The following is a 55875-nucleotide window of genomic DNA, read 5'->3' on the forward strand; positions in this document are numbered from 1 at the left end:
CGGGGCACAGGTCGATCGGGGACATGCTGGAGTGCACGGCGCCCGAGCCGGTGGTGGAGATCGACCCGGGCGAGGACGTCGCGGTGCTGCCGTACTCGTCGGGGACGACAGGCACCCCCAAGGGCGTGATGCTGACGCATCGCAACCTGGCCACGAATCTGGCGCAGCTGCATCCGGTGGTGCCGACGGGGCCCGGGGAGCGGATCCTGGCGGTGCTGCCGTTCTTCCATATCTACGGTTTGACGGCGCTGGTGAACGCGCCGCTGCGGGAAGGCGCGACGGTGATCGTACTGCCGCGCTTCGATGTGGAGAAGTTTCTCGCGGCGATCCAGGAGCACCGGGCGACCGCGCTGTACGTGGCGCCGCCGATCGTGCTGGCCCTCGCCAAACACCCGGCGGTCGCCGGATACGACCTGTCGTCGCTTCGGTATGTGATGAGCGCGGCAGCGCCGCTGGACGCCGAGCTGGCCCAGGCGTGCGCACGGCGGCTGGGGATCCCGCTGCTGCTGCAGGCGTTCGGGATGACGGAGCTGTCGCCGGGCTGCCATATGGTGCCGCGCCATGCGCGGGACGTGCCGCCTGGCACGGTCGGCAAGCTGCTGCCGAGCACCGAGATGCGCATCGTGGAGACGGCGGGGGAGCGGCGGGACCTGCGGGTCGGGGAGGACGGCGAGATCCTGATCCGGGGGCCGCAGGTGATGAAGGGGTATCTGGGCCGGGCGGCGGAGTCGGAGGCGATGGTCGACGCGGAGGGCTGGCTGCGGACCGGCGACGTCGGGCATGTGGACGCCGACGGCTGGCTGTATGTGGTGGACCGGGTCAAGGAACTGATCAAGTACAAGGGGTACCAGGTCGCCCCCGCCGAGCTGGAGGCCGTGCTGCTCGCCCATGAGGCGATCGTGGACGCGGCGGTGGTCGGGGTCTACGACGCGGACGGCAACGAGATCCCCAAGGCGTATGTGGTGCTCGGGCCGGGGGCCGAGCTGTCGGGGGACGAAGTGATCGATTACGTTGCCGGGCGGGTGGCCCCGTACAAGAAGGTGCGCCGTGTGGAGTTCACGGACGCCGTGCCGCGCTCGGCCACCGGCAAGATCCTCAGGCGTGAGCTGCGCGCCAGGGAAGGGAGTACGACGGCCTCATGACCGATGCGCCACCACCTCTCGTACGGCACGCGTACGCACGCGGCATCACCACGCTGACCCTCGACTCGCCGCACAACCGCAACGCGCTCTCCAGGCGGCTGGTAGCCGAGCTGAGCGAGGCGCTGACGGCGGCCGGGCGGGACGCGGGCACGCGGGCGGTGCTGCTGACCCACACCGGCACCACGTTCTGCGCGGGCGCGGATCTGAGCGAGCCGCCCACGCGGTCGGCGGCGCTGAACCTGGTCGCGCTGTTGCGGTCGATCGTGGAGTTGCCGAAGCCGGTGGTGGCCCGGGTGACCGGGCATGTCAGGGCGGGCGGTCTGGGGCTGCTGGGCGCGTGTGACATCGCGGCGGCGGGCGGGGGCGCGAGTTTCGCCTTCACCGAGGCCCGGCTGGGGCTCGCGCCCGCGATGATCTCCATACCGCTGCTGCCCCGGCTGGACCCGCGCGCGGCGGCCCGCTACTACCTGACGGGGGAGCGGTTCGACGCGGCCGAGGCGGCGCGGATCGGCCTGGTGACCGTGGGGACTCCGGCGGGAGACCCGACAGCAGACCCGGCGGGAGATGTCGACGAGCTGCTGGCGCCGGTCCTCGACGGGCTGCGGCGCGGCTCCCCGCAGGGGCTCGCCGAGTCCAAGCGGCTGGTCACGGCGGAGGTGCTGGCGGCCTTCGCCCGGGAGACGGACCGGCTGGCGGAGCGGTCCGCGGCGCTGTTCGCCTCGGCCGAGGCCCGCGAGGGCATGACGGCCTTCCTGGAGCGACGGGATCCGGCGTGGGTGTCGGACCTGGCGGCGGGTGACCCGGCGGGGAAAGAACCGGCGGAGGGTGACCCGGCAGGGCAAAGCGCGCCCCGCGGCGGGGAGGCGCGGTGACCCCGGCGCGTACCCTGCCGCGTACCGCGCTGCGCGACCCCAAGCAGGACCGCAGCCGTGCCACCCGCCGGCGGCTGCTGGAGGCTGCCGTGGCCTGCCTGGCCGAGCACGGCTGGACCCGGTCCACGGTGGCGGTGGTGGCCGGGCGGGCCGGGGTGTCGCGGGGCGCGGCCCAGCACCACTTCCCGACCCGCGAGGACCTGTTCACGGCCGCGGTGGAGCACGTCGCCACCGAGCGCTCGGCCGCCCTGCGCGCCCTGCACGCACGCGAGCGGGAGCGCGAACGGGCGGAGGAACGCGGTGGGGAGGCCGGGGGCTCGACCCGGGTCGCGGACGTGGCCGAGGTCCTGGTCGATCTGTACACCGGCCCGCTGTTCCGGGCCGCGCTCCAGCTGTGGGTGGTGGCCTCGTACGAGGAACAGCTCGGCGCGCGCGTGGCCGCCCTGGAGGCGCGGATCGGCCGGGAGACCCACCGGATGGCGGTGGAGCTCCTGGGCGCCGACGAGAGCGTGCCGGGCGTACGGGAGTCCGTTCAGGGCTTCCTGGACATGGCCCGCGGCCTCGGGCTCGCCAACATCCTCACCGACGACCGCGCCCGCCGCGACCGGGTGGTGGCGCAGTGGGCGCGGATCCTCGACGGCGCGCTGCGCGCTCCGCGCTAGCGGGTGGTGTCCCCGAAGCCCTCGATGTCGTGCGGGCTGCGCGGGCCGGGGCCGGTGTAGCGGGCGGAGGGGCGTACGAGGCGGCCGGTGCGCTTCTGCTCCAGGATGTGCGCGCTCCACCCGGCGGTGCGGGCGCAGGTGAACATGGAGGTGAACATGTGCGCCGGGACCTCCGCGAAGTCCAGGACGATGGCCGCCCAGAACTCGACGTTGGTGGCCAGCACCCGGTCCGGCCGCCGGTTGTGCAGCTCGTCCAGGGCCGCCCGCTCCAGTGCCTCGGCGACCTCGAAGCGCGGCGCGCCCAGGTCCCGGGCGGTGCGCCGCAGCACACGGGCGCGCGGGTCCTCGGCGCGGTAGACGCGGTGCCCGAAGCCCATCAGCCGCTCGCCGCGGTCCAGGGCCCGCTTGACGTACGCGGTGGCGTCGCCGGTGCGCTCGATCTCCTCGATCATGTGCAGCACACGGGAGGGCGCGCCGCCGTGCAGCGGCCCCGACATGGCGCCGACCGCCCCGGAGAGCGCGGCGGCGACATCGGCGCCGGTGGAGGCGATGACGCGGGCGGTGAAGGTCGAGGCGTTCATGCCGTGCTCGGCGGCCGAGGTCCAGTACGCGTCGACGGCGGCGATGTGCTTGGGGTCGGGCTCGCCGCGCCAGCGCCGCATAAAGCGCTCCACGACGGTCTCCGCCTTGTCGATCTCCCGCTGCGGGACCATCGGCAGGCCCTGGCCGCGGGCCGACTGGGCGACGTACGACAGCGCCATCACGGCCGCGCGCGCCAGGTCCTCGCGGGCCTGTGCCTCGTCGATGTCCAGCAGCGGTTTCAGGCCCCAGACGGGCGCGAGCATGGCCAGCGCGGACTGCACATCGACGCGGATGTCGCCGGAGTGGACCGGGATGGGGAACGGCTCGGCCGCGGGCAGACCGGGGTTGAACGCGCCGTCGACCAGCAGCCCCCACACGTTCCCGAAGGAGACATGGCCCACCAGGTCCTCGATGTCCACGCCTCGATAGCGGAGCGCGCCGCCCGCCCTGTCGGGTTCGGCGATCTCCGTCTCGAACGCGATGACTCCTTCGAGTCCGGGTACGAAGTCGGACATCAGGCGGCTCCTCGTGCGCGGCTCGCGGTCCGTACCGGTCACCCTGGTGATGCCCCGTGCGGACGAGTGTCATCCGGCCGCGCCGGGTACGCGACCGTACGGCCTGCGCGACTGGCGATGGTCTGCCACAGTCTGGTCTCTGAGGTACCCCCGGGGAAGCGTGAGAAGCGGCACACGTCCCGTCACCCGCGGAAAGGGTTACCGGGCGACCGGAAGGGGGAGGGGATTCGCCCGTACGGGGCAGTACTTGAGGCGCGGCGTTGATGTTGCAAGATATGCGCGTGCCTCACGTTGACCCGCAATTCTCGGCGCGTCCGGCCGCGCGCACCTACGACCCGGCCGCCATGCGCGAGCACTACCGCGCGGAGGGGATCGCCGAGCGCGAGCTCGCGGCCGATCCGTACGAGCAGTTCACGCGGTGGTTCGAGCAGGCCGTGGCGAGCGGTCTGTTCGAGCCCAACGCCATGGTGGTCTCGACGGCGGACGCCGCCGGGCGGCCCAGCTCCCGCACGGTGCTGATGAAGAGCTTCGACACGCGCGGATTCGTCTTCTACACCAACTACAACTCGCGCAAGGGCCGTGAGCTCACCGAGAACCCGTATGTCTCGCTGCTCTTCCCCTGGCACCCGATCGCCCGCCAGGTCATCATCACCGGCACGGCGCGGCGGACCGGCCGGGACGAGACGGCGGCGTACTTCAGGACCCGGCCGCACGGATCGCAGCTGGGGGCGTGGGCGAGCGCGCAGTCCTCGGTGGTGGGCTCGCGGGAGGAGCTGGACCGGGCGTACGGCGAGCTGGCGGACCGCTATCCGCCGGGGGAGCAGGTGCCGGTGCCGCCGGAGTGGGGCGGCTTCCGGGTGGTGCCGGACGCGGTGGAGTTCTGGCAGGGCCGGGAGAACCGGCTGCACGACCGGCTGCGGTACGTCCCGGGCCCGGGCGGCGAGGGCTGGCGGGTGGAGCGCCTGAGCCCGTAGCGGGCGGTGGGAGCGGGGGCCGTGGCGGGCGGTGGGAGCGGGGGCTCGCGGCGGGACAAATGGGCAGAAATGGGGGAGGAACGGGGGAAACGGGGGGTGAAAACGCAGACGACCCGTGGGTCTTTCCCCTGCGCCGTGAGGCGCGAGGGGGCCGGTCGGACGTACCGGCGACCCACGGGTCGGGTGACTGCTTGGGATTGGCCGGCTGCGCACATCTCTCGTGCGCCTGTCCGGCGAATGCGCTGAGCGCGACGACGGACTGCTAGCCCGCAGTCACCTCACGCGTCCGGATTTGATACATCTGCCGAACCACCTCCCTTCTCGTGTGCCCCACACCCTAAGAACCGGTCCGCCACACCACAAGTGAATTTCCGGGACGCAACGATTTAGCGGAATCCGGTGTGGCGCGTGTCACGTTCGAGTTGAATGTCACGGCGTGCACCACCGCACGCGGCCGTGGCTGCCAGGTCAACCAGGGGGTGTCCGGTGAGCGCTTCGCGACGTTCCGAGCCCGCACAGCCGGCTCGTGCCGTGCCATCCGCTCCGACGCAGCCGCGAGCCGGCGAGGCCGGGCCGCCGGGGCCCGCGGCCGACTCGGAGGACGATTCGGGGCTGCTCGCCGCGCTGCTCGACGGCATGGACGCGGCCCTGTGCGCCTTCGACGCCGAGGGCACCGTCACCCACTGGAACCGCGAGGCCGAGCGCATCCTCGGCTGGTCGGCGCGGGAGGCCGTCGGCCGTAAGGGGCTCGCGGGGTGGGCGGTGCGCGCGGCGGACGCGCGCGAGGTGGAGGCGCGGCTGATGGCCGCGATGGACGCCCAGGGGCGCCAGGTGCACGAGTTCGCGCTGCTGACCAAGGACGGCGGCCGGGTCCTGGTGCGCACCCAGTCCTCGGCGGTGCCGCGGGCGGACGGGCGGCCGGGCGGGGTGTACTGCGCGTTCAGCGAGGTGCATACGCAGATCGACCTGGAGCGTTCGATAGCGCTCAGCGAGGCCCTGCTCGACGACGCCTCGTGGAACGTGGTCCTGGTCGACGCCGATCTGCGCCCCGCGATCGTCAACAAGAACGCGGCGCGCGCGCTGCGCACGGGCCGTACGGCGGCGCTGGGGCGCCCGCTGGGAGAACTGCTCGACCAGGGCCTCGAGGAGCTGGAGAGCGCGCTCCAGCACGTCCTGGCGGAGGGCGCGCCCCCGGCGCCCACGGAGCTGTGGGTGAGCCTGCGGGAAGCCGGTGAGGGCTTCAGAGGTTTACGGAGCGGCGCAAGCAAAGACGGAGCGGGCGGCGGGGCCGGTGACGGCGCCGCCGCGCGGCGCTGCTGGCGCAGCGGCTTTCTGCGGCTGGCCTCGCCGCTGGCGGAGGAGCCGGTGCCGCTCGGCGTGGCGTGGATCTTCCAGGACGTGACGGAGCTCAAGCGCCACGAGATGGACGGCTCGCGGCTGCGCTTCCGCGGCAATCAGCTGCACCGGGCGGCGCGCGCGGCGGCCGAATGCGAGGACCCGGCCGAGGCGGCCACCGTCCACCTGGACTTCGCGCTCGCGGGCTTCGCCGACCACGCCCTGATCGACCTGGTCCTGGAGGCCCCGCCGGGCGGCCGGCCCGGCGGCCCCGGCCCGGACCGGGGCGGTCCTGACCGGGTCGGCCCGGACCGCCCCCGCCTGGTGCGGGCGGCGGCGACGCCGAGCGGTGCCCCAGGGCCCTGCCCGGCGATCGTCGCGGGAGGCATTCCGCTGGCCTATACGGAGAGCCATCCGGCGATCCAGGCGGCCGAGCGCTGCGGGTCGGTGCGGGTCAGCGCGAGCCGTGCGGAGGAGGCGGCCGCCACCGGGTGGGCGGCGGCCCGCAAGTGGCCCGACGGCACGGTCCACGGCCTGTGCACGGCGCTCCGCAGCCGTGGCCGCACCCTCGGCGTGGTCACTTTCCTGCGCGCCTCGGGCCGCCGCCCCTTCGACCGTGGGGACGCCGTGTACGCGGAGGACGTCGCCGCCCGCGTCGCCGCCGCCCTGGACCTCGCACAGCAGCTGGGGTAGCTCGGTCGGCGCCCGGGGTCTCTGCGGTGGCTCAGCGGCGTCTCAGCGGTGGTAGAAGATCCGGTCGCCGTACTCGGTCATGACCTGCCTGTTCCAGTCGTGGCCCCCGTCCACGTTGCCCGAGCGCAGCATCGGCGGGTCGATGCCGCGCGCGGCCAGCTCCCCCGCCGCCGTGGCGATCACGGCCTGCATCAGGGCGGAGGTGACGACCGTGGAGGCGGGGGCGAAGGGCGCCCCGACGCCGTCGGCGGTCAGCTCGGCGTCGCCGACCGCGATCTTGCTGTCGAGGACCAGATCGCAGTGGTCCTTCAGGAAGTCCCCGGAGTGGTGCCGCGAGGCGGTGGCGGTGGCGTACGCGACGGAGGTCACGCCGATCACCTTGAGGCCGAGCGACCGCGCGTGCATCGCCATCTCCACGGGCACCGGGTTGCGCCCGGACAGCGAGATGATGAACAGCAGGTCGCCCGCGCGCGCCGGGCTGTTGTCCAGGACGACACCGGCCAGCCCGTCGACGCGCTCCAGGGCGCTGCCGAGCGTGGCGGGCATCACGTCGACGCCGACCATCCCCGGGATCGGGAGCAGATTCATCAGGGCCAGGCCGCCCGCGCGGTAGACGACGTCCTGGGCGGGCAGCGAGGAGTGGCCGGCGCCGAAGGCGAAGAGCCGGCCGCCCGCGGCGGCGGTCTCGGCGACCAGGGCGCCCGCCGCGCCGATGGCCTCGGCCTCCTCGTCGCGTACTCGCTGCAGCAGGCCGATGGCGGCGTCGAAGTACTGCCCGGCGAGCTTGCTCTCGCTCATCCCCGAGTGGCCCCTTCTGTTGGTGGTGGTCCGTGGTCCGTGGTCTGTGGTCGGTGCCGCGTGGCGCGGATCACGTTGGGCCGTCGGTCAGGTCGCTGTCAATACTGGGTCGACTCCAGTTCGACTCCTGGCCGCATTGACGGGCACGGCCGGGTACGGCGATGCCGGACTCGGCCCCGTTGTCGGCGCGATGCGTCAGAATTGGGGTCAGGGCCACCGCACGACACATTCGAGGGGCACGCATGTCCGGACTCATCGACACTACGGAGATGTATCTCCGCACCATCCTCGAGCTGGAGGAGGAGGGTGTCGTCCCGATGCGCGCCCGTATCGCGGAGCGGCTCGACCAAAGCGGTCCGACGGTCAGCCAGACCGTGGCCCGCATGGAGCGGGACGGTCTGGTGAGGGTCGCCGGCGACCGTCACCTGGAGTTCACGGAGGAGGGCCGCCGCCTGGCGACCCGCGTGATGCGCAAGCACCGGCTCGCTGAGTGTCTGCTGGTCGACGTGATCGGGCTGGAGTGGGAGCAGGTGCACGCCGAGGCCTGCCGCTGGGAGCATGTGATGAGCGAGGCGGTGGAGCGGCGGGTGCTGGAGCTGCTGCGCCACCCCACCGAGTCGCCGTACGGGAACCCGATCCCGGGCCTGGAGGAGCTGGGCGAGAAGGCGGAGGTCGATCCGTTCCTGGACGACAGCATGGTGAGCCTGCGCGAGCTGGAGCCGGGCAGCGAGGGCAAGACGGTGGTCGTGCGCCGGATCGGCGAGCCGATCCAGATGGACGCCCAGCTGATGTACACGCTGCGCCGGGCGGGTGTGCAGCCGGGCTCGGTGGTGAGCGTGACGGAGTCGCCGGGCGGGGTGCTGGTGGGCAGCAGCGGCGAGGCCGCCGAGCTGGACGCGGACATCGCCTCCCACGTCTTCGTCGCCAAGCGCTGAGCGTCGCCGAGCGCCGGGCTTCGCCGAGCGCTGGGCGACGCCGAGACTGAGCCTCGCCGAGACTGAGCCACAGCATGGGCTGAGCCGTGCCGAGCGCCGGGCTTCGCCGAGCGCTGGGCTTCGTGCCCGTACCACCGCTTCCGCCCCCGCACCCCCGTAACCCGCGCGACACGCTGACCGAATCGACCGGTTCGGCCGATTCGACCGTCGTGACCTGCGGCGACTGCTTTTCCTGACGTTTTCCGGATACCGGAGTTTGTGGAATTCGAGCGGTCGGGCCCGCCGCGTGCGACGCTGTCGCTGGGGCATATGCGCGAGCGCGCTCATGTGCCGAGGTGTGCAGGGGACCTGGGGTTGGGGCATTCGAGGTCTGCTCGTCTGCCTCCCCGGGTCGGGGGGAGGGGGCTCATATGGGCCTGACGGGCGGTGCTGCCCAGCGGGCGATCGACAGCGAGAAGAGCGAGGGCCCCGGCGCCTTGAATCGCCGGGGCCCTGCCTCCCCATGTCCCCCCTGTGGGCCCCCGACCCCACGGTCCGCTGTGACGCGGCCCGTACGGCCGGAGGCCCTGGCGACCCGGAGCCCCGAGCTCTCAGGGTCGGCCCCCGCGGACTCCCTTCCCCGAGCAGTCCGCCTCCCGCTAGCTGTCTCCCCTCGGTGCGGACGATCAATCCCTCGGTGCGGTCACTCGAACGAGGGGTGTTGTGTGGTCGTAACGGCGTGTTCGAATAAGAGTTCGATATCCTGGGGCTGGTCGAGGAGGGAATGGGGGTGCCAGAACACATGGTGCGGCGCATCGACGTGACGGGAGCCGGCGGCGTGCGGCTCGCCGCCTGGGAGTTCGCCGATCCGCCCAAGGCGGGCGGCGGCGCGCGGGTCTCGCATGGGCCGGGTGTTCTTCTGCTCCATGGCCTGATGGGCCGAGGGGCCCACTGGGCGCGGACCGCGCGCTGGCTGTCCACCCGCCATCGGGCCGTCGCCCTCGACCAGCGGGGTCATGGCCGCAGCGAGAAGCCCGCTGACGGCCCGTTCGACCGCGGCACCTATGTGGCCGACGCGGCGGCCGCGGTCGAGCAGCTTGGCCTGGCCCCCGTCACCCTCATCGGCCACTCCATGGGTGCGCTGACCGCCTGGCAGCTCGCCGCCCGCCGTCCCGATCTGGTCGCGGGCCTGGTGATCTGCGATATGCGGGCCTCCGCGCTGGGCTCCGCCTCGCAGGCGGAGTGGGCCCAGTGGTTCTCGTCCTGGCCGCTGCCGTTCGCGACCCTCGCCGATGTGCGCAAGTGGTTCGGCGAGGACGATCCGAGGCTGGAGCGGCCCAATCCGGCGCGGGGCGACTTCTTCGCCGAGATCATGGCCGAGCGCTCGGACGGCTGGCGCCCGGTCTTCTCCCGCCGCCAGATGCTCAAGGCCCGCGCGACCTGGGTCCATGACGCCCATTGGGAAGAGCTGGCGCTCGTGCAGTGCCCCACCCTCGTGGTGCGCGGCCTCGACGGTGAGTTGGGCCGGGCGGAGGCGCAGGAGATGGTGCGCGTCCTGCCGCGCGGTGAGTACGCGGAGGTGACGGACGCGGGCCATCTCGTCCACTACGACCAGCCGGAGGGCTGGCGCCGGGCCGTGGAGCCCTTCCTCGCCTCGGTGCTGCCCGCCTAGCTAGCCGTGTCATCGCCGTTTCACTGTGTGCGGGTGCGGGATTCGGCGGTGGTCTTGAGGTCGTGCAGCCAGGCTTCGAGGCCCGTACCGAGGGCCGCGGTCGCGGTGGGTATGTCGGCTTCGACCTGGCGGCCGGTCCAGGTCTCCTCGGTGTGGACGCGGACGCCGCCCTTGACCTTGGTGAAGGTCCACAGATGGACGCCCTCGTCAATGCGCAGCCCTTCACCGATCGCGGGCCCGCGCCACAGGATGCAGTGGTTGCGCTGGAGTTGCTGGACGGTGGAGGTGATCTCCAGGGTGGTGGCGGGGGTCGTCGGGGTGGCGGGCGCCGGGGTGGTCCACCTGAACTGCGAACCCTTGCGCAGCGGGCCGGGGTCGAGGCGCTTCATGGTGAGTACGGGGGGCTGCCAGGTCGGCCAGCGCTCCACATCGGTCTGGAGCTTGAAGACGGTGCTCAGCGGGGCCTTGATCACGACGTCGGACTGGTAGCGGATACGGGCGCTGGTGTCGACGCCTTCCCCGCGGCACTGGGAGGGGCCGTTGTGGTGGGTGGCGGAAGCCCGGGCCTGAGCGGGGGCGGCCTGGGCGGGCGGGAGGGCGGCCGCCAGGACGCCGACGATGGCGAGCGGGAGGGTGAGGGTGGCGGCACGTACGCCGGTCCGGGGCCGGGACCGCTGAGCGGATGAGTTCGACGGGCGGTTGCTGAACATGGCGTTCTCCTCGTGATGGGTGTGTGGGGCCGAACGTTCACGTGCTCGGGGTCGGCGCCGTGCGCTACGGGGTCAGGACGACCTTCCCGGCGACGGTGCCGGATTCGGCCAGCCGCAGGGCGTCGGCGACGCGGGTGAGCGGCAGTTCGGCGGCGATCTTGGCGGTGATGTCACCGCGCTGGAGGGCGGCGAAGACCTGGGTGAGGTCCGCGCGCAGCCGGGCCCGGAACCGGTTCTTGGCCAGGGCCCGTCCGGCCCAGGCGTTGTAGAAGTAGGCGTGGCGGCGGTTGGGCAGGGTGTTCCACAGCCAGACGCGGCCGAGGAGCTTGAGTACGGGCCACTGCTTGGAGCCCTGGTCGTCCCGGGTGGAGGCGGTGCCGTAGGAGACGAGGGTGCCGCCGGGCGCCAGAAGGCTCCAGGAGTCGCTGATGCCCCGGCCGCCGACGTGGTCGAAGACGGCGGCGACTCCGCCGGGGGCGACTCACGGATCCGCGCGGCGACATTCCCGGCGCGGTAGTCGACGGGGGTGACTCCCTGCTCCCGTAGGGCGGCGTGGTGGCGGGTGGACGCCGTGCCGATCACCTTCGCGCCCGCGGCGTGGGCGAGTTGGACCAGGACGGAGCCGACGCCGCCGTTGGCGCCGTGCACCACGACGGTCTGCCCCGCGCGGACCCGTGCCTTGCGGTGGAGCATCTGCCAGGCGGTGATCCCGTTGATGACCAGGGTCTCCGCCTCCGCCGCGGCGATCCCCTCGGGGACCTCCACCGCATCCGCCGCGTCCACGACCACGTAGTTGGCCCAGCCGCCGACCTTGATCAGCGCGGCCACCCGGGTCCCGGCCAGCTCCGGCTCGACGCCCTCGCCGATCGCCTCCACCGTGCCGACCAGGTCATAGCCCGGCACGAAGGGGAACGGCGGCTGGTCGTAGTAGCGGCCGCGGCGCATCTGCTGCTCGGCGAACGAGACCCCGGTCGCCTCCATCTTGATCACGACCTGCCCCGGACCTGGGGTCGGAACGGCTCCACCGCGCCGGATCTGCAGTCCTTCCGGCTCGACCGTGCCCGGCAGGACGACCTCGACGAGTCCCTCGGTGTTCATGACGACCTCCACTGCGCGCCCAGCGCCTAGCTATAAGACCTTGCGTTCGTTAGAAGTTATAACTGAGCGGCGAAGGGGGCGCAACAGGATCCGTGATAGCTTCTAACTAAATCTTGAAGCTGTAGTCGCGACGGTGTGGAAGGGCGGCAGGCCATGGCGGAAACGGGCACCACAACCCCGCGCGAGCGCTACCGCGCCCAGGTGCGTATGGAGGTCAAGAAGCGCGCGTGGGAACAGATCGCCACGGCGGGGGCGTCCGCGCTCTCCCTCAACGCGATCGCCAAGCAGATGGGCATGAGCGGACCCGCGCTCTACCGGTACTTCGCCAGCCGCGACGAGCTGATCACCGAGCTCATCAGGGACGCGTACCGAAGCCTGGCCGACACCATCCGCGCGGCGTCCGAGCAGTCAGGCGCCGACGTGGCCGCGCTGGCGCACGCCATGCGCGGCTGGGCCCTGGAGGACCCCCAGCGGTACTTCCTCATCTACGGCACGCCCATCCCGGGCTACCACGCGCCCGACGACACCACCGCCATCGCGGTCGAGATCATGGCGTCGATGCTCGACGCCTGGACCGCGCTGCCCCCGGACGGCCCGGCGACGCCATTCGACGCGCACCTCGAGGACCACCGGCAGTGGGCGGGCGGCCACCCCGCCCCGCCGGCGGTCCTCCATCAAGCACTGATCTTCTGGACCCGGCTGCACGGCGTCCTGTCCCTGGAACTCGCGGGCCAGTTCGGCGGGATGGGCTTCGACCCTGCCCTGCTCTTCGCGGCCGAACTGGACGGCCTGCTCGCAGGCCGCTGAAGGGTCAGCGCGCCTTGGGGAAGGCGGCGCGCAGTTCGGGCCGGTTGACGATGAACGCGGTGGGGGCGAGGGCGAGCGCGCCCGCGATCTGCAGCACGACGAACCACAGCGGGAGCGCGCCGGGGATGGAGTCGATCGCGATGATCGCGATCGGCACGACGACGGCGATGATGCGCACCCGTATATAGGCCCAGCGCGCGCCCCGCGCGGCGACGACGGCCAGCCAGTACGTCACGACGGCGCTCGCGAACATTCCGCCGGTGCGGCCCCACATGAACGACGTCACCTCGCGGCCCATGACCGAGAGGACGACGACCACGACGAGGACCGCGACACTGAACGCGCCGTAGACCACGACGAGTTTCCTCACCGTGTCGAAGGCTCGCCGGGTGTCCGGGCGGGTGGCGTGGTCGGTTGCGGCCGCGGTGCGGTTGGGAGTTTCCATGGCTCCTGCTTCCTCGGGCTGTCCGGTGTCGATTCGAAGCTAGGGAGCGCACGGCCGGGGCGGTATGCGCCTGGACGCACAGTGGGGTGGGCCTAGCCCCACTTCTGCGCTGACCTGGCCGGATTCGGACTTCCCGGGGCGCACAGTGGACTCACTGGGTCATGGAGTACGAAGGAGAATCATGAAACCGCTGGTGTCGTGGGTGACGAGCGCATGCGTGGGGTTTGCGCGGGCGTGCGTCGTGGTGGCGGTCGCCATGCTGGTCCCGGCCGTATGGGCGGCTGCCGTGGCGCTGTGGATCTGGTGGGGCGGAAACCCGTGGTCGTGGATAGGCCCGTTCGTATGGGCGAGTATCGGCACCGTCGCCCTGTCCCGCCCGGTCTGCCGGATGGTCCGTTTCCTCGTCGCGAAGTGGACGGGCACCGTCATCCCCGCCGGATACCGGGAGGCCACCCCGGTGACCCAGATGTCGACCGGGTACTGGTGGAACGGTTTCTCCTACTCGCGCACCAGCAAGGACGCCCGCCGGGAGCAGCGGTTGCGGCTCCGCTGGAGCGACCCCGCCACCTGGCGTGATCTGCGGTTCACGGCGATCGTGCCGATCACCATCGGTGTGATCGCGGCCATCCCGCCGGCCGGAGCCGTGGCGGCGGTCCTCGGCTTCAGTCAACCGGAGTCCGCTCAGGCCGGGGCGGTCGGCCTGGTCGTGGCCTTCGCCACCGCCCCGTACGCCTGGCGGTCCGTCGAGCCGGTGGCCGTACGCTTTCTGCGCCCGTCATCGGCGATGGCGCTGGCCGACCGGGTGGACGAGCTGACGGCCCAGCGCGCTGACACCACGATCGCGCAAGCCGCCGAGATCCGCCGGATCGAACGGGACCTGCACGATGGGGCGCAGGCACGCCTGGTCATCCTCGGGCTGTCCCTCGCGACCGCCGAGAAACTGATGGAAACCGACCCCGACCAGGCCAAGGCGCTGATGCGAGAGGCGCGGGTCGGCGCCGCCACCTCGCTGACCGAGCTCCGCGAACTGGTCCACGGCATCAACCCGCCGGTACTGAACGACCGGGGGCTCGTCGACGCCGTACGCACCCTGGCCATGGACAGCCCGCTGGAAACCAGCGTCAGCGCCGACGTTCAGCCGCGCCTGGAACCCCCGATCGAGTCCGCCCTGTACTTCGGAATCGCCGAACTGCTGACCAACGCGGTCAAGCACGCCCATGCGACCCGGGGCCGGATCGCCATCGCCCAGGACGACACCGGCATCGTCGTCGAAGTCGAGGACAACGGCCGGGGCGGGGCCGATGAGCGGGCCGGCGGCGGACTCGCGGGGCTGCGTCGCCGGATCGCGGTCTTCGACGGCACCCTGGAGATCACCAGCCCGGCGGGCGGTCCGACCCATGTGAGGATGATGGTGCCGTGCGCATCGTTGTAGCCGAAGACCTCTATCTCCTCCGCGACGGCATGGTCCGCCTCATCGAGGCGTGTGGACACGAGGTGGTGGCGACGGCGGCCACCGGACCCGACACGCTCGCCGCGCTGCTGACCTGGCGGCCGGATGTCGCCGTCGTCGACGTCCGCATGCCGCCGACCCAGTCGGACGAGGGCCTGCGGGCGGCGCTCGCCGCCCGCCGCGAGCTGCCCGGCCTGCCGGTACTGATCCTCTCTCAGTACGTCGAGCAGCTGTACGCCCGCGAACTCCTGGCCGACGGGGCGGGCGGCATCGGCTATTTCCTCAAGGAGAGCGTCTTCGACGCCGATCAGTTCATCGACGCTCTGGAGCGCGTCGCCGCCGGCGGTACCGCCATGGACCCGGCCGTCATCACCAAACTGCTCTCCAGCGGATCCTCGAACCGACGGCTGGAACGGCTCACGGAACGCGAGCACTCCGTGCTCAGCCTCATGGCCGAGGGGCTGTCCAACCAGGCCATCGCCCAGCGGCTCTTCCTCAGCGAGAGCGCCATCAGCAAATACACCACCTCGATCTTCGGCAAACTCGGCATCACCGACGACGACAACAACAATCGCCGTGTCCGGGCCGTCCTGACCTACCTCAACAAGCCCTAGCCCTTTGCGAGCGCTTCGTGGCGGACCCACCGGAGCAGGGTGGGGTTCTCGACGGTGGTGATCACGCCGACGGTGGTGCGGAGGCGGCGGTCGTCGTCCAGCAGGGCCAGCATGCTCGCGGCCAGGTCCACCCGGGCGGTGAACCTGCCGTCGGCGTGGCCCTCGACGACGGTGTAGTCGGTGACCGACGGCAGGTGGTAGAGCCCGCTCGGGCGGACGATCGTCCAGTCCAGATCGCTGGCCCGGACCAGCGTTTCCATCCGCCGCATATCGTCGTACAGCGTCTTGCCCAGCACCCGGGTCACATAGGGCAGAAGGACGCGGTTGAACAGGAACCCGCCATCGGAGTACGGGCGCGGGTCGACCCCGCTCGAACTGACCACGGCGAGCCGGCGCACCCGATGCCGTTGCATCGCGCCGACCATATGGGCCACTCCGCGCGAATAGGTGCTGATGGGTTCCTTCCCGGCGGGCACCCCGAGCGTCGACAGCACCGCGTCCCGCTCCGCCACGGCGGCGTCGACGGCCACCGGATCGAGCACATCGGCGCCGACCACCTCGAGCCGGTCGTGGTGGAGCGGAAACGAGTCCGGCTGCCGGGTCACCGCGGTGACCCGGTGTCCGGCGGCGAGTGCCTGGTCTGTGAGCAGGCGGCCGGTGGGGCCGTTGGCCCCGAAGACGGTGATGCGCATGGCGGCTGTTCTTCCTCGGCCGCTAAGCGTTCTCGTGATCGGTCCGGGGAGCCGCGCGCAGCGGGCCGAGCGCCTGCGCCCACGCCAGCAGTTCGTCGACCAGCCGATGCACCTCCGCCGTGTGCTGCTCCCGTGGCCGGAAGTCGGCGAAATTCACGAAGTCCTCGCGCAGCGACAGCGCTACCTGCGGCCCGATATCGGCCATCCGCAGCACACCCGCCTGGGCGCGCAGCTTCTGTACCGCCATGACCGCGCCGAAGATCCCGTAACCGACGTAGCCGACCGGCTTGCCGCCCCACTCCTGGTGGAGGTAGTCGATGGCGTTGGTCAGGGACGCGGGCGGGGCGGTGTTGTACTCGGGGGTGACGAAGATGTACGCGTCGTACGAGCCGATCCGCTCGGCCCAGCGTCGGCTGTGCGGCTGCCGGCCCGGCGTTCTGGCCGCTGGGATGGCCTCGTCGAGCAGCGGCAGCGCGTAGTCGGACAGGTCGACGAGCTCGAAATGGGCGGTGTCGCCAGCGCGTTCCGCCGCCAGGTCCCGTACCCATTGGGCCACCCGGTCGCCGTTGCGGCCGGGGCGGGTGCTGCCGATGATGACGCCGATCTTGATCATGTCTGATTCCTTCTGATCCCCTTGTTCTCAGCTTCTGTTCTCAGCTTTTGTTGTCGGCTTTTGTTCTCGGCTTCTTCGGCCAGTCCGAATCGCGGCGTGCCTGCTGCGTTTCGCGCAGCACCGCCCAGGCATCCGCCACGGGGCCCACATGCCCGAGCTTGTCGGGGTTGCTCACCGTGCGGATCGTCTGGATCTGCCCGTCGAGGATGTCGAGCGTCCAGGTGTTGATGACCTTGCCGTCCCGGTCGCGGAAGATCGCCCCCGGCTGGCCGTTGACCTGGTGCGGTTCCACGGTGCCGCCGATCCGGACGAACGGCGTGAGGAGGGCGGCGATCACCTGGGACACCTGGTCGGCGCCGTAGAAGCCCCTGGCCCACTGCGGGGCCTTGCCGCCGCTGTCCGCGACCAGCTGTACGTCGGCTGCGAGCAGTTGGCGCAGCCCGTCGACGTCCCCTTCGGTGAAGGCGTCGAAGAACCGCATCGCAAGGGCCTCGCGTTCGCGCCGGTCGGCCTCGAACCGGGGCCGGCCCTCGTTCATATGGCGGCGCGCCCGCACCACCAGCTGACGGCACGCCGCCTCCGAGCGGCCCACCGCCGAGGCGATCTCCGGGAAGCCGAACTCGAACACCTCCCGCAACACGAACGCCGCGCGTTCCAGCGGGGTGAGCCGTTCGAGCAGGAGCAGGGCCGCCATCGACACCGAGTCGGCCAGCTCGGCCGAGCGCTCGGGGTCCTGATAGGGGTCGGTCAGCAGCGGTTCGGGGAACCAGGGCCCGACGTACTCCTCGCGCCGGACGCGGGCCGAGCGCAGCACGTTGATCGAGAGCCGGGTGACCACGGCGGACAAGAACGCCTTGGGCGAGGTGGGGAGCGTCGGGGACGCCTCGTAGCGCAGCCAGGTCTCCTGGACGGCGTCCTCGGCCTCGGCCACACTGCCCAGGATCCGGTAGGCGATCGAGAACAGCAGCGGCCGCAGCTCCTGGAACTCCTCGGCCCGAGTCATACCAGCTCCTCCTTGAAGCCCTGCCGCCACGAGGGGTAGCGCGGCTGCCAGCCGAGCTCCCGCTTGGCCTTGGCGTTGGAGAAACCGCGCCCCTCGGTCATCATCACCACGGCCTGGTCCCCGGCCAGCAGGCGGGCCAGCCACACAGGGGCCCGCATCGGCCGCTTCGCCCCCGCGCATGCCGCCAGGTGGGGCAGCCACTCGCTCGCCGGAGCCGGTTCGTCGTCGACGATGTTGAACACGCCCGTCGCCTTCTGCTCCACGGCCAGGGCGGTGGCGCTCGCCGCATCGTCGAGATGCACCCACGAGCTGTAGCCGGTGCCCCGTCCCACCAGCGGGTACTGCCGCTTGCGCACCAGCTCGACCTGGTCGTCGATGGCGCCCGGCCCGTAGAACGCGCCGTAGCGCAGAACCGCGCCGCCAGCCTTGAGGACCACGTCCTCGACATGGCCCAACGCCTTCAACCCCGCATGCGCCGCCGTCCCCTCGAGCAGGTCCAGCGGGTCCTGTTCGGTCTTCACCCAGCCGCCCTCGCGGATGCCGTTCCACGAGGCGTAGCCCTGCGCGACGACATGGGACACACCGGTCGCCTCGGCCGCCGCCAGCAGGTGGTCCGTCCCCTCGGTGCGCAGCCGGTTGGTGGCGGCGAACCAGCGGTCCGGATGCTTGATATCGGGCTTGCCCGCATGCGCCATGGAGATCGCGGTCATCTGGTGCACGATCACCTCCGGTCGGGCCTTGGCCACCGCCTCCCCGACTGACGCCGCGTCCAGCCCGTCCATCACCACGCCGTCCGCGCCGAGCCGCGCCAGTTGGCCCAGCTTGGCGGTGCTTGTGGTCGTGGCCGTCACCTGGTGGCCACGGGCCACGAGGTGTGGCACCAGCCGCCGCCCCAGGACCCCGGTCCCGCCTGCCACGAACACCCGCATGACCATCACCTTCCCGACATGAGCGCCGTCTTCGCTACCCGAGACAAGACAGCCCCGGTCGTTTGTGACATGGGAGCGGAGACGGTCGGGAGAGGGGAGTGCCGGCGATGGCTGCTCGGCATAGAGGTCGGCCGGGGCGCCGGGGCAGATGATGCCGACGCCCTGCCGGGCGACTTCGCCGAGGTGGGCGGCGTCAGCACCCAGGCCGTCAGTCTCCTTCGTGGTCCGGGGCGGTGGCGTCGGCGGAACGGAAGCCATGGCCACGCCGACGGCGCCGCGTACTCCGACACCACGTCGGCGTACGCACTCGCCGCTGGACGGCATGATCCGTTCGCCGCAGCGGGCATCGTCTCGCGCCTTCGGCGCAATGCGGCCAGCAGCGGGAAGGGGAGGGGGCGCCGGAGGCATCGTCGCCGTCGAGCCCAACAGGTCGTCACCGGTCGCCACCGGTCGGCGGGGCGGCGCATGGTCGCCCGGAGCGGTGGGCGCCGGTCCGGTTGGGCTCTCCCCTCACCCCCTCTTAAATAATCGCTTGATGCGGTACTTGATGTAGAGCAAGCATTTTTTTAAGAGGGGGTGGGTGGAGAGCCGACTGACTGGCCTGGCCTCCGCGCGGCAGCAGCTGCGGCGGAGCGCAGCGGAGCCTCTTTGAGCTCAGCCGCCCGCCGGGCCGAGGAGTCGGGACGCCGGGCCGGCCGCCCCCTTCCCCCTTCTCGCCGGCGCTTTGGACCCGGAGGGTCCGAGACGAAAGCCGCACTCGCGTGAGCCGAATGCCGCGAGACGGCGCACAGGCGCGGGCGAAGCGAAGCGCAGCCAACCCGCAGCGCAGCGAAGCTCACGCCGCAGCCAACCCGCAGCGCAGCGAAGCGGAGCGTGCCCGCGCCTCCCGCAACTCGTCCCGCCCCGTTCGTGTGCAAGGAGGGCTCGGCAAGGGCCTAAAAGGAGGTAATGACGCGCCCACTTGCCGGATCGGTTCCATCCGATTTGCCAACCCCACTCAAAACTAGGGAAGTTGCTGTGGCGCGTTCCCGGGGGCGTCACATCGCGAATGCCCGGTGCTATTCTCTTCTGCGCGATGACGAAATGGTTCCTGATCACGGGGGGTGTGCTCGCGTGCAGGCCAAGTACAGAGCGTCGGCAATCGCGTTGACGGCTGCGTTGCTGCTGGGGGGCTCGATGGCCCTGGCGCCGACGGCGTCCGCGGTGGGGTCGTCGGCGTGCCAGTTCAATTCGCCTGATGTGAATTTCAAGGTTCGCACCAGCGGTGCAACATTCCGGACAGGGCCCGGAAAGCGTTATCGCGTGATCGGGACGCTTTACCGGGGGGATTCCTTCCGTTACTTCTGCCGGACGGGCGGCCTTCAGGACTTCGAGAAGAGCTGGTCGTACGGAAAGATCACGAAGCGCACCCACTCGGGAATTGCGGCCGGCACGAGGGGCTGGGTCTCCAGCAAGTACCTCGACTGACGTCCGGTCACGCGCCGAGGTGGTCGAACTCATCTGCCTTGATGGCGTGTATGAGCCTGCCCAGGGGGCGCTGGGTTGTCCTGATGACGACGTGGGGGTCGTCGCCCTCTCGGAGTCGTATCGCGCCGTCGGCGGCGGCTAGCTCTACGCATTCGCCATCCGCGTGGGAGAAGGACGACTTCTGCCAGGTGGGTGGGGTGCTCATCGCTGCGCCTTTCACAGTTGGTTCCTGTGTCCACCTGCACGGTGTCGAGCTGGGGAACGGGGCCGCCCGTGTAGTGCATGGCGTGGCCGGATCCGATGGGCTCCTCGACATCGAAAGGGATCACTCGCATGGTGATGTTGGGTCGATGCCACAGCTCTTGGAGGTGTTCGAGCTGTGCTCGTGTCACTTTTCGGCCGCCGAACCGCATGCGCAATGCGGCTTCGTGAATGACGGCGTCGCACGGCGGAGGCTCGTCGCGCCGAGGGCGGCCGTGGGCTGCGGATCGTCGACGCGCTCGCGGACAAGTGGGGTACAACGCCCGGTGCCCCGCTGGGGATCGGCGGGGCACCGGGGAAAGGTGTGTGGTTCTCCCTCGGGACGGGAGGCGCGTAGAGGCTCGTAGCGGCGCGGGCTCAGCCCTTCGTGACCGCCGCCAGGATCTCCGGCAGCCGCGCCGCCGTCCGCGGTGCGGCAAGCCGCAGGCCGCCCAGGGCGACCCCGGCGCCGTACGCCGCGCCCAGCGGCAGCATCAGCCACAACCAGTCGTCCGCCCCGGAGGTATGCATCCAGATCGTCGCCGCCAGCACCGGGGCGCAGAGCACCGCGCCGGTGACCATCCCGCCGAGGATGCCGATCCACGCCAGGCCCGCCTGCCCCGGCACCACGTTCTTGTAGCCGCTGTCCTGCGGAATGGAGTACGGGTACAGGGCCGAGGTCATGGCGCCGGTCGCGACCAGCGCGCCGAACAGCGCCAGGGCGAGGCCGAGCGCGTCGGGGACCGCCGCCCACTCGTCCATGAGCGCGGCCGAGCCCAGCACCGCCAGCGTGACGTAGGGCACGCCGACCAGCGCGAGGGCCAGTGCACGCCCGCGCAGCTCCAGATAGGCGTCGCGCGGTGCGGAGATCGTCTGCGCCACCATCCAGAAGGCGGAGGAGTCCTGCCCGAACTGGTTGTACATCTGCATGCCGAGCAGCCCGGCGGCCCAGCAGGAGGCGTAGACGTTGCCGGCGCCCTGGACCGTGGTGACGACCGGCACCAGCAGGCCGACGGCCAGCGAGGTCACCCACGCGGACTTGGTCTTCGGGTCCCGCCAGGCGTAGCGCAGCGTACGCAGCACGACCGTGCCGGTGCGGTTCTCGGGCAGCAGCCGGTGCAGGGCGGGCCGTGCGGCAGCCGAGCCGGGGCGCTTGCGGCTGGGCTCGGCTGCCTGGATGGTCGAGGAGTCCGGTGAGGTCATCAGGTGGGTCAGACCGCGCTGCCACCACCACAGCAGCAGCGCCAGCAGCCCCGCCGACAGGGCGAGCTGGGCGGCCGCGGTCCCGTACGAGCCGTCGCCTACGCCCTGGACCGCGTCGATCGCCGCGGCGGGCGGCACCCAGCGCAGTACGTCCGCCACCGGCTCCAGAGAGGACAGCCCGTCCTCGCCGGACAGCTGCCCCACCCCTACGTTGACCAGCTGTGCGCCCACCGCCACGAACAGGCCGCTGAGCAGGGCCAGATCGCGGCCTCGGCGGCTGGTCAGCAGCCGGGTGTTGGCGGTCGCGACGGCCCGCGACAGCGCCACGCACAGCAGCATCGCCACCACCGCGGCCACCACACCCGTCGCCGCGGCCGCCGCGCCGTGCGCCACGGCGATCACCGAGCCGGTGATGAGGGTGAGGGTGAACAGCGGGCCGATGCCGATCAGCGAGGACACCAGCAGGGCGGCGACCAGCGGGCGGGGCCGCAGCGGCAGCATCACCAGCCGCGTGGGGTCGAGGGTTTCGTCGCCGCCGGGGAAGAACAGCGGCATCACGGCCCAGCCGAGGGCGAAGACCGCGGCGAGGAGGGTGACCAGCGCGGCGGCGTGGTCGTTGCCGCGCAGCGCGATCAGGCCGAGCAACTGGAGCGCGGCGATGAGGAGCGTGACGACGACGGAGGTCACGTACGCGGCGCGGCGCCCGGCCGACTGCCGCAGCCCGTTGCGCAGCAGGGACAGCTTGAGCCGGACGAAGAGCGCGGTGAGCGGGCCGGTGGCGGTCATCGGGCGCCGCCGCCCAGCCAGTCGAGGTCATGGCCGGCCGCCCGGTCGTTCGCGCCGACCAGTTCCAGGAAGGCGTCCTGCAGCGAGGGCGCCGCGCCCCGTACCTCCGCCAGCGGGCCGTGGGCCCGGATCCGGCCGGAAGCCAGCACCGCGACCCAGTCGCACAGCGACTCCACCAGCTCCATGACATGGCTGGAGAAGACGACGGTGGCGCCGGAGCGGGTGTAGCGCTCCAGCACCCCGCGGATCGTCTGCGCGGACACCGGGTCCACGCCCTCGAAGGGCTCGTCCAGAAAGAGGACTTCCGGATTGTGGAGGAGCGCGGCGGCCAGGCCGATCTTCTTCCGCATACCGGTCGAGTAGTCGACGACCAGCTTGTGCTGCGCTCCGGCGAGGTCGAGCACGTCCAGTAGCTGGGTGGCGCGCTTGTGGACCTCGTCGGCGGGCAGTCCGCGCAGCCGCCCGGTGTAGTCGAGGAGTTCGCGGCCCGACAGCCGCTCGAACAGCCGCAGCCCCTCGGGCAGCACCCCGATCCGGGCCTTCACCGCGACCGGGTCCCGCCATACGTCGTGCCCGCCGACCTCGACCGTGCCGGAGTCGGGCCGCAGCAGCCCGGTCACCATCGACAAGGTGGTCGTCTTGCCCGCGCCGTTGGGCCCGACCAGTCCGATGAACCGCCCTGCGGGCAGCTCCAGATCGATCCCGGCGACGGCGACCTGCTCCCCGTACCGCTTCCACAGCCCCCGTACGAGCACCGCCGGTATGGCCGACTTCCCCTTCTCCTCCGGCTCCTTTGCCACCGGATCCCCTTTCCGAACGTGCGGAGGCCCGGTCAACGCCCCCGTCCGCCGCCCACGATAGGGGCTTACGGGGCGCGGACGCCGGTGCCCGGCGGGCCTCGGCGCGCCCCGGTGCCGCGTCCGGCGCGCCTCAGCGCCCTCAGCGCCCTCAGCGCCCTCAGCGCCCTCAGCGCCCTCAGCGCCCTCAGCGCCCTTCGCGGCCGCAGGCGTAGGCGAGGGCGCTGACCAACTCCTCGGCGTCGGGGAGCCAGCGGTTGGCGGCGGTCGGGCGGCGTGCCCACTGGACCGAGGAGCCGTGCCGACCCACGCGGGTGGGCGGCGCGACCACGTAGTCGCCCTCGCCGCGTGCCACCAGGTCGATCGACGAGGGCGGCCAGCCCTGGTTCCGTACCAGGTGCGGGATCTTGGCGGCGGCGCCCGGCAGGACGAAGAACAGCATCCGGCGCCCCGGGGTGGAGGTGACCGGGCCGAGTTCGACATCCATGCGCTCCATCCGCGCCAGCGCCAGACAGCCCGCCGTCTCCGGTACGTCCAGCGCGTCGAAGGTGCGCCCGGTCGGCAGCAGGATCGAGGCGCGCGGCGCCCTGGCCCACATCCGGCGCGCCACGACGGCGCTGCCGGTCGCCTGGTCCGCCCAGTCGGCGCGGGTCGGATGGGCGCCGGGGGAGGGGCAGTCGGCCGCGCCGCAGCAGCATTGGTCCCACCACTGGCCCGCGCCGCCCACAGGCTCCAGCCAGGCGCCGGGGAGCACGTCCCAGTGCCGCTCCTCCGCATAGCGCACCGCGGCGTCCCGCAGCCGCTCCCCGCGCTGTTCGGGGATCTGTGGTGCCCCTGTCACATCGTCAGTCACGTCGTTTGTCACGTCCATGGTCTCGTCCACGACCAGCACAACTCCGGGGGTCTGCGGGGGTTACGCCCCATCCCGCCGTGCCGGCGGAGCCGAGTACTGAAGGGAAGAAAGGAAGCATGCTCCGGGCATGTGGGGCGCATGGGTGCACGGTCGGGGGCGCGCATGGGGACGCGGCTGCGTGAGCGGGTAGCCACCATGCGTGACGGGCGTACGAGTGTCCGGTAGGCCGTGCCGTGTTCCAGTGGTGCGGTCCCGGACTCCTGTCGGCGCCGTACGCGCACGATCGCGGTCAATTCGGGCAAGTCCTGCATTCTCCGCACATGCCTGGCGTATCCGCGATATCTGCGGGGCAGTGATCAACAGGGACGGCATCCGCCGTAAACGCACAGCAGTCACTGGGGGTATGACCATGGCCGCTAGGCCGCTTGTGGCGCGGCAGCCGAACGAGAGGCTGCAGGCGCTCATCCAGGAAGCCGCGTGTTCCAACGCCGGCTTGGCGCGCAGGGTCAACATGTGCGGCGCCGAGCACGGCCTCGATCTGCGCTACGACAAGACCTCGGTCGCCCGCTGGCTGCGTGGCCAGCAGCCGAGGGGCCGGGCCCCGGGCATCATCGCCGAGGCGCTCGGCCGCAAGCTCGGCCGTACGGTCACGATCGACGAGATCGGCATGGCCAACGGCAAGAACCTCGCCTCGGGCGTGGGGCTGCAGTTCTCGCCCACCGTCCTCGGCGCGATAGAGCAGGTCTGCGAGTTGTGGCGGAGCGACGTCGGGCGCCGTGACTTTCTGAGCGGTTCGACGGTCGCGGCCTCGGCGCTGGTGGAGCCCAGCCGCGACTGGCTGATCACCGGCGCGGACTCCCAGGTCGCGCGGACGGCCGGGGCGAAGGTCGGCAGGTCCGACGTGGCGGCGGTGCGGGCGACCACCGACGCGCTCATCGAGCTCGACCACCGGTACGGGAGCGGCCATGTGCGCCCCGTCGTCGTCCACTACCTCAACAGCGTGGTCTCCGGGCTGCTGGCCGGCTCCTACCGCGAATCGGTCGGGCGCGAACTGTTCGCCGCCGTCGCCAGGCTGACCGAGCTGGCCGGCTATATGGCGGTCGACACCGGCCAGTCGGGGCTCGCCCAGCGCTACTACATCCAGGCGCTGCGGCTGGCCCAGGCCGCCGGGGACCGGGGTTACGGCGGCTATGTGCTCGCCGCGAGCATGAGCCATCTCGCCGCGCAGCTCGGGAACCCGCGGGAGATCGCCCAGTTGGCGAAGGCCGCGCAGGAAGGCGCGCGCGGACAGGTGCCGCCGCGCGCCGAATCGCTGTTCCTCGCCGCCGAGGCCCGCGGCCATGCGCTGCTCGGCGACGGGCGCGCCTGCCAGGTCGCGGCGGGCCGTGCGCTCGACGCCATGGAGCGGGCGGCGGGCAGCGGGGGCGAGACCGGCGACGACCCCGGCTGGATCCGCCATTTCGACCACGCCTATCTGGCGGACGAGTTGGCCCACTGCCATCGCGACCTCGGCCAGGCCGAGCCCGCCAGGCGCCGCGCGGAGGAGGCCCTGGAAGGCCATCCGGACAGCCGGGTGCGGCGGCGGGCGATCGGGCTGTTGCTGCTGGCCACGGCGCATGTGCAGCAGCGCGATGTGGAACAGGCCTGTCACACCGGGACCCAGGCGGTCGAACTGCTCGGATCCCTGCGCTCCAACCGGGGGGTGGAGTATCTGGACGACTTCCAGCAGCGGCTCGAGCCGTATCGGGACGAGCCGGTGGTGCGGGAATTCGGGGCGCGGTTGGAGGTCCAGGCCGCCTGAGACGGGTGACAAGTGTCTCGTTCTCCCCAGGGCCGCCGGGCACCGCACTGTCCGGGGACCCGGTAGCGTGAGCCGTTGATTCCGTAAGTCGTATAGCCAAGGAGTCCCGGTGACGCAGAGCGGACAGGGGAACGAGCCGCAGCTGCCTGCGGTCCCGCCCGCGCAGCCCACGCAGCCCGTGCGCGAGGGTGTCGTGCTGCCCGCTCAGGGCGATCAGCGGGCCCACGACCAGCACCAGGCGGCCCCGGCCGGTGGCCAGGCTTGGGGACAGCCGTGGGGTCCGCAGGGTGCGCCTCAGACCGAACCGCAGGCCCCCGGGCAGCCGGGTGCGCCGGTGCGGCCTCAGCCGCTGCCGCAGCCTCAGGGGGACGCCGCGGCCCCGGCGCAGCAGGGCTGGCCGCAGAACGGCGAGCAGAACGTTCCCCAGCACGCCCCGCAGAGCGTCCCGCAGAACGCGCCACAGCACGGCTTCCAGGGCGGCGCCCCGCTGAGCCCGCCCCCCGCCGGCGCGCCGCAGAACGGCCTGCCCGCCGGTCCCGCCGCGCCGCACGGCGCTCCGTACGGCCGGCCGCAGGGTGCGCCGATGCCCGCCCAGGGGCAGCCGTACGCCCAGCAGGGCTGGCCGCCCGCGCAAGGGCAGCGGCCGCAGCCGCAGGGCCAGCCGCCGATGCCGCAGGGCCAGCCGCCGATGCCGCCTCAGCCGCAAGGGGGGCCGCCGGCGTCGGACAGACAGGCGCAGCCCTTCGCCGGAGGCGCCGGACCCGCCGCCGAGACCCAGATGCTGCCGCCGCAGCCCGGCTTCCCCGGGCCGCCCGCGGCCGACTCCGAGGCGACTCAGTACATACCGCCCGTTGCCGGACAGGCGCCCGGCGCGATGCCGCTGCCGCCCGAGGGCGCGGCCCCCACCGCTCCCCCCGCGCATGCCGCCCCGGGCCCGGACCCCGCCCAGGCCCCCGCCGGCCAGGCCCCCGCGAGCACGCCGCTGCCGCCGGAGAACCGGTCCGGTCACCCTCAAACGCAGCCCGAATCGGACAAAGAGTCCACCACCGTTCTGCGGGCGGTCCGCCCCGGACGCGCCCGCCACGGCGCCCCGCAGGCCGCCCCGGGCCAGCCGGCTCCTGGCGCCGCCGAGGAGACGCAGGTCCTCCCCGGGCCGATCCCGGCGGCCGGGCCGCCGCCCCGGCAGCAGGGCCACGGCGCCCCTCAGCCGGGCGGCCCCGCGCCGTACGCGATCCGGCCCGGTATGCCGGGCGACCGGCAGCCGCCGTCGGAGTTCGACGGCCTGTTCCGTGCCGACGGCGAGCCCGCCGCAGGGGCGGACTCGACCCAGCAGCTGCCCCAGTTCAGCGACCAGGGCCCGATGCCCGGCCCGCCCGCCCCCGAGGGCGATGGGCCGGGCAGGCGAGGCGGCGGCCGTCGCCGTATGTCGCCCGCCGTCCTCATCGGCATCGTCGTCGGGGTCTGCGCCATCGCCGGCCTCGCCGCCGGAGCGGCGCTCAGCGCCGGGGGCGACGACGACAAGAAGGACACGAAGGCCGAGGAGAGCCAGACGCCGGACCCCAAGGTCGACAACAAGACCAAGGCGGCCGACCCAGCCGAAGCGCAGGCCAAGGCGCTCGACGCGCTGCTCGCGGACAGCAACAACAGCCGGGCGGCGGTGATCAAGGCCGTGGAGGACATCAAGACCTGCAAGAACCTGTCCACCGCGGCCACGAACCTGCGCACCGCCGCCGGGCAGCGCACCGACCTGGTGACCCGACTCGGCAAGATCTCCGTCGACAAGCTGCCGAAGAACGCCCAGCTGACCTCGTCGCTGACCAAGGCATGGCAGTCCTCCGCCACGGCCGACAACCAGTACGCGGCCTGGGCCGACCAGGTCGGCGGCAAGAAGGGCTGTCACAAGGGCCAGGCCCGTGCCACCCCCAAGAAACGGGCAGGTGATCTCGCCAGCACCAACGCCTCGAAGGCGAAGGGGGAGGCCGTGGTTCTGTGGAACGAGATAGCCGCACAGTATGGATTGCAGAAGCGGCAGGCTGCTCAACTCTGACGAACGCTGGGCTGCGGGCAATCGCCCGGCGCCCGGCGACGGGCGCGGCGGCGACCGGCTCAGCCGACCGCCCGGTCGCCCTCCGGAAGCCGCTTCAGGAAGGCGGCGACGGCGGCTGCGACATCGTCCGCCGTCCACTCCAGTGCGGATGAGGCGACCGTCTGCCAAATCTTGGCGGCGACCGGTTGCCGCGCGCTCTGTGGACTGTGCCGGGCGCTAGGGCCTGTCCCTAGGCCCGGCCGATCCTCACGCAGGATTGCGGGACCCAGCCGTAGAAGTCCCCCCAAGCCACTTTCACCCACCGGTTGCCCGAGGGGCCGCCGCTCCAGCAGGTGTAAGAGCCACCAGCTTTGGTGTAGCAGCCGCTGCTCGTGAAACACGGCCACGAGTCGGCGGCGGGAATGCTCCCGATCTTGGCTGAGCTGGTGGTGGCTTCGTCCCGCACGTTGACGGCGTGGCCGTTGTAGGTGAAGACGGCCGCGTAGTCCTGGGTTCCGGCCTCTGCCGTACCCGGGAGTGCGAGGGCCATCAAGGACCCCAATAACGCGGACGCCAGACCCATTGATCGAACTTTCCGAAAGCGCATGAGTGTCTCCTCGAAAGGTGGCGATCAGGTGACACTGTGTCAACGGTGATTTTCGTTTGCAAGGGCGCCTTCGGACGGCTGAAGGTGTCGCAATAGCTCAGCTTCAGGGGAAAATCTCAGTCCGCCTTGGCGTACCGCCGGAGCGTCGTCGAGACGTCCACGAACCCCTTGCGGACCGCGACCAGCCGCCCGTCCCGCACCACCTGGTAGGTCACGTCCGCGTTCACCATGCGCGGGTAGCCGTGGATGGACAGCGCGTCCTTGTAGCCCCAGCGGAGTTCCGGGGTGAGGCCCCCGGTGTTGACCGCGTGGCCGTTGTCCAGTTCGCGCCGGATGGAGCGGGCGCTGATGTCGTCGGCCTTCAGGGAGTTCAGGACCGACCGCAGCACGGTGTAGGCGATCCAGGTGGTCTGGGTGCCGGGGTCCTCCGCGTCGATACGGGCGTCTTCGAAGGCGTAGTCCTTGATGACCTTCTTCATGGGCGCCCAGCGCGGATCGTCCGCGGCCGGGTACCAGCCGGTGGCGTACGCGCCCTCCAGCGGGCTCTCGCGGCCGCCGGTGCTGTCCACGAGGGACTGGCGGACGCTGCCGAGCACGGAGGCTATCCGTACCTTCGGGTGGTCCTCCTGGAGCCGCCGGAAGGAGTCGAAGAAGGTGCCGGTGCGCTCTCCCAGCGCCGCGGTCACACAGGAGTCGGGCAGCTCGGCGCCCTGCGCGGCGCCGCCCAGGGCGGTCTCGGCGCCCACGCCGTTCAGGGCGGTGCGGGCCTGCCGCATATAGTCGCCGGCGTCCTCGGGGGCCCGTACGTCGGTGGCGGCGCGGCGCTTGCCGGCCGTCAGGCCCGCGTCGAGGAGTTCGGGCAGCTCGTCGCCCGCGATGGTGTCGGGGCGGACGAGGGAGACGCGGCGGCATACGGAGGCCAGCTGCCGTCCGTTCCCGGCCAGCAGGGCGGCCTGGCCGCCGTTGACCGGGTAGGAGTACGGGCTGTCGAACTCCTCCTGCGTCAGCCCGTATCCGCCGATATAGGGGATGCCCGAGCCCTCCAGGGCGGAAATGAAGTAGCGGCCGAACTGGCTGTACGAGCCGACGACCGCGACGACGTTCTCATCCGCGGCGCGCCGGGCGCAGCGGGCCGCCTCCGAGGGGTCGTTGCGCTCGTTGCAGGTGAGCACCTTGAGCTTGCGGCCGTGAATGCCGCCGTTGTCGTTGACCCAGCGGGCGTACGCCTTCGCCATCGCGGGCATCTCGGGCATATTGGTCGCTTTGGTGTTCTCGGGCGCCCAGGTCATGACGGTGACGGGGTCCTCGGATCCCGCCCCGGACAGCGCGCCGCAGCCGGCCAGCGTCCCCGCCCCGACCGCAGCACAGAGCGCGGCCGCCAGCCACGGGCGTGGGGAGAAAAGTCGCCATCCGGTCATGGCATGTGAGCGTGGCGTTCCGCTCGTAACGGGGCGGCTATCACAAATGACGAGAAAGTGACGAGAGGGTGAATTACGGGGGTCGGTGCATGTGTGCCCGCGAAGAACGTACGATCGATTCCCGTGCAAGGTTCGGAGAAGTCTTCCCGTCGCGGCCGTCGCTCGACCACCATGGGCGGCATGCCTGTCAATGACATGCCGTGGTGGCGCTGGCGCAGCAATGTGCGCTCAGCGCTGCATATGCTCTCTGATCCCGTCTTCCAGCAGGAGTGCTGGCTGGCGGGCCGGGACGGATACGGGGACGTCACCGACGCCGTGTACCGGCTGGTGGAGGACACCTGGCTGGACAACTGGTCGGCCGAGAAGTACGTCGGCACGATCTTCCGCGACTCGCAGGAGGCGGCGCTCGTCGACGTCGCCGTCCTCAGAGTGCTGCGGATCATGCACCAGGTGGGCGCGGACGCCCAGGTCGCTGCCTACCTGGAGCACCACGGGTGGCCGGAGGCGGTCCGGGCGGCGCGCGAGGCGCATGTGCGGCTCGCGGCCAACGACGGTGAGGACCCCGACCTGCCCCCGCACACCCTCGAAGTGCTGGCGATCATGACCAACGCGGTCTAGGGATCCGCACGGGGTGTGCGACGCTATGGAGTCATGAGCCAGTCGCATTCCGCCGCCGCCGACCAGTACATCCTCACCCTGTCCTGCCCGGACAAGCAGGGCATCGTGCACGCCGTGTCGAGTTACCTCTTCATGACCGGCTGCAACATCGAGGACAGTCAGCAGTTCGGCGACCGCGACACCGGGCTCTTCTTCATGCGGGTGCACTTCCGGGCGGTCTCGCCGGTGCGGGTGGAGGACCTGCGGGCGAGCTTCGCGGCGGTCGGCGAGTCCTTCCAGATGGACTGGCAGATCCACCCGGCCGCCGAGAAGATGCGCGTCGTGCTGCTGGTCAGCAAGTTCGGCCACTGCCTGAACGACCTGCTCTTCCGCTCGCGGATCGGGGCGCTGCCCGTCGAGATCGCGGCGGTGGTCTCCAACCACACCGACTTCGCGGAGCTGGTCGGCTCGTACGGGGTCCCCTTCCGGCACATCCCGGTGACGAAGGAGAACAAGGCCCAGGCGGAGGCGGAGCTGCTGGAGCTGGTGGAGGCCGAGAAGGTGGAGCTGGTGGTCCTGGCCCGCTATATGCAGGTGCTCTCGGACGACCTGTGCAAGCGGCTGGCGGGACGCATCATCAACATCCACCACTCCTTCCTGCCGAGCTTCAAGGGCGCCAAGCCGTACCACCAGGCGCACGCCCGCGGCGTGAAGCTGATCGGCGCGACGGCCCACTATGTGACGGCGGACCTGGACGAGGGACCGATCATCGAGCAGGAGGTCGAGCGGGTGGGCCATGAGCTCACCCCGGACCAGCTGGTCGCGGTGGGGCGCGATGTGGAGTGCCAGGCGCTGGCGCGGGCGGTGAAGTGGCACAGCGAGCGGCGGGTGCTGCTCAACGGCCACCGGACCGTGGTGTTCGCCTGAGCCTGTACCCGGGGGCTCATAGACGCGACAGGGACGCCGTCGCGAAGAGGACGTCGCGGATCGCCTCCGGGTCGCCGAGCTGTCCGGCGGCCGCCTCCTGGGGCGGCACATGCCCGGCCGCCAGCTGGTAGAAGGCCTCGCGGTCGAGCGCGATATGAGCCACCGCATCCTCCGGGGAGGGCTGTGCGGCGGGGGAGTCCAGCGGGATGTACCAGTCGCCGCTGCCCTCGACCTCCAGATGGAGCGTACGGCCCGGCGCGCCGGCCTCGACCAGCCGCCGGGGCGGCCCCGCGAGCCCGGCCCGGCGGCGCTCCGCGAGGGCGTCGGGCAGCAGCCGGGCGCACAGGTCGACCATGGGCCGCAGATGGGCCGAGGCGGGCGGCTCGTACGGGTAGTCGATCGCCTCGGCGATGTCCCCGGCGTGCACCCAGCACTCGAAGGCGCGGTCGAGGAACGAGTCGCGTATGGGCAGCGAGAAGTCCCCGTACGGCACGGAGAGATCGCGTACGCCGCGGCCGGCGAAGGACACGGTCCGCACCAGCGCATGGCCCTGCTCCCGCCACGGCTCGCGCACCGCCCCCGGCTCCCCGGCGGCTTTTGCCCCCCGCGCGGGCACGCCGCGCCAGTACGCCTCCGTACGGTCCGCCGGGGAGCCCGGCGCGTGGGCGCCGAGCGGATCGGGCAGCCCGAGGGACGCGGCGAGGATGCCGTCGACCACCATCAGGTGGCCCATCACCCCGGCGACGGTGGTGTCCCGCCCCACCAGCCGCTCCCCGTCGAACCATCTGAGCCGCACCGGCGCTCTCCACTCCGCCTCGCCCATGTCGCGCAGCAGCGCGTCCAGCCGGGCGGCCTCCGCGTCGTACACCCCGGCCCAGTCGGGCACCGGGATACGGGCCGGGCGGCGGCCCAGACAGCCCGCCAGCACGCGGGAGCGCAGCAACGGGTCGAGGTCCAGGCTCTGCTCGGTGTGCAGCAGACCGACCGCCTCGCGCAGCCGCAGGGCCTCTTCGGCGCACGGGGTGCAGTGGTTGAGGTGCGCCTCCACAGCTGCGGTCTCCTCGGGTGGGCATGCGGTCAGGGCCCAGGCGCCCAGCAGCGACTTCAACACGGCGTGGGAGAGGAGCGGCGGATCAAAGGGCTCCGGGTCCGGTACGGACGGGGCGTCGGACACGGGGCGGCCGGACGGGGCGTCGGACACGGGACCGGGCGCGGGACCGGAGTCGGGGGCGGGACCGGACACGGGACCGGGGTCGGCGGTGGGGGCCGGGCGCCAATGGGTGGGCCAGTGGCCGCTGTCCTCGGCGGCCGGGCGCGGCGGGGGTATGCGCGGTGCGTCGGCGGGCTCGGGCGCGAGGGGCGGCTCGTCGCCGCGCCCCGGGCCGTCGGTGCCGCTGGCGCCGTCACCGGGCCTGTTCACAGCGCCCGTCCGTAACCGGGAGGCGGAACGGCGTCCGGGGGTGGGACGTTGGCCGTCGACAGCAGCTGCAGGCCCAGCCGGAGGCGGCGTCTCGCCTCGTCCTCCGTCACACCGAGCTCGGCCGCGGCCTGGCGGTAGTCGCGGCGGTCGAAGTAGGCCAGTTCGAGGGCGGCGCGCAGCGGGGCGGGCATGGACGTGACGATGTAGTCGGCGCGGGCGGCCACGGAGGCTTCGCGGATCCTCTCCTCGATGTCCTCCTGGGTGCGCCCCGCCCCGCCTCTCGCGGGGTCCGCTCCGGCCCGGTCCGCTCCGGCCCGGTCCGCTCCGGCCCGGTCCGCTCCGGCCCGGTTGTCGCCGGTCGGTTGGGCGCCGGTCGGTTGGGCGGCGGCGCGCGCCTCGGCCTCGCGGAGCCGGTGCACCGCCTGGCGGTGGGTGAGTGTGGCGATCCAGGAGCGCAGCGTGCCCTGCTTGGGGTCGTACGCGTCCGGGTTCTCCCAGGCGTAGCCGAACACTTCGCGGGTGACGCGGTCGGCGGCCTCCTCGTCCTCGAGTACGCGGTGGGCCAGATTGTGGACGAGGGAGGCGAAACGGTCGTACAACTCGCCCAGCGCGGCGGCCTCGCCGCGTGCCAGCCGCTGCTGCATCCTGCGATCCCAGCGGGGCGGTGCGTCGTTCGCCATACGGCCCCCATTCCTCGTGTTCGAGTCGTCCGGGCGTCGGCTCCAGGTCTTCGGGGCCGATGCCACCGTCATATCGAATGTAGTGCGGGGGGTGACACAACACGCCCCCATGCGGCAAAGTGCGGCACGGTGGGGCTGCGGATGGTATTGGGCCCGTCACTTTGCGCACGAATCCCGCGACGAAACGCTTCCGCACGGCATAAGGTCGTCATCTCTGGCTTCTGTCGGGGGGTGTTTGGTGGGGCATCGGGCGGGCAGCCGCTGGGGAACAGGCAATTCCGGTTAGCGGGCGAGCGAAGGGCTTCGGGCGCGTGACGTTGAAGGTGATGGAGGGCCGGCGGGGGGAGTGGGTCGTCCTCCAGGTCTCAGGAGAGATGGACCTGGTGACCTCCCCCGCGGTCCGGCAGCACGTCCACGACGCGGTGGCCGAGGGCCGCCACCGGCTGGTCCTCGACCTCCAGGAGGTGCGCTTCTGCGACTCCAGCGGGGTCGGCGTCCTCATCGCGACGCGGCGGCTGATGCGGTCCTGTTCCGGCCGGCTGCGGCTGATCCTGCCCCCGCAGGGAGAGGCCCACGGCTCCCATGTCCACCGGGTCCTCGCGGCCCTGGGCGTGCGGCGGCTGTTCGACGTCTACCCCGACCTGACCGCCGCGACCGAAACGGCCGTCGACCCGCTGAGCGCTTAGCCTGGCCCCGCCCAATGGCCCCCGACCCGCTGGCAGTTCGCGGTCCGGGGTACGAGAGGGCGAGGAGGCGGAGAGGGGTCGCGGAGTCGGGGCGCTCGGCAAGTGATCACGGCTGAGCCGTCATCTTCTCCAGGCGTCTCAGAGCCCGATGGGTGACCTCGCTGTCCTCCCCAAGGACGGCCGCAAGCATGGCCAGCAGTTCTCGACCGAGAACGACGCCTTCCTGGGGATCGTCGATCTTCAGCCAGGCGTGGACGGCCCGCTGGGCAGAGCCCTGGGTGAGCTGATGGGTCGGGCCCCAGACCTCGGTCTGGAGCCCAACAGTATGCAGGTGCCAGCGGGTCGCTACGCCGGGCTGCTCCAGGAGAAGCGCGAGCCATCCTCGCAGTTCTCGAATGTTGATGGTGTGGGGATGCGCCTCGCCATATCGGGCAGTGATCTCCTGGTCGAGCCTCTCCGACTCGATGCCGGCCTGAGTCAGTTGTTCCTTGTCATCGGGGCTGTTGAGCGCCATGGTGACGGCTGAGATACGCGAACGAAATTCTGGTGGCTGAGGTGGTTCGGCCTGGTACGCAGTAGATGCCGGCTGGTCAGCCGCGCGCTGCGATGCCCCCGTCGCACGGGGAGCCTCTGTAGTGGCAGTGGCCCAGAAGTCCGGGCTCACGAAGCCCCAGGGGGCGAACGCGAGATCGTCGTGCACGCTTGCCTCTCGTTCGATACCTGACATTGTCCTCTTCAATCGACCCGAGCTCGCCGAGTCAGATGTTCACGCCGTGTCGGCGCAGGTAGGGGAGTGGATCGATGTCGGATCCGTAGGCAGGGCTGCTGCGGATCTCCATGTGCAGGTGCGGGCCACTTACGTTGCCGGTGGCCCCCGACAGGCCGATCTTCTGCCCAGCCCTGATCTTTTGACCCGCTGACACCGTCAGTGAGGACAGGTGGGCGTACTGACTGTACATACCGTCACTGTGCTTGATGATCACTTGGTTGCCGTACTGGCCCCCAGGGCCGGCGGACACGACGGTGCCTGGACCGGCGGTCTTGATGGTCGTGCCTACAGGGACCGGGAAGTCGATGCCTGTGTGGTAGCCGCTGGACCACATACCGCCGCGCTGATGGTACGGGGTGCCGAGAGGAGCTTTCACCGGAAGCGCCCATCCGGAAGCCGAATCGGACTCGGTGGCGGAGTCGTCCGGGGCGGTCAACTTCGGCACGTTCGCCATGATGATGCGGACATAGTTGTATGTCTCGCCCTTGGCCCACCACTCGGGTGGCACGCCCTCGAACTGAACGACACGAAACCAGCCCGCGTTGTAGCCGGCGAGCGCGAGCTCGCTGGGGCTCCCACGGTAATTCGGGTGCTTCCTGGCTGATTTCATCAGTTTGCACATCATCCGGCCCTGAGAGGGGATGGCGTCCTCGGGATCCCAGACCGATGCCTTGCCGTCCCCATTTGCATCGAAGCCTTCCACAGCCCATGTGTCGGGTATGAATTGGGCGATGCCCTGAGCGCCTGCCGGAGAGCCCGCCCGCGGGTTGAAGCCGGACTCCTGCATGAGTTGAGCAGCCAGGAGCGCAGGGGAGAGACCGGCGTCACAGTCATTCGCGGCTTTCTCTATGAGGCTTGCGTATTGGGCAGGGACGGCACCCTCACCAATCCGTAACCCGCCTGATGTCAGTTCTGAACGACGGCCACCGTCGCCCTCATCATCCGTGGACATGACCAAGAAGATGATGATGAGGAGTCCCAGCGCGACTGGGCTCATCACGAAGATGGCGGCACCGACCTTGAGCCCCCGCCCGATACGCAATCAGGTTCCTTCCCCCTCAACCTGTCTCACTCACCCAATGATCGCCTGGACCGTCTCGTCCGACAAACGTTGACGCTGGTTCCCTGGCCGATGGGCAGCACAGGCTGCGTATTCTCGCATCCGGGCGCTCGCCTGCGGAGGGAGCTGATGTATCGAGTGTGCGACCCTTTGCGCAAACGGCAGTTGGGGCGAAGTGCCATAAAGGCGGATGCAGCGACTCCTCAACTCACCGTGCAGCCAACAAAATCCACACAGCCGACGTTGTGTCTCCACGAGCAAGGGGAGGCGGAAGCTTAGAATCTCGTTCGAAGCGCACGCGGGGGCTGAGTCAGTGCGTGTAGGCGGTCATCGTCGGGGGGAGCGTTGGGCAAGAAGGCGCAGCCTGTCGTTGGGTTGCCTGGGCACGCGCGCCTGGTTGTCCCGGTGCTCGGTGCTGGGGGTGGCTGTGGCCGCTCAGCAATTGCCGGCCTGGTGGCGTGTGCGCTGTCTCCTATGGGGGAGGCTGTCGTTCTCGACACCAGCCCGCGTCTGACCTCACCATGGCCATCCTGGACAGATGAACCGGGTGAGGGACTGGTCTCAGTGCCCGCAGACCGAGTGTTCACCCGAAGTCAGGTACTCACAGCAGCCTCCCGTTGCGATGGACCCGGCGGACGTAACTGGCAGGTTCTCACCGATCATCAGCAATGGAGTAGCGCACCTCTGAGACTGCCTCAGGAGCCTGCCGCGTGGTATCAACTTGCCGCAGGCGGCGGCTGGCAGTGTGTGGTGGCTGACACGTCACATCCAGTGGCACACGACATCGTCGCAGCACGGTGTGAAGGGAGGGACGGCATCACCTCGGCTTGGTGTGGGCTGCCCTTCTCTGTCCCGGTCTTCTGTGCGGCAGCCACAGGGGCGGGAGTGCAGGCACTTCAGACGATGGTGATGGCGGCCTCCGCTGAAGGCCTCCCATTGCAACGGTCTGTCATTGCTCTCGCGGCGATCAGCGAAGGGCGGCCACCGGCTTCCGTGAGGGCCGCGACGACGATGCTGCAGGACCGGGTGTCCGCAGTGGTGAACGTGCCGTTCGATTCGCATATCCGCACACACGGGCTGGCCGAGCCGACCCGGCTGAAGCATCGCACACTGGAGGCCGCAGCGGAGCTCGCCCGCGCTGTCTTGGCCTCGCTGCACAAGACGTGGGGTGAACCTCTGCCAGCTGCACCGGTTCCTGCCCCGGTTGCGCCCAGCGGCGACTCCACCCTCGTTCAACAGTCCGATCTTACTTAGTCAAGGGGTAAACCGCACCGTGAGTCAGCTGATGCATGCCATCAACAGCCTGGGTGAATTCATCGCAGCCAAGGACCCCAAGGACTCTGAAGACCCCATCGTTCCGGATTACGAGCCATCCGTTCCGGGGACCCTCCAGACGCCTACGGGGCAGGTCCTGGGCTGGGCGGCGGGAATCGGCTTGAGCATGGCGGTACTGGGTGGGCTTGTCGGTTGGGCCTGCGTGGCCATCGGACAGAACACCGAACGGGCTGGGCTTGCGGCGCGCGGTAAGCAGGGAATTCTCTGGAGTGTCATTTCAGGCATGGGTATCGGGGTGACCAGCGGTCTGGTCCTCGCCTTCTACAACATGACGCAGTGAAAGGTGCCACACCAGTGCACTACAACAGCAAAAAGGCGCGTGCGGCTCGTTTGCGGTTGCTCGGTATCGGCGTGCTGGTAGGTGCGGTGGTTGTCGGGGGCGGGGTTCTGGCGGTGACAAGCCTTGATGGTGACGACTCCAAGGCGAGCTCTCGCGCCAAGTCGACCCCGACACAGTCGGAGAAGACTGCCAGCCCGCGGCCCAGCTCCTCTGGTGGGGTTGAGGGCGACACCCCTGAGACAGCACCCAAGCTTCCGCTGTTGAAACCCCGCACGAGCAAGAACGGCATCGGAGTGGGCTTTGAACACTCGAGCTGGGGGGCTGAGTCCGCGGCCATCAGCTACATGCAGGACATGGACATCATCGACGATGTGCTCCTGCGCAAGCAGTTGGACACCATCACCTCGCGGGATTCCCGGGACTCCATTGACGAGCGCATCTCCGAAGTCCGCACGATCCGTGAGGCGGCTGGCCTGCCGCCGTCGGGCGGCGCGCCGGACCGTATTACCTTCTCTACTGTGGTCGAGGCGGTGCGTATCAGGAGGCTTGACGATGACGGCGACGTCGTCGAGGTGTGGATGGTTTACGACCGCTACGGCACGGTGCAGGGCAAGGGCGGTGACAGTAACCCGCTCAAGGACCAGCTCGACTGCCTCATCGTCAAATGGCAGGACGGAGACTGGAAGCTGACGGATGAGCCGAAGTACGTCAAGCTGAAGTCGAGTCCCAGCGCATATTTCCCCGACAGTAAGTTTGCTTTCAAGGACGGCTGGCAGGAGGTCGGGAGTGAATAGGGCTGCGGCCCGACTCGGCACGCTACTGGGTATTTTTCTGCTCCTCCTTGTCGCGGCCCCATCGACAGCATTGGCCAATGCAAAGCCCCCGGACCCACCCCCTGTGGAGTTCGGGAACAGGTGGGGAATCGACGAGAAGACGGGAGAGTACTGCGATACCACCGACCCGGATCCGAAGAAGCGCCAGAGATGTAAACCTGCGGAGGACTGCGAGCTCAAGGGACAGGTCTGCGACGGGAAAGGGGGTGATATCAAGGATGAGCTAAGGCGTATCAGGGAAATGAGGGACCAGGGCCCGGATTTTTTCAAGAAGGAAGGGGGATGGGATTGGGCGGAAAAGTGTGTGCGAGATGGAGAAGGAACTGCTTCTGAGTGTTACAGTAAGGCGTTGCGCAAGTTCGGCTTCAAGTTCAAGACCAAGAGACAGGGCCTCTTGGAATTTGTCGTCGATAAGGTGTCGGACGCTGCCGCAGACGCTCTCGAAGAGGCCGCGGCCAAGCTGGGGCAATCCGTCGTATGGCTCCTCCAGGAATTCGCGGTCGAGTTCAACGACGACTCGACCATCTCCCTGAACAAGACCGGCCTTGGTCTAATTCTCGGAGTTACGACCGCGATGTCTGCCTTGGTCGCAACGTTCCTGCTGCTGGTGCAGTTCGCCAAGCTGGCCGTGAGCCAGCGTGGCGGACCGTTGGTGACAGCTATCACAGGACTGGCCAAGTGGGGGGTGATTCTCGGCGTCTATCTCTTCGCCACACAGGTGGCACTCAACTGGTCGGACGCCTTTTCCACCGCCTTGGTCAACGAGACTTTCGCGGGTGGTGGTGAAGGCGAGGAGGACGCCACCAAGATCATGCAGCAGCGGCTGGGGGAAATGTTCTCCGGACTCATCGGTGGTGGCGGTAGTGCGTTGATCGCCAAGAGCGGCGTGGGAACGGTCAGCGCTGTGGGCTTCGTCATCGTGATCAGCATTCTGTGCATACTGGCCGTGGGCGCGTTGTGGGTGGAGATACTTATCCGACAGGCGGGGATCATAATCCTCGTGTCGGTCATGCCGATCGCTCTGGCAGGCCAGGTCGCTGATTCGACCCGGGAGTGGTGGCCCAAGGCCCGTGATGCGCTGATCGCGCTGATTCTCATGAAGCCCGCGATCGTCATCTGCTTCTCCATCGGTTTCGGCGTCATAAATCAGGGCGAGGGCGTCCGTAACGTTCTGGTCGGCTTGCTCATCTTCATCATCGCTGGGCTGTCATGGCCCACGCTGGCGAGGTTCATCACCTTCACCGGTAGTGGGGGAGGAAGCGGTACGGGCTCCGGGATGCTCAGTTCTGTCGGATCGAGCGTGTCCTCGATGTTCGGAGGTAATCAGTCCGCTCTCGGCGGCCCGGGAATGGCCGGAGGTGGGTCTGCGTACACCAAGGCGCTGGAGTCCGACAACGACAGAAGTGCAGGGGGCAGCGGATCCGGCCGCGGCTTCTGGTCAAAGGCCACGACGGGTAAGGGGTCCGGATCGACGGGCTCCAAGCTGAAGGCCAGTGTGGGGACCGGGCTGCAGTTGGCGGCTGTTGGAAAGGACACGCTGGAGAGCGCGACGGCGAACGTCGCGGCCTACGCCGGGCTCGGCCAAGGCTCCCCAGGCGGACGTCATGGCGTCACGCTTTCGCCGTCAGGTGACGGCGACGCAGCACCGGCGGCGCCGGAAGCGTCTCCTCCCAGGCCGATACCTTCCAGCCCCCCGGACAGCCCGCCACCCGCCCCGGCGCCCCGGAAGGAGAGCTGACCCATGTCGACGCCCTCAGCGGCCCCGTCAACTCACGGCGGGTGGCAAGCGGAGCGCTCCGGCTTCATGGGCAATCTCAGTGGTCTGGGGTTCGTCCTTGTAGCCACTGCCTCCCTCGTCGCCGTCGTCCCCATCTACATCCGTTCCTGGACCGCCGCATTCATCGCCTTGCCGGTGTCGGCTGTCCTCCTTCTCCTCGCTTTCGGACGGGTCCTGGGGCTCACCGCGAACGAATGGATCGTCCTCGCAGTAAGGCATCAAATTTCCGTGGCCACACGAAAGAACCTGTTCTTCTCCGGCTTGTTCGCTCCCCGTACGAAGGACGGGCGGCAGCCGATGGATCTGCCCGGCACTTTGGCGCGGCTGCATCTGCTGGAAGCGCCCGACGGGCTCGGCGGCAAGATCGGGGTCATGCACAACCCGATCGCTGGGACCTATACCGCGATCTGCCGAGTCACCTTCCCCGGCCTGGCTCTGATCGACACCGACCGGCAGGACTCCCGTGTCGCGGCGTGGGAGGCATTCCTGAGAGCCCAGTGCAAGGAGGACGGCGCCATCACTCGTATCTCAGTGCACCAGCGCAGCCTCCCCGATGACGGGACAGCGCTTCGGGCCTGGACCGAGCGGCACATCTCCCCCGACGCGCCGGCGGCTGCCGTGGAGGCGCTGGACGATCTCATGATGAGTGCGGGACCCGCCGCCACTACGCGCGAGACATATCTGTCGATCACCCTGTCCGCCTCCCGCGCTCGCCTGGCGATCAAGGGAGCCGGCGGTGGGCAGGTCGGGGCAGCCGCGGTCCTGGTACGCGAGATCCATGCGATGCAGCCCGCGATCAGCAGCGCGAGCCTGCAGATCGCGGAGTGGCTGACGCCGCGTGGGGTCGCCCAGGTCATCCGAACCGCTTACGATCCGGAGGCTCAGCCTGCCCTGGCCGGGCGCACCGCGTCCGCGGCCGATCCGGAATGGCAAGGCTCCGAGCCCGGAGTCGACCCGGACTTGGCAGGACCCGCGGCAGCGGAGACGAGCTGGGGCGTCTACCGGCACGACGGGGCCTGGACGGTCAGCTATCAGGTGCGGGGCCTGCCCAAGAGCGAGGTGTACGCCACGTTTCTCCAGCCGTTGCTCCGGCCGAGGCAGAACGCCCGCCGGTCGTTGAGCCTGATGTTTGAACCGATCGGCCCCTCAAAGGCCCGTACGGAATTGGCTCGCGACAAGGCCAAACGGGACGCGGCGCGTCAGCTACGGGCCAAGACCGGCCGGGCCGAGTCGGAGGACGAGCGCCGCGAGGCCATCGCCGCCCGAGAGCAGGACGCGGCGCGTGCCGCGGGCCACGGTGTCCTGCGTACCACCTGCTTGCTCGCCGTCACCGTCACGGCCCTGGACGAGCTGGAGACCGCATGCGCCGAGCTCCAAGCGGACGCCTCACAGGCAGGGCTCGAACTCCGGCGGTGCTGGGGCGCACAGGACGACGCCTTCACCATCGCGGCACTGCCCTTGGGACAAGGCCTGCCCGATCGTAGGGTGGGCATCTGATGGGGCTGTTGTTCAACCGCCGATCGGGCACCGACAACACGCTGAAATCCGAGTCTCTGTCGGATCTGCTCGACCCTGGGGACGAGAGGCCGGCGTCCCGCGATACCCAGCTCAGCGGTCGTGATCTGCGGCGGTCCCGCCTCCTCGAGGATCCCGAAGCCGCGATGCGTGTTGCTCCACGTAAGGGGTGGAACCAGCCATTCGCCGGACGTACGGCCTCACCGGCGAAGGCCGAGGTGTTTCGCGGCTCTTCCGAGCAGATCAGCGGCCTCTATCCCTTTCTCCACGCCGCCAGCATGCCGCCGATCGGGGTGTACATCGGCTGGGACGTCATGACCATGCAAGCCTTCTCGGCCCACCCGGCCGCCTGGGTTCGCGAGGGTCTGACAACCAACCCGAACGTGATGGTCACCGGCATCCCCGGCAGCGGTAAGAGCGCGCACATCAAGGCCCTGTGCTTCCGCATGATGGCACTGGGAGCCAGAACCCTCATCGCGGGCGATGTCAAAGGCGAGTACCAGGGGCTGTGCAACCACCTGGGGACCGAGCCTGTTCGGCTCGGTCCCGGCCTGCCAGGCCGGCTGAACCCCCTGGACGCCGGCCCGCTGGGCCACGACCTGGACAGGATCAGCAGCGGGGCGGAGCTCCAGGCCAGGCTCAAAGAGATCCATCGCCGCCGTTTGACCTTGCTCAAGGCGTTGTTGGAACTCCAGCTACGGCGCACGCTTCAACCCCAGGAGGAGGAGTGCCTCGATATCGCGCTGCGGGAGGTCACCGGTGAGCTGTACGGGCAGAGTCGGCTGCGCGTGCCAACCCTCCCCCTCGTCTACGAGAAGCTGAAGGACCCCACCGAGACCATGGCCCGTGAACTGCGGGTGCGCGGGGATGACGTGCAACTGGCGCGAGAGCAGATGACGTCGCTTCGGTCGGCACTCGGCGGAATGATCACAGGACACCTCGGCGGTCTGTTCGACGAGCAGACCTCGATCGGTCTGGACTGGGACGCGCCTATTCAATCCGTCGACATTTCCGCCCTGGAGCACTACGGGGACGAGACGGTGGCCATGGTCTTGACCTGTGTCTCTTCCTGGGCCCAGAGCGCGATCGACCGGCCGGGCGAGCGACCGTGGATCGTCGTACGGGACGAGCTGTGGCGGCAGATGCGCTCGGGAGGCGCAGCCATGGTGCGGAAGATCGATGCTGATCTCCGGCTGTCCCGGGCGACCGGAACAATTCAGCTCCTGGCCACGCACCGCCTGAGCGACTTCGAAGCGGTCGGTGCAGCGGGGTCGGAAGCTGTCGCCCTCGCCAAGGACTTGATCGCCTCCTGTGAAACCCGCATCCAGCTCGCGCAGGACACCAAGCCCCTCAACCTGACGCGTGAGGCGATCGGTTTGACGGACGCAGAGTGCCAGTTGATCGGCTCATGGGGAGCCGGCGAACGAGGCAGAGCGCTGTGGAAGGTCGGTCGGGGCGCCTCCCACGCGGTGCAGTTGATTCTCTCCCACACCGAGAAGCGATTGTTCGAAACGGATGAGCGGATGGTGGTGTGATGGCTCAGCCGACGAAATCAGGCGGCAGCGGCGCCCTGGACGACAGCACCTTCCTTGCCGCATGTGGGGCCGGCTTGGCTGTGGCGGTCGGCGGAGCCGCACTGCTGGCGGGACCTCTCGCAGCCCTCCTGACCGGCCGAGGCTGGGCGCATAGCAGCGACAGCGTTCCCGTCACCGTGCTCACCTCCCTGGTGCGCGGCCCAGCGGAGACATTCAGCCCTGCTCCGCCGGCGTGGGTGTTCTATTCGCTGTTCACGCTGCTGGTTGTCACCTTCCTCGCTCTGGCATTCAAGGCGGTTACGTTCGTCAACCGTCAAGGGCGCACGGGTGGGGCTCAGTGGGGTGGGGCCAAGACCGAGAGGAAACTGGCTGTCCCTCAGGACCCGCGCATGCGGCCGAACCGCATCACCGCAGGGCGGGGAGTCAGTACCAAGAGGATCGTGGCCGCGCAGCCGAATATCTCCGCCACTGTGTTTGGAGTGCCCGGCTCGTCCAAGACCACCGGTTTGGTTCTGCCGAACGCGCTTGAATGGCAAGGCCCCTTGGTAGTGACCACCACCAAGGCCGCTGATTTCGACGTCATCTACGCCCGCCGTCGCGAGCTCGGCCCAGTGTGGGTGATCGCCCCCGCGGGTATCCCTGGGCGGGAGACCCATCGCTGGTCGCCAGTGGACTACTGCTCCGACGCCAAGGCCGCCGATCGCATGGCCGCGTGGATGGCCGAGGCGTCCGCATCCAGTGACGACAAGCGTGCCGCCGCATGGATCGACCAGGCCCGTAACGTCCTGAAGGGCGTGCTTCTCGCGGCCAAACTCAGCGATGGTGGTATCAACGACATGCGCCGCTGGCTGTCCTTGGGCAAGGACGCGGTCGACCACGTCCGCGCGGTTCTCCTCGCGCATGGTTACAACGAAGTTGCCGACGACTACGCGTCTCCTTGGCTGCGCTTGCACGAGGACGGCATCGGCTCCATCCAGTTCACTCTCAATGTGTTGGCCCGGGTCTATGCCGACGAGGAAGTACGGGCTACCAGCGCCGCGACGGACTTCAGCGTGGAGGAGCTTCTCGACAACAACGGCACTGTTTGTCTGATCGCCTCTGAGGCAGACGCTGAGCGCTTCGCACCGCTGATCACCTCGATCATCGCATCGATCATCCATGGTGCGGAAACTCGTTACAACGCCACTGGGAAGCCACTGGATCCGTCGCTCGGGGTGATGGTCGACGAGGCCGGAAACATGTTGCGCTATCCACGGCTGCCGAACATCCTCACTACAGGCCGTGGGATGGGAATCGATGTCCTGACCGTCTGGCATGACCTGTCCCAGCTACGGGACCAGCTCGGCGCGCAGAAGGCCAACACTGTGCTGTCTGCCTCAGGACTGCGCATGCTGCTACCAGGATGCGGAGACCTGGAGACTCTCCGATACTTCTCCGGCCTCTACGGTCGGACCGAGACCATGCGCACCTCCCACGGTCGCTCTCGCGGCGAATACTCCACGACGTCATCACCCACCGAGACAGACCTTGCGCCGGTCCACTCGCTACAGCAACTCCCGGATTTCACCGCTATTGCCCAGTACTCCAACCTGCCGCCGATCAAGGTGAAAATGCGACTCACCTTCCGCGACAAGGACCTCAAGAAGCTGCTTTCTGCACGGACTCAGAGTCCGTCCGCAGCCGGCCCCTTGGAGACCGATAATGCCCGAATTTCCCGGAAATCCGCTTAACGACTCAGCGGCACTGTGGGTGGCAGAGCCGGAAGCGCCCGGGGGCGATGTACTGCCCAACGGCTGGGTGTGGGCTGCGATGCCCCCTGCCGAGCGGCGCATGAAGATGCGGGAGCTCGCCGGCTGGGTCAGCTGGCTGACCGCCACGTTCGAGCTGCACAATCGAATCCCGCCATGCTGGTACCGACACACGGCAGTCGTTGAACATCTCACGGCCTTGTACGCCGCGTGGGTGCGCAGTTACTGCACACCGACGGGGCACCGGGAGCTGGCGGAGGTCGAGTGGATCTCGATGCTGCACGCCTTTGCCCCCCATCTGCAGGTGGCGAGCTGCGCCACCGGCACTCACCAAGAGCCTCCGCCGCGCCCTGCGGTTCGCCCCGATGCGCAGGAGGCTTTCGAGACATACCTCATGAGCGCCGCATTCGGCACGGCTGAAGCCGTTCACCCTGCTGCCGACGAAGTCCTGCGGCGGAACAACAGCGAGCCCCAGTATTGAAACAGTGCTCCTAAGACGGCGGCTGGGCAGCGCCCATGGCCTCAGCGACGACAGCGACAGCCAGTAGATCCACTTCTCTGCCACGCCGAGCGACCAGGTGGAGTCCGACCGGTTCCCCCGACGCTGTAAAGCCTGCGGGAATGCTGATGGCCGGGTGTCCACTGATGTTGAAGGCCCAGGTCAGGGCCACACTCATCACTTCTCCCGGTCCTTCGTGGCCATGCGGCGCGCAGGGTGTGGTCGGGGTGGCTATGAGGTCAACCTGGGTGAAGATGCGATCGAGCTCGCTCTTGTTGGACTCCCTCGTCCGAACGGCGAGAGGCGTGTCCGTGGCGGCGGAGCTGCGCAGGCTTTGCCAACACTCTGCCGGATCGACCAGTTGCACTGAGGCTTCGTGGATCTGGACGGCCTGGGCATCGGCCAGGGCGTTGAGGAAGGCATACGCCGTCTCGGCGACGCGAGCCTTCGTATCGGCGAAGCCCAGGGTGGCCGACCAGGTAGTTCGCAAAGCCCGGAGCGGAGGTGCGAGACTGCCCAGCGTCGTCGTGCCCGCGAGCGCGTCCAGGTAGGCGGCAGCGTCTCTTACGTGGCGGGCCAGGGGGCCGCCCACGTTCAGGCCGGCCCGGTCACGGGCAGGTACGAGGCCGTTGGTGGGCTTGAACCCGATGATCCCGCACCAGGCCGCGGGAATGCGCACGGATCCGGCTCCGTCGCTCCCCGTGGCGAGGGGAACCATCTTCGCTGCGACCGCGACAGCCGAGCCGGCCGAGGACCCACCCGGCGTCCACGATGAGTTGAAGGGGTTGAGGGTCGGTCCGCGGTCCGTATGACCCCAGGTCTGCCAGCGGGTCCCGCGACCGGGAGTGGCTGTCGCGCCCACGGGGACGCAGCCCGCTTCGATGAGGCGGATCGATTGTGCGGATGTCGGTCCCTCTGTGCCTTTGACCGCCAGCGGCACCCCGGCGAGTGGGAGCCTCGCTCCGGCCCGTATCTGCCGGTCCACCGACTCCGCCCGTTCGGCGGCCAGTGATGGCCACAGCGCAGTGAACGCCCGCAACTCCTCGTCGTCGCGGTCGATCCGCGACAGGGCCGCAGACGCCGTCTCACGCGCTGACAAGCGGCCCGCGTTGACTTCGGTGGCCATCTCGTATGCGGTCAGTTCACCGTATTCGCCGACGCTGAGGCCGGTGAGCGGCGCATCGGGGAGGTTCATAGCGATCTCCCGCTCTGGCCCTGCCGTGGTGCGGGTTGCGGCAGACGCAGCCCCTGGGCGGGGGGAGCGGCTGGTGCGACACGCTGGCCGACACCCTGGGTCGGCACCGATGCACTGACTGCGGCGACCTGCGACTGAGTCAGGTAGGGGACCGGGGGTGAGGCCCACGACTTCAGGCCAGGGTCAACGTCCTGGCGGACGACGCGCTCCATGAGGACCGCCATCTCCACCGGGCCTACTCCACCGGGCACGGGCGTGATGCACTGCGGCACTGTTGTGGCAGATGGATGGATGTCTCCCGCCACCGTGCCGTCGGGGCGGGGCATGAACCCCGAGTCGACTACGACCCGATGGTGTGGATGAATGTGCTCTCGGGTGAGCAGGTGTGGCTGCCCCGTGGCGCTGACCACGATGTCGGCGTCGCGTAAAGCCCGCAGATCGTCCCCTGCGTCCAGTTCCTGTACCTGATGCCCTTGTGCGGCGAGTAGCCGTACCACTCCGCCACCGACGAAGCCCCGGGCGCCGACCACTGCGATGGTGGGGTTGTCGGAGGCAAACGGTGTAACCAGGCGGGTGATGCCGTCGGCTGTGGCACAGGCCGGCTGCAAAGACCGGTCCTCCAGCAGTCCGTCGATGTCCTTGGCCGGGGCGAGGTGCTGTACCAGCGGCGCGAGTTCGGGAGGGGGTGGGAACTGCACGATCACGGCCGAGGTAAGCGGATCTTCATTCAGCCTGCTCAGCCGGTCCGAGAATTCGGCATCGGACACAGTGGGAGCAAGAATCTGATGGTCGACTTCATACCCGAGGTGAGAGAAGGCCTTGACCTTCTGCTCGGCCGAAACTCTCGAAGCTTCCATGCGGAGCTTCCACGATGGTGAGTTATCGTCCGATGCAGAGAACCGGATGATCGCGACACGCCTTCCGGTTGATTCGACCGATTGTCGGTAATGGGAAAGGTTTTCGCGTACCGAACCGAGTAGAGCTGTGCCGGACAGGCGCCGCGTCGTTGGCAGGGACATCCTGGTTGATAGCCTTCTCGTTAGATCCGGACGGATTGGAGTTCGGTAAGCACCTCTGGCGCCGGGTGGAGTTGCAGGGGTGAAACTTGGTCACGCACCTCATCTGGAGTGAGGCGGTGATGGCCGCTCAAGTCGTCATGGAATCGCCCTTCGCGGTAAACCATGTCCACCCGGGTAAATGTCTCCGGAGCTCCGAAAGCGTCGGGCGAGGAGAACTCGCCATAGTGGGCGAACCACACCATGTCTTCGGGGGAAAGTGGGGCGTAGAGGCGCATCTTCTCCATGAACGCCTCGGCTACCCGCGCCATATCTCCGGTGATGCCGCGACTGTCTCGATTGCTGGAGATTTCGGACAGTACCGCAACCGCTGGAACGGGAGCGGGGCGGAGGATCAGCCGTGCCAGGCAGTGGGCTTCATCTCCGAACGTGTGTGGCCATCGCAGCAGCATTGCTACTCGCCGAGAATCGACAGCGTCGAGAACCAGCGTCTGTGTCTCTTTGGTCATCACGTGCTTCCTCGTGCGCGGGTGAAAAAAATCGTCTTCGGCCGTGTCTCGCGCTCTCCCCCCGGCGCGGCTTCATCCCGTGGAGATACTCACGGCAAACCGGGATCTGTCCCCTGGGTCTTCCTTGGCGCGCTGCCCATGCTACCCGCGCGCACCCTCGAACAGGCCCTGGGCGTATGGCGCGACGGTCGGCGAACGGGCAGCCCCGGACCGAGTCGGCTGTTAGCGTCTACCGTGCCGTGGTCTGATACGAGGCTTGTCGGTCACCTCGGCCGGTATGCCTTGCTGTGAGGGAGGGGGAGCCTGCGCGTGCGATTCATGAAGCAGGCGGTGTGCTTAGCGCTGGTGACGGGGCTACTCGCTGGGTGTGGTGGAGGTTCGGGCGACAGCGGTGAGCGGGAGCGACCGCCATCTCCTAAAGACGCGCATCCTGAGAAATCCCTCGCCAAGCTGTCTGTCCCCCCGGCTTATGACAGAACCAAGGGATGGGAAGAGACCCTCAACTGGGTCCCGAATCCCACGAAGTCGATACCTGTGACCGTAGCGGGGCGGGCGAACAACGTCGCGTATATGACCGTCGCGTCGAACGGCTACACCGTCCATGTGCGTGATGCCGAAACGGGGTCGATGCGCTGGTCCGGCAAGCCATGGAACCCTCCCTTTCCCATGGACGACGCGGAGGGGAACCCGGACACCGGGACTCCGGCCGAGATTCCAGACCTGACCGTTGTCAGCCAAGATGGGCGAGAATTCATCGTCGCCTGGGGACACGGAATGAAGGGGAAGGACGACCTTCATAACGGCAAAGAGGTCGTTCAACTTGCCATTTATCCCGTTCAGGGCTCCGGTCGCGCGGTCGTACCCTTGCGTGAAGTTTCCGTACCGGTGGATGACGGGAACGGTAGCCTGGCCGTTCGCGACGGCGGTGCGGGTCTTCTCATCACTTGGGGAGAGGGAATCACCCTCCATAACTATGCGGCCTCCGTGGATGTGGCCACAGGAAAAGTTACACAGCATGGCGATGCCGACGAACTGATGGCGCAATGCGACGAAGCGGCGTGCTATGGGAGTGAGGTTGAGGCGACGTCCACGCATGGTCCAGTCGTCGACATGGCCGCCGGGGGATTCGGAGTGCCCAACCGCTGGTTCAGTCTCGATGTCGCCCCGCAAGGTGCCTCGACTCGGCGGAGCCTGATGGGAGGCTGGAACGGGCGGGTGGAGGCTGCGGTCGGCGGGCATCTGGTCGCCCGCTGGGCCGCTGAGAGCGGAGAGGCGATCTGGGCGGTTCACGACGCTGAGACCGGGAAGGTTGAGGCGACCACGACGTGCTCCGTCGGCAGTCTGCGGCCGGATGAGGATCAGCCTGGCTACCCTGCGGTCGCTTCCCGGGATGGCCGCTACCTGGCGGCCGGTCCTCTGGCCTTCGACTTGCGGCAAAGGAGCGGCTTGTGCCTGGCTGGAGACGGGGATCGCAAAGAGGTGCTCCTTGCGTCGGTACGAGATGATGGAACCGCGTACGGTGTCGTCTCCGAAGGTGAAGAGGTCACCGACGATTCAACACAGACCAGGGTTCAGGTGTCACTGGCCACGGGGCGGCCGACGACGCTGGGCATTGATACGGAGGTCCCTATGGTTCCGCTGAAGGAATCCGCCCTCTTCTTGACACGGGACGAGAGCGATTTCGTACGCATCTCCGTCCTTCAGAACCGCTGACTCCACCAGTCATCCAGGTGTGGCACCAGTGCCAGGACTGCGCGGCGCGGGCCGGACTCCGGGCAGCCGGGCGCGTACGACGAAGCCGCCGTCGGGCAAGGGGCGCGCCTCCAGTGTGCCGCCGAGCAGTTGGGCGCGTTCGCGCAGGCCGATCAGGCCGTGGCCGCCGCCCGGCAGGCCGGGCGCGGCGGCCGTCGCGTCGGGCGCCCCGTTGCGCACCTCGACCCGCAGCTCCCGCACGGCCTTCTCATCGCCTTCCGTGCCACCGACCTCACTGACCCGGACCCGTACCCGCGCGCCCGGTGCGTGCTTGCGGACATTGGTCAACGCCTCCTGCACGATGCGGAACACCGCCCGTTCGACCGCCTCCGACTGCCCCAGGTCCTCCAACACCCCCTCCCCGTAGTCCGCCTCGTAGTCCACGTCCAGCGCGCTCAGCTCGATCAGCCGCGGCAGATCGGCCAGGCACGGCTGCGGGGTGAGCTCTTCCAGGTCGCCGCCCGCCGCGCGCAGTACGCCCACCATGTGGCGCAGCTCGTCCAGGGTGCGCACCGACAGCTCGCGGATCGTCCGGGCGCTCTCCCGCGCCTGGCTGTCCGCCGCGCTGATCTGCACCGCCCCGGCCTGGAGGCTGATGAGGCTGACCTGGTGGGCGACGACATCGTGCATCTCCCGGGCGAGGCGGGCCCGTTCGGTGCTCAGCACCTGCTGGGCCAGCAGCTCGTCGGCGTGGCGGCGGCTGTGTGTCAGGTCCGCGATACGGGCGGCCAGTTCGCCGCGGGTGCGCACCAGCAGGCCCAGTGCGATGGGGGCGACGGAGGTCACGGACGCGTCGATCAGCGTCAGGGTGTTCTCCCGGTACGCGGTCGGCTCGAAGTCCGAGACCGGCCACGGTACGAAGTGCGCGATGGCCAGCAGCAGCGCCGAGAACGCGAGCAGCCGGCGGTCGGGGCGGCGCGCGGCCACGGTGTACATCGCGATCATGGGCGCGAACCAGACGTAGCCGATGAGGATCCCCGGCAGCGTGGCCAGGAACACGGTCATCGGCAGCCGTCGGCGCAGCAGCAGCGCGGTGGCGGCGACCAGCGACACATTCAGCTCCAGGCCCAGCGTCACGCCGTTGACCAGCAGCGCGTCGGCCACCGCGAGGGCCATGGGGACGAGCAGTGACGCCCAGCGCAGCACGGGGGCGGTCATCGCGGTCATCGCGGCCCCCCGGGTGCCCCTGCCGTCCCGGGTGCACCGGCCGTCCCTGGCGCCCCTGCCGCCCCTGTTCTGCCTGGTCCCCCTGTTCTGCCTGGTCCCCCTGGTCCCCCTGGTCCCCCGGCCCACGGAGCGCCCGCCAGCAGCCCCGCCCGGTCGGCCACGATCGCCGCCTGCACCCGGTTGACCCCGCCCAACTTCGCCAGCAGCGCCCGCACATGATCCTTGACGGTGCTGGGCGCCAGCCCCATCCGCTCCGCGATCTGCGGATTGGCCAGCCCCTCCCCGAGGAGCGCCAGTACCTCCCGCTCGCGCGGCGTCAGCGCCTCGACCGCCGCCGAGGCCGTGGCCTCCGCCTCGGCCGCCAGATAGCCGCCGATCACGGCCCGGGTGACGCCCGGGTCCAGCACGCTGCCGCCCTGCGCCAGCGTCCGTACGGCCCCGACCAGCTGTTCCGGATCGGTGTCCTTGAGCAGAAACCCCGCGGCCCCCGCGCGCAGCGCGGCCGTGACGTACTCCTGCGCGTCGAAGGTGGTCAGCATGGCGACGGCCGGGGCGCGGTCCGCCTCCAACAGCCGTCTCAGCACGGTCAGCCCGTCCACATCGGGCATCCGGATGTCCAGGAGGACCACATCGGCCGCGCTGCTGTGCACCGCCGCCACCGCGTCGGCGCCGGAGCACTCCGCGACCACCTCGATATCCGGGGCAGTGCCCAGGATCAGCCGCAGTCCGGACCGTACGAGCGCTTCGTCGTCCACCACAGCCACACGGATCACCGGCCGCTCCCTCCCCTTGGCTGTCATGCTCATTGCCCGGACAGCCTGCCGCATGCGCGGTACGAAGTGGAGTGGCTACCTCCGTCCATCGGGGGGAGCACCCCCGCCGGTCGGCGGGGGTGACGGGAGACCAGGGGTGGATTCCCCGCCGGTCCGTTGCGGGGCACAGTGGTCCCACGCCGCGCCACCCCGCGGCCCAGGCCGCCGCGGCCCCCACACGCGGCGGCCTTTTTCTCTACCTCACACCGGTTTCTTCACCTCACACCGGCGGTTCCGCCGGGGCCGGGCCCAGGGTGGTGGTGCCGGGGGCCGCGCGGTGGCCCAGGCCCATGCGGTACGCGTCCATCGCCGCCTCCGCGCGGCCGGCGCGGCGCAGCAGATCGCCCAGCAGCCGGCACAGGTCGGCCAGATCACCCGCCGCGCCCGTCCGTTCCAGCAGGGACAGGGCCGCGCGGTAGTGCTCCTCCGCCGTCGCCGCGTCGCCGCGCTCCTCCGCGATCAGGCCGAGCAGCCGGTGTGCCCCGCCCGCGTGCACCGCGCCGGTCTCGGCGGTGAGCCCGGAAGCCGCACCGCCGTCTCCCGTCGCCCCGTCCTCTTCGGCTTCAGGTTCACCATCCCCCGTGGACCGCTTCAGCAGCGGCAGCAGCAGCGCCTCCGCCTCCGCCGTCCGCCCGCGCCGCCGCAGCACGTCCGCCAGCTCCACCTCCACCTGCACCACGTACAGCGCGGCCCGCTTGGACGCCAGCATGTCGCGCGCGACGCACAGTTCGCGCTCCGCCCGCTCCAGGTTGCCGTCCTGGGCGTGGACGTAGCCGCGCATCCAGTGGCAGTGGGCCAGGTCGGTGTGGATGCGCAGCTGCTCGTACAGCTCCTGCGCCTTGGCCAGCGAGGCGTCCGCCTCGGCGGTGCGGCCCTCGGCGATGAGCGTGCGGGCCACGCCGCGGTGCAGCCGGGCGATCAGCCCCGGGTCGTCCACGCTGGGGGCCAGCGCGAGCGCCAACTCGGCGGAGCGCGCGGCGCGGGCGTGCGCGCCCATGTCCATGTACGGGGCGATCGAGGCGGTGTAGAGCAGCAGCAGGGCGTTGGGGTCGTGCAGGCCCGAGGCGTTGAGCTCGTCGATGGCGCTCTCCAGGAGGTAGCAGGAGTAGCGCAGCTCGCCCGAGAGGAAGTGGGCCACGGCGCGTCCGCGGATGGCCGGGACCCGCCGGGGCAGCGGCTCGTCGGCCAGCAGCTGTTCGGCCGCCTCGTAGTGGGCGCGGGCCGCGGCGAGTTCGCCGGTCTCCTGTGCGCAGTCGCCGAGCCCCACCAGGGCCGTGGCCCGCTCGTCGCGGAAGCCGAGCCGCTCCGCCTCGGCCATCAGCTCCTCGAACAGCGCGGCCGCGTCCTTGGCGTCGCCGGTGGCCAGCGTCTTGCGGGCGTCGGTGAGCCCGGCGCGCAGCCGGACCGCGTCGCGCGGGTCGCGGCCCGTGGTCAGCTCCTCGTAGCTGATGCCGAGACGTGCGGCGAGATGCCGCAGCGCGGCTTCGGAGGGGCGTACTTTCCCGGACTCCAGCGTGGAGACATACGCGGCGGTGTAGGCGGGCTCGGCCAGCTGCCGCTGGGTGAGCCCCCGTTCCGTACGCAGCCGGAGCACCCGGCGTCCGATCTCCGCGGCTCCGTCCGCCGTTCGTACGTCCCCGGCGCTTCTCTCGCCCACCCTGCCCTCTTCTCCTCGGCGGCAACTTAATCACCGAGCTAAGTCCATTTACGCGAGGATTGAAACATGTCGAGGTGGTGGATCAAGGGCCGGTCGAGCAGGAGGCGGCGACCGTCCGTCGGCCAGGATCCTGGGGCCCACCGACCACCACTGCCCCCCTCCTCCCCCCTTCGACGTATTGCTCGACGATACGGCTCCCGACGCCGAACGGATCGCGATCGCACCCCGAAAACACAAGGTGAGACGACATCTGACACACTGTCGGCCGGGGCCGGAGGGATGCCGGTGACTACTGACAACTGCTGACGATTACTAGCGACTTCCCTAATCCCCATTGCCGAATCGCGGCCCGAGCCCCTAGGTTGAGCGGCGACTTAATCGTGCTTAACTGGCTGCTTACGAAGTTGAGTTCGGGGGGTATCGACCGTGCGCAGACGTCTGCCCAGACGTTTCTCCATACGCACCGCAGCAGTCGCCGGCGGTTTCGTTCTGGCGGCCGCACTGGCCGCGACGGCCTCGGCCACCACGGATCCGCCGCCGCCCCCCAGCAGCGCCGCGGCGGCCCCGGCCGCCGAGCGCACCCATGAGGTGGAGTACTTCACCCGCCCCGGCAGCCACCCCCGCCACACCGAGGTCCCGGCCGCCACCCCCGACCGCATCGCCCGCGCGGACCGCGCCCTGTCCGCCTCCGAGGCGGCCGCCGACGGCGATGTCAGCGCGGTCATCCAGACCGGACCGGTGGCCGACAAGCTCGACGTCGTCTTCATCGGCGACGGCTACACCTCCGCCCAGCAGGGCGACTTCCACGCCGATCTGCGGTCCAAGTGGGAGCAGATGTCCGCCGTCGAGCCGTACGCCTCCTACAAGGAGCTGTTCAACGTCTGGTCGGTGGACGCGGTCTCCAACCAGTCGGGTGTCTCCGGCGACCCGGGCAAGGACGTCGTCAAGGACACCGCGCTGAAGTCGTACTTCTGGTGCGACGACATCGAGCGGCTGCTGTGCGTCGACACCGCCAAGGTCGAGTCGTACGCCGCCAAGGCCCCGGACGCCGACCTGGTGGTCGTGCTCTCCAACTCCGCCAAGTACGGCGGCGCGGGCTACACCCTCACCTCCCAGGTCGGCTACGACGGCATCGCCACCGCCTCCTCCGACCACGCCGACTCCGACCAGGTGGCCGTCCATGAGACCGGCCACTCCCTCGGCAAGCTGGCCGACGAGTACGTCTACGACGACTACGGCACCTACACCGGAGCCGAGCCCACGGAGTCCAACGCCACCAAGCTGACCGCGGCCCAGCTGACCGCCCAGCAGAAGAAGTGGTACCGCTGGATCGGTCAGACCTCGCCCGACGGGGGCACGGTCGGCGCGTACGAGGGCGGGCGCTACTACCCCAAGGGCATCAACCGCCCCACCGAGAACTCGATCATGCGCACCCTCGGCCGGGAGTTCAGCCTCCCCGGCCGGGAGGCGATGATCGCGGGCTTCTACCAGCACGCCGGCGTGCTCGGCAGCAACACCGGTACGGGCACCGCCCTCAAGCGCGACGCGACCATCAAGGTCACCTTCCCGGCATCCGCGTCGATCACCTGGTCCGTGGACGGCACCGAGGTCACCGCCGCGCGCGGCAAGAGCTCGGTCACCCCGGCCTCCCTCGGCATCACCGCCGACGGCCGTGCGCACACCATCACCGCCAAGGCCACGGACAACACCAAGGCGGTCAAGGACCCCGCCCTGCAGAAGAAGCTGACCACCTCCCGCACCTGGAAGGTCGCCGCCTCCTAGCCGCTCACCGCCGCCACCCCCCAGCTGCCGCCCCGTGGACCCCCGCCGCGGGGCGGCTTCCTTTTGAGCTCCGGCCCGGTCAGCGCGCGTAGGGCCGCAGCGGCGGCTCCTCGCGCACCCAGGGCCGGCTGTGGATCAGGACATCGAGCGGGAGGCTCAGCAGGCTCGGCAGGGTCTTGACGGCTTCCTCGGTGTTGAGCGGCATGAGCAGGGTGGCGCAGTCCGCGCGATCGATCCTGCCGGGGTCGGCCGGGCCGGAGTGGCCGATCGCGTCGGCGGCGAGCTCGTAGGACACCAGGTCGACGACCAGGCCCATATGGCTGGGCCATGCCCGTCCGGGGCAGATGTCCTGGACTCCGATGTTCCGGGCGCCTGGCAGGACCGAGGGCTCTCCGTCGATCACCACGGACTCGTCGGCCAGGGAGTGGACCGCGGTGTACGAGGGGCCCGCGGGCATGGGGGTGCCGTTCGCGGTGAGCGCCTTCGTCCAGTTCGAGTGGCGGGCGAACTGCAGGGACGCGGCCGGGCAGCCCGTGATCTGGGAGAGGGGCAGGCAGGCGCTGCCGATGCTGGTGCCCTGGAAGGGGGCGCCCAGGGTCACCACGT

Annotated in this window: 50 protein-coding genes and 3 pseudogenes (2 of these 53 running past the window's edge); 26 read left to right on the top strand and 27 right to left on the bottom strand. The window is 69.9% G+C overall.

Translation table 11 applies throughout. The features are described from left to right. The 3 genes in view from ACH4U7_RS24750 to ACH4U7_RS24760 are tightly spaced (each overlapping or abutting the next) and all read left to right on the top strand, a layout consistent with a single transcriptional unit that may run on beyond the window. On the top strand, positions 1 to 1142 hold the 3' portion of the coding sequence (locus tag ACH4U7_RS24750; RefSeq protein ID WP_398530019.1) for a 4-coumarate--CoA ligase family protein. It extends 445 nt beyond the left edge of the window; the window shows 1142 of its 1587 coding nt (coding positions 446–1587); its start codon lies beyond the left edge, outside the window; the stop codon is at positions 1140 to 1142. Next, positions 1139 to 2014, top strand: a complete 876-nt coding sequence (locus ACH4U7_RS24755; protein WP_398530020.1) for an enoyl-CoA hydratase family protein — start codon at positions 1139 to 1141, stop codon at positions 2012 to 2014. The genes ACH4U7_RS24750 and ACH4U7_RS24755 overlap by 4 nt, the downstream gene beginning before the upstream one ends. Then, positions 2011 to 2676 carry a TetR/AcrR family transcriptional regulator gene (locus tag ACH4U7_RS24760; RefSeq protein ID WP_398530021.1) on the top strand — a complete coding sequence of 222 codons (666 nt, stop codon included), beginning with the start codon at positions 2011 to 2013 and terminating at the stop codon, positions 2674 to 2676. The genes ACH4U7_RS24755 and ACH4U7_RS24760 overlap by 4 nt, the downstream gene beginning before the upstream one ends. On the opposite strand, the gene ACH4U7_RS24765 is transcribed toward ACH4U7_RS24760, so the two are convergent. Next, positions 2673 to 3773, bottom strand: a complete 1101-nt coding sequence (locus ACH4U7_RS24765) for a citrate synthase 2 (RefSeq protein WP_398530022.1) — start codon at positions 3771 to 3773, stop codon at positions 2673 to 2675. The genes ACH4U7_RS24760 and ACH4U7_RS24765 overlap by 4 nt on opposite strands. 275 nt (positions 3774 to 4048) lie before the next feature. Here ACH4U7_RS24765 and pdxH point away from each other — a divergent pair, with 275 nt between their 5' ends. Then, positions 4049 to 4747 (top strand): pyridoxamine 5'-phosphate oxidase, encoded by a 699-nt coding sequence (pdxH, locus tag ACH4U7_RS24770; protein WP_398530023.1) that lies wholly within the window; start codon positions 4049 to 4051, stop codon positions 4745 to 4747. Positions 4748 to 5173: 426 nt separating this feature from the next. Further along, on the top strand, positions 5174 to 6775 hold the full coding sequence (locus ACH4U7_RS24775) for a PAS domain-containing protein (protein ID WP_398530024.1): 1602 nt from the start codon (positions 5174 to 5176) through the stop codon (positions 6773 to 6775). Between the two features lie 42 nt (positions 6776 to 6817). Here the strand turns inward: ACH4U7_RS24775 and ACH4U7_RS24780 are convergent, their stop codons facing one another. After that, positions 6818 to 7573, bottom strand: coding sequence for an SIS domain-containing protein (locus ACH4U7_RS24780; protein WP_398530025.1), 756 nt, complete (start codon positions 7571 to 7573; stop codon positions 6818 to 6820). Positions 7574 to 7815: 242 nt separating this feature from the next. Here ACH4U7_RS24780 and ACH4U7_RS24785 point away from each other — a divergent pair, with 242 nt between their 5' ends. Together ACH4U7_RS24785 and ACH4U7_RS24790 are read left to right on the top strand one after the other, a co-directional pair. Further along, positions 7816 to 8508 carry a metal-dependent transcriptional regulator gene (locus tag ACH4U7_RS24785; RefSeq protein ID WP_014177453.1) on the top strand — a complete coding sequence of 231 codons (693 nt, stop codon included), beginning with the start codon at positions 7816 to 7818 and terminating at the stop codon, positions 8506 to 8508. A 781-nt stretch (positions 8509 to 9289) separates the two neighbouring features. Continuing rightward, a complete protein-coding gene (locus ACH4U7_RS24790; protein WP_398530236.1) occupies positions 9290 to 10159 on the top strand; it encodes an alpha/beta fold hydrolase in 870 nt (289 codons plus the stop codon). A 20-nt stretch (positions 10160 to 10179) separates the two neighbouring features. On the opposite strand, the gene ACH4U7_RS24795 is transcribed toward ACH4U7_RS24790, so the two are convergent. Both ACH4U7_RS24795 and ACH4U7_RS24800 read right to left on the bottom strand, forming a co-directional pair. Beyond that, positions 10180 to 10869 carry an SRPBCC family protein gene (locus ACH4U7_RS24795; RefSeq protein ID WP_398530026.1) on the bottom strand — a complete coding sequence of 230 codons (690 nt, stop codon included), beginning with the start codon at positions 10867 to 10869 and terminating at the stop codon, positions 10180 to 10182. Positions 10870 to 10933: 64 nt separating this feature from the next. Beyond that, a pseudogene (locus tag ACH4U7_RS24800) lies at positions 10934 to 11967 on the bottom strand (medium chain dehydrogenase/reductase family protein). Positions 11968 to 12120: 153 nt separating this feature from the next. Between ACH4U7_RS24800 and ACH4U7_RS24805 the strand changes: the two are divergent. Continuing rightward, a complete protein-coding gene (locus tag ACH4U7_RS24805; RefSeq protein WP_398530027.1) occupies positions 12121 to 12774 on the top strand; it encodes a TetR/AcrR family transcriptional regulator in 654 nt (217 codons plus the stop codon). Positions 12775 to 12778: 4 nt separating this feature from the next. On the opposite strand, the gene ACH4U7_RS24810 is transcribed toward ACH4U7_RS24805, so the two are convergent. Further along, positions 12779 to 13219, bottom strand: a complete 441-nt coding sequence (locus ACH4U7_RS24810) for a hypothetical protein (protein WP_398530028.1) — start codon at positions 13217 to 13219, stop codon at positions 12779 to 12781. 181 nt (positions 13220 to 13400) lie between these two features. On the opposite strand from ACH4U7_RS24810, the gene ACH4U7_RS24815 reads away from it, so the two are divergent. Both ACH4U7_RS24815 and ACH4U7_RS24820 read left to right on the top strand, forming a co-directional pair. After that, positions 13401 to 14651, top strand: a complete 1251-nt coding sequence (locus tag ACH4U7_RS24815) for a sensor histidine kinase (protein WP_398530029.1) — start codon at positions 13401 to 13403, stop codon at positions 14649 to 14651. Further along, complete coding sequence (locus tag ACH4U7_RS24820; RefSeq protein ID WP_398530030.1) at positions 14636 to 15283, top strand: LuxR C-terminal-related transcriptional regulator; 648 nt, start codon at positions 14636 to 14638, stop codon at positions 15281 to 15283. The genes ACH4U7_RS24815 and ACH4U7_RS24820 overlap by 16 nt, the downstream gene beginning before the upstream one ends. Here ACH4U7_RS24820 and ACH4U7_RS24825 read toward each other — a convergent pair. From ACH4U7_RS24825 to ACH4U7_RS24840, 4 genes are read right to left on the bottom strand one after another with little or no spacing between them, the layout of a single operon-like run. Then, complete coding sequence (locus ACH4U7_RS24825; protein WP_398530031.1) at positions 15280 to 15975, bottom strand: NAD(P)-dependent oxidoreductase; 696 nt, start codon at positions 15973 to 15975, stop codon at positions 15280 to 15282. The genes ACH4U7_RS24820 and ACH4U7_RS24825 overlap by 4 nt on opposite strands. A 22-nt stretch (positions 15976 to 15997) precedes the next feature. Further along, positions 15998 to 16588: an NADPH-dependent FMN reductase gene (locus tag ACH4U7_RS24830; RefSeq protein ID WP_398530032.1), complete on the bottom strand. Its 591-nt coding sequence runs from the start codon at positions 16586 to 16588 to the stop codon at positions 15998 to 16000. A gap of 40 nt (positions 16589 to 16628) precedes the next feature. Beyond that, positions 16629 to 17591 (bottom strand): RNA polymerase sigma-70 factor, encoded by a 963-nt coding sequence (locus tag ACH4U7_RS24835; RefSeq protein ID WP_398530033.1) that lies wholly within the window; start codon positions 17589 to 17591, stop codon positions 16629 to 16631. Beyond that, a complete protein-coding gene (locus ACH4U7_RS24840) occupies positions 17588 to 18526 on the bottom strand; it encodes an NAD-dependent epimerase/dehydratase family protein (RefSeq protein ID WP_398530237.1) in 939 nt (312 codons plus the stop codon). Before ACH4U7_RS24840 ends, ACH4U7_RS24835 begins: the two co-directional genes overlap by 4 nt. Before the next feature lie 1107 nt (positions 18527 to 19633). On the opposite strand from ACH4U7_RS24840, the gene ACH4U7_RS24845 reads away from it, so the two are divergent. Further along, complete coding sequence (locus ACH4U7_RS24845; protein ID WP_398530034.1) at positions 19634 to 19987, top strand: SH3 domain-containing protein; 354 nt, start codon at positions 19634 to 19636, stop codon at positions 19985 to 19987. Positions 19988 to 19994: 7 nt separating this feature from the next. On the opposite strand, the gene ACH4U7_RS24850 is transcribed toward ACH4U7_RS24845, so the two are convergent. The 5 genes and pseudogenes from ACH4U7_RS24850 to ACH4U7_RS24870 all read right to left on the bottom strand — a co-directional run bounded on the left by ACH4U7_RS24850 (position 19995) and on the right by ACH4U7_RS24870 (position 23884). Then, positions 19995 to 20192 (bottom strand): DUF397 domain-containing protein, encoded by a 198-nt coding sequence (locus tag ACH4U7_RS24850; protein ID WP_398530035.1) that lies wholly within the window; start codon positions 20190 to 20192, stop codon positions 19995 to 19997. A gap of 73 nt (positions 20193 to 20265) precedes the next feature. After that, positions 20266 to 20541, bottom strand: a pseudogene (locus ACH4U7_RS24855) (Scr1 family TA system antitoxin-like transcriptional regulator); the annotation flags it as partial. A gap of 64 nt (positions 20542 to 20605) precedes the next feature. Next, positions 20606 to 22216 carry a transporter gene (locus ACH4U7_RS24860; RefSeq protein ID WP_398530036.1) on the bottom strand — a complete coding sequence of 537 codons (1611 nt, stop codon included), beginning with the start codon at positions 22214 to 22216 and terminating at the stop codon, positions 20606 to 20608. Beyond that, the gene (locus ACH4U7_RS24865) at positions 22213 to 23016 is read right to left on the bottom strand and encodes an ABC transporter ATP-binding protein (protein WP_398530037.1); all 804 of its coding nucleotides are present in this window, start codon (positions 23014 to 23016) and stop codon (positions 22213 to 22215) included. The genes ACH4U7_RS24860 and ACH4U7_RS24865 overlap by 4 nt, the downstream gene beginning before the upstream one ends. Before the next feature lie 184 nt (positions 23017 to 23200). Next, positions 23201 to 23884 (bottom strand): bifunctional DNA primase/polymerase, encoded by a 684-nt coding sequence (locus tag ACH4U7_RS24870; protein ID WP_398530038.1) that lies wholly within the window; start codon positions 23882 to 23884, stop codon positions 23201 to 23203. 391 nt (positions 23885 to 24275) lie between these two features. On the opposite strand from ACH4U7_RS24870, the gene ACH4U7_RS24875 reads away from it, so the two are divergent. Both ACH4U7_RS24875 and ACH4U7_RS24880 read left to right on the top strand, forming a co-directional pair. Continuing rightward, complete coding sequence (locus tag ACH4U7_RS24875; protein ID WP_398530039.1) at positions 24276 to 25667, top strand: transcriptional regulator; 1392 nt, start codon at positions 24276 to 24278, stop codon at positions 25665 to 25667. 109 nt (positions 25668 to 25776) lie between these two features. Beyond that, positions 25777 to 27714: a hypothetical protein gene (locus tag ACH4U7_RS24880; RefSeq protein WP_398530040.1), complete on the top strand. Its 1938-nt coding sequence runs from the start codon at positions 25777 to 25779 to the stop codon at positions 27712 to 27714. Positions 27715 to 27943: 229 nt separating this feature from the next. Here ACH4U7_RS24880 and ACH4U7_RS24885 read toward each other — a convergent pair whose 3' ends face one another. Further along, positions 27944 to 28243, bottom strand: a complete 300-nt coding sequence (locus tag ACH4U7_RS24885) for a hypothetical protein (RefSeq protein WP_358629811.1) — start codon at positions 28241 to 28243, stop codon at positions 27944 to 27946. 173 nt (positions 28244 to 28416) lie between these two features. Continuing rightward, the gene (locus ACH4U7_RS24890; protein ID WP_398530041.1) at positions 28417 to 29718 is read right to left on the bottom strand and encodes an ABC transporter substrate-binding protein; all 1302 of its coding nucleotides are present in this window, start codon (positions 29716 to 29718) and stop codon (positions 28417 to 28419) included. A gap of 171 nt (positions 29719 to 29889) precedes the next feature. Between ACH4U7_RS24890 and ACH4U7_RS24895 the strand changes: the two genes are divergently transcribed. Both ACH4U7_RS24895 and purU read left to right on the top strand, forming a co-directional pair. Further along, positions 29890 to 30336: a hypothetical protein gene (locus ACH4U7_RS24895; protein ID WP_385627814.1), complete on the top strand. Its 447-nt coding sequence runs from the start codon at positions 29890 to 29892 to the stop codon at positions 30334 to 30336. 33 nt (positions 30337 to 30369) lie between these two features. Further along, positions 30370 to 31242 (top strand): formyltetrahydrofolate deformylase, encoded by an 873-nt coding sequence (gene purU, locus ACH4U7_RS24900; RefSeq protein ID WP_358629802.1) that lies wholly within the window; start codon positions 30370 to 30372, stop codon positions 31240 to 31242. Positions 31243 to 31258: 16 nt separating this feature from the next. Here purU and ACH4U7_RS24905 read toward each other — a convergent pair whose 3' ends face one another. Together ACH4U7_RS24905 and ACH4U7_RS24910 are read right to left on the bottom strand one after the other, a co-directional pair. After that, complete coding sequence (locus ACH4U7_RS24905) at positions 31259 to 32662, bottom strand: zf-HC2 domain-containing protein (RefSeq protein ID WP_398530042.1); 1404 nt, start codon at positions 32660 to 32662, stop codon at positions 31259 to 31261. Continuing rightward, positions 32659 to 33342, bottom strand: a complete 684-nt coding sequence (locus ACH4U7_RS24910; RefSeq protein WP_398530043.1) for a sigma-70 family RNA polymerase sigma factor — start codon at positions 33340 to 33342, stop codon at positions 32659 to 32661. The genes ACH4U7_RS24905 and ACH4U7_RS24910 overlap by 4 nt, the downstream gene beginning before the upstream one ends. A 326-nt stretch (positions 33343 to 33668) precedes the next feature. On the opposite strand from ACH4U7_RS24910, the gene ACH4U7_RS24915 reads away from it, so the two are divergent. After that, complete coding sequence (locus ACH4U7_RS24915) at positions 33669 to 34028, top strand: STAS domain-containing protein (protein ID WP_398530238.1); 360 nt, start codon at positions 33669 to 33671, stop codon at positions 34026 to 34028. Between the two features lie 106 nt (positions 34029 to 34134). On the opposite strand, the gene ACH4U7_RS24920 is transcribed toward ACH4U7_RS24915, so the two are convergent. Further along, a complete protein-coding gene (locus ACH4U7_RS24920) occupies positions 34135 to 34542 on the bottom strand; it encodes a hypothetical protein (RefSeq protein ID WP_398530044.1) in 408 nt (135 codons plus the stop codon). Positions 34543 to 34786: 244 nt separating this feature from the next. After that, on the bottom strand, positions 34787 to 35839 hold the full coding sequence (locus ACH4U7_RS24925; RefSeq protein WP_398530045.1) for a peptidoglycan DD-metalloendopeptidase family protein: 1053 nt from the start codon (positions 35837 to 35839) through the stop codon (positions 34787 to 34789). A gap of 903 nt (positions 35840 to 36742) precedes the next feature. Here ACH4U7_RS24925 and ACH4U7_RS24930 point away from each other — a divergent pair. From ACH4U7_RS24930 to ACH4U7_RS24965, 8 genes are read left to right on the top strand one after another with little or no spacing between them, the layout of a single operon-like run. Continuing rightward, positions 36743 to 37111, top strand: coding sequence for a hypothetical protein (locus ACH4U7_RS24930; protein ID WP_398530046.1), 369 nt, complete (start codon positions 36743 to 36745; stop codon positions 37109 to 37111). A gap of 19 nt (positions 37112 to 37130) precedes the next feature. Further along, positions 37131 to 37472, top strand: coding sequence for a hypothetical protein (locus ACH4U7_RS24935; RefSeq protein ID WP_043487073.1), 342 nt, complete (start codon positions 37131 to 37133; stop codon positions 37470 to 37472). Between the two features lie 14 nt (positions 37473 to 37486). Further along, positions 37487 to 38266, top strand: a complete 780-nt coding sequence (locus tag ACH4U7_RS24940; protein WP_398530047.1) for a hypothetical protein — start codon at positions 37487 to 37489, stop codon at positions 38264 to 38266. Next, complete coding sequence (locus ACH4U7_RS24945) at positions 38259 to 40043, top strand: hypothetical protein (RefSeq protein WP_398530048.1); 1785 nt, start codon at positions 38259 to 38261, stop codon at positions 40041 to 40043. Before ACH4U7_RS24940 ends, ACH4U7_RS24945 begins: the two co-directional genes overlap by 8 nt. A 3-nt stretch (positions 40044 to 40046) precedes the next feature. Then, entirely contained in the window at positions 40047 to 41579 is a 1533-nt protein-coding gene (locus tag ACH4U7_RS24950) for an SCO6880 family protein (protein ID WP_398530049.1), read from the top strand. Beyond that, complete coding sequence (locus ACH4U7_RS24955) at positions 41579 to 43132, top strand: type VI secretion protein (RefSeq protein ID WP_398530050.1); 1554 nt, start codon at positions 41579 to 41581, stop codon at positions 43130 to 43132. The genes ACH4U7_RS24950 and ACH4U7_RS24955 overlap by 1 nt, the downstream gene beginning before the upstream one ends. Beyond that, positions 43132 to 44862, top strand: a complete 1731-nt coding sequence (locus ACH4U7_RS24960) for a type IV secretory system conjugative DNA transfer family protein (protein ID WP_398530051.1) — start codon at positions 43132 to 43134, stop codon at positions 44860 to 44862. Before ACH4U7_RS24955 ends, ACH4U7_RS24960 begins: the two co-directional genes overlap by 1 nt. Beyond that, positions 44834 to 45361 (top strand): hypothetical protein, encoded by a 528-nt coding sequence (locus tag ACH4U7_RS24965; RefSeq protein ID WP_398530052.1) that lies wholly within the window; start codon positions 44834 to 44836, stop codon positions 45359 to 45361. Before ACH4U7_RS24960 ends, ACH4U7_RS24965 begins: the two co-directional genes overlap by 29 nt. 10 nt (positions 45362 to 45371) lie before the next feature. Here the strand turns inward: ACH4U7_RS24965 and ACH4U7_RS24970 are convergent, their stop codons facing one another. From ACH4U7_RS24970 to ACH4U7_RS24980, 3 genes are read right to left on the bottom strand one after another with little or no spacing between them, the layout of a single operon-like run. After that, positions 45372 to 46574, bottom strand: coding sequence for an amidase (locus ACH4U7_RS24970; protein ID WP_398530053.1), 1203 nt, complete (start codon positions 46572 to 46574; stop codon positions 45372 to 45374). Beyond that, complete coding sequence (locus ACH4U7_RS24975; protein WP_398530054.1) at positions 46571 to 47593, bottom strand: tetrahydrofolate dehydrogenase/cyclohydrolase catalytic domain-containing protein; 1023 nt, start codon at positions 47591 to 47593, stop codon at positions 46571 to 46573. Before ACH4U7_RS24975 ends, ACH4U7_RS24970 begins: the two co-directional genes overlap by 4 nt. 20 nt (positions 47594 to 47613) lie before the next feature. Next, the gene (locus ACH4U7_RS24980; protein ID WP_398530055.1) at positions 47614 to 48099 is read right to left on the bottom strand and encodes a hypothetical protein; all 486 of its coding nucleotides are present in this window, start codon (positions 48097 to 48099) and stop codon (positions 47614 to 47616) included. Positions 48100 to 48669: 570 nt separating this feature from the next. On the opposite strand from ACH4U7_RS24980, the gene ACH4U7_RS24985 reads away from it, so the two are divergent. Then, entirely contained in the window at positions 48670 to 49812 is a 1143-nt protein-coding gene (locus ACH4U7_RS24985) for a hypothetical protein (RefSeq protein ID WP_398530056.1), read from the top strand. Between the two features lie 9 nt (positions 49813 to 49821). Here the strand turns inward: ACH4U7_RS24985 and ACH4U7_RS24990 are convergent, their stop codons facing one another. The 3 genes and pseudogenes from ACH4U7_RS24990 to ACH4U7_RS25000 all read right to left on the bottom strand — a co-directional run bounded on the left by ACH4U7_RS24990 (position 49822) and on the right by ACH4U7_RS25000 (position 53487). After that, on the bottom strand, positions 49822 to 51018 hold the full coding sequence (locus ACH4U7_RS24990; RefSeq protein ID WP_398530057.1) for a sensor histidine kinase: 1197 nt from the start codon (positions 51016 to 51018) through the stop codon (positions 49822 to 49824). Between the two features lie 113 nt (positions 51019 to 51131). Further along, a pseudogene (locus ACH4U7_RS24995) lies at positions 51132 to 51791 on the bottom strand (response regulator); the annotation flags it as partial. A 259-nt stretch (positions 51792 to 52050) separates the two neighbouring features. Further along, positions 52051 to 53487, bottom strand: a complete 1437-nt coding sequence (locus ACH4U7_RS25000) for a tetratricopeptide repeat protein (protein ID WP_398530058.1) — start codon at positions 53485 to 53487, stop codon at positions 52051 to 52053. 426 nt (positions 53488 to 53913) lie between these two features. Between ACH4U7_RS25000 and ACH4U7_RS25005 the strand changes: the two genes are divergently transcribed. Next, positions 53914 to 55269, top strand: coding sequence for a M64 family metallopeptidase (locus tag ACH4U7_RS25005; protein ID WP_398530059.1), 1356 nt, complete (start codon positions 53914 to 53916; stop codon positions 55267 to 55269). A gap of 79 nt (positions 55270 to 55348) precedes the next feature. Here the strand turns inward: ACH4U7_RS25005 and ACH4U7_RS25010 are convergent, their stop codons facing one another. Continuing rightward, a protein-coding gene (locus ACH4U7_RS25010) for an esterase/lipase family protein (RefSeq protein ID WP_398530060.1) crosses the window boundary here: on the bottom strand, positions 55349 to 55875 show its 3' portion. Its footprint extends 451 nt past the window's final position; only the last 527 of its 978 coding nucleotides appear in the window; the start codon falls outside the window, past its right edge; it ends in the stop codon at positions 55349 to 55351.

This window comes from Streptomyces sp. NPDC020845 (genome assembly GCF_044334165.1).
Classification (GTDB): domain Bacteria; phylum Actinomycetota; class Actinomycetes; order Streptomycetales; family Streptomycetaceae; genus Streptomyces.

Excerpts from the sequence above, each read along its gene's own strand:
- ACH4U7_RS24755 (WP_398530020.1), top strand. The coding sequence starts at position 1,139 with ATGACCGATGCGCCACCACCTCTCGTACGGCACGCGTACGCACGCGGC.
- ACH4U7_RS24765 (WP_398530022.1), bottom strand. The coding sequence starts at position 3,773 with ATGTCCGACTTCGTACCCGGACTCGAAGGAGTCATCGCGTTCGAGACG.
- pdxH (WP_398530023.1), top strand. The coding sequence starts at position 4,049 with ATGCGCGTGCCTCACGTTGACCCGCAATTCTCGGCGCGTCCGGCCGCG.
- ACH4U7_RS24775 (WP_398530024.1), top strand. The coding sequence starts at position 5,174 with ATGTCACGGCGTGCACCACCGCACGCGGCCGTGGCTGCCAGGTCAACC.
- ACH4U7_RS24780 (WP_398530025.1), bottom strand. The coding sequence starts at position 7,573 with ATGAGCGAGAGCAAGCTCGCCGGGCAGTACTTCGACGCCGCCATCGGC.
- ACH4U7_RS24785 (WP_014177453.1), top strand. The coding sequence starts at position 7,816 with ATGTCCGGACTCATCGACACTACGGAGATGTATCTCCGCACCATCCTC.
- ACH4U7_RS24790 (WP_398530236.1), top strand. The coding sequence starts at position 9,290 with ATGGTGCGGCGCATCGACGTGACGGGAGCCGGCGGCGTGCGGCTCGCC.
- ACH4U7_RS24795 (WP_398530026.1), bottom strand. The coding sequence starts at position 10,869 with ATGTTCAGCAACCGCCCGTCGAACTCATCCGCTCAGCGGTCCCGGCCC.
- ACH4U7_RS24805 (WP_398530027.1), top strand. The coding sequence starts at position 12,121 with ATGGCGGAAACGGGCACCACAACCCCGCGCGAGCGCTACCGCGCCCAG.
- ACH4U7_RS24810 (WP_398530028.1), bottom strand. The coding sequence starts at position 13,219 with ATGGAAACTCCCAACCGCACCGCGGCCGCAACCGACCACGCCACCCGC.
- ACH4U7_RS24815 (WP_398530029.1), top strand. The coding sequence starts at position 13,401 with ATGAAACCGCTGGTGTCGTGGGTGACGAGCGCATGCGTGGGGTTTGCG.
- ACH4U7_RS24825 (WP_398530031.1), bottom strand. The coding sequence starts at position 15,975 with ATGCGCATCACCGTCTTCGGGGCCAACGGCCCCACCGGCCGCCTGCTC.
- ACH4U7_RS24830 (WP_398530032.1), bottom strand. The coding sequence starts at position 16,588 with ATGATCAAGATCGGCGTCATCATCGGCAGCACCCGCCCCGGCCGCAAC.
- ACH4U7_RS24835 (WP_398530033.1), bottom strand. The coding sequence starts at position 17,591 with ATGACTCGGGCCGAGGAGTTCCAGGAGCTGCGGCCGCTGCTGTTCTCG.
- ACH4U7_RS24840 (WP_398530237.1), bottom strand. The coding sequence starts at position 18,526 with ATGGTCATGCGGGTGTTCGTGGCAGGCGGGACCGGGGTCCTGGGGCGG.
- ACH4U7_RS24850 (WP_398530035.1), bottom strand. The coding sequence starts at position 20,192 with ATGAGCACCCCACCCACCTGGCAGAAGTCGTCCTTCTCCCACGCGGAT.
- ACH4U7_RS24860 (WP_398530036.1), bottom strand. The coding sequence starts at position 22,216 with ATGACCGCCACCGGCCCGCTCACCGCGCTCTTCGTCCGGCTCAAGCTG.
- ACH4U7_RS24870 (WP_398530038.1), bottom strand. The coding sequence starts at position 23,884 with ATGGACGTGACAAACGACGTGACTGACGATGTGACAGGGGCACCACAG.
- ACH4U7_RS24875 (WP_398530039.1), top strand. The coding sequence starts at position 24,276 with ATGGCCGCTAGGCCGCTTGTGGCGCGGCAGCCGAACGAGAGGCTGCAG.
- ACH4U7_RS24885 (WP_358629811.1), bottom strand. The coding sequence starts at position 28,243 with ATGGCCCTCGCACTCCCGGGTACGGCAGAGGCCGGAACCCAGGACTAC.
- ACH4U7_RS24890 (WP_398530041.1), bottom strand. The coding sequence starts at position 29,718 with ATGACCGGATGGCGACTTTTCTCCCCACGCCCGTGGCTGGCGGCCGCG.
- ACH4U7_RS24895 (WP_385627814.1), top strand. The coding sequence starts at position 29,890 with ATGGGCGGCATGCCTGTCAATGACATGCCGTGGTGGCGCTGGCGCAGC.
- purU (WP_358629802.1), top strand. The coding sequence starts at position 30,370 with ATGAGCCAGTCGCATTCCGCCGCCGCCGACCAGTACATCCTCACCCTG.
- ACH4U7_RS24910 (WP_398530043.1), bottom strand. The coding sequence starts at position 33,342 with ATGGCGAACGACGCACCGCCCCGCTGGGATCGCAGGATGCAGCAGCGG.
- ACH4U7_RS24915 (WP_398530238.1), top strand. The coding sequence starts at position 33,669 with ATGGAGGGCCGGCGGGGGGAGTGGGTCGTCCTCCAGGTCTCAGGAGAG.
- ACH4U7_RS24920 (WP_398530044.1), bottom strand. The coding sequence starts at position 34,542 with ATGGCGCTCAACAGCCCCGATGACAAGGAACAACTGACTCAGGCCGGC.
- ACH4U7_RS24950 (WP_398530049.1), top strand. The coding sequence starts at position 40,047 with ATGTCGACGCCCTCAGCGGCCCCGTCAACTCACGGCGGGTGGCAAGCG.
- ACH4U7_RS24955 (WP_398530050.1), top strand. The coding sequence starts at position 41,579 with ATGGGGCTGTTGTTCAACCGCCGATCGGGCACCGACAACACGCTGAAA.
- ACH4U7_RS24960 (WP_398530051.1), top strand. The coding sequence starts at position 43,132 with ATGGCTCAGCCGACGAAATCAGGCGGCAGCGGCGCCCTGGACGACAGC.
- ACH4U7_RS24965 (WP_398530052.1), top strand. The coding sequence starts at position 44,834 with ATGCCCGAATTTCCCGGAAATCCGCTTAACGACTCAGCGGCACTGTGG.
- ACH4U7_RS24970 (WP_398530053.1), bottom strand. The coding sequence starts at position 46,574 with ATGAACCTCCCCGATGCGCCGCTCACCGGCCTCAGCGTCGGCGAATAC.
- ACH4U7_RS24975 (WP_398530054.1), bottom strand. The coding sequence starts at position 47,593 with ATGTCCCTGCCAACGACGCGGCGCCTGTCCGGCACAGCTCTACTCGGT.
- ACH4U7_RS24980 (WP_398530055.1), bottom strand. The coding sequence starts at position 48,099 with ATGACCAAAGAGACACAGACGCTGGTTCTCGACGCTGTCGATTCTCGG.
- ACH4U7_RS24985 (WP_398530056.1), top strand. The coding sequence starts at position 48,670 with ATGACCGTCGCGTCGAACGGCTACACCGTCCATGTGCGTGATGCCGAA.
- ACH4U7_RS24990 (WP_398530057.1), bottom strand. The coding sequence starts at position 51,018 with ATGACCGCGATGACCGCCCCCGTGCTGCGCTGGGCGTCACTGCTCGTC.